48 protein-coding genes and 3 pseudogenes (1 of these 51 cut by a window edge) are annotated in these 56,646 nt (G+C 47.8%); 39 read left to right on the top strand and 12 right to left on the bottom strand.

What is annotated here, in order from left to right; translation table 11 throughout:
- Positions 1-92 precede the first annotated feature (92 nt).
- The 11 genes from DFP98_RS30465 (at position 93) to DFP98_RS30415 (ending at position 14,543) form a co-directional block, all read left to right on the top strand.
- Positions 93-1,118, top strand: coding sequence for an ABC transporter substrate-binding protein (locus DFP98_RS30465; protein WP_116064412.1), 1,026 nt, complete (start codon positions 93-95; stop codon positions 1,116-1,118).
- A gap of 21 nt (positions 1,119-1,139) precedes the next feature.
- Positions 1,140-1,913, top strand: a complete 774-nt coding sequence (locus DFP98_RS30460; protein WP_116064411.1) for an ABC transporter ATP-binding protein — start codon at positions 1,140-1,142, stop codon at positions 1,911-1,913.
- Between the two features lie 127 nt (positions 1,914-2,040).
- The gene (locus tag DFP98_RS30455; RefSeq protein ID WP_342772521.1) at positions 2,041-2,913 is read left to right on the top strand and encodes a sulfurtransferase; all 873 of its coding nucleotides are present in this window, start codon (positions 2,041-2,043) and stop codon (positions 2,911-2,913) included.
- A 436-nt stretch (positions 2,914-3,349) separates the two neighbouring features.
- Positions 3,350-4,480 (top strand): hypothetical protein, encoded by a 1,131-nt coding sequence (locus DFP98_RS30450; RefSeq protein WP_116064410.1) that lies wholly within the window; start codon positions 3,350-3,352, stop codon positions 4,478-4,480.
- A gap of 14 nt (positions 4,481-4,494) precedes the next feature.
- Entirely contained in the window at positions 4,495-6,456 is a 1,962-nt protein-coding gene (locus DFP98_RS30445) for an McrB family protein (protein WP_181918036.1), read from the top strand.
- Complete coding sequence (locus DFP98_RS30440) at positions 6,440-8,278, top strand: DUF2357 domain-containing protein (RefSeq protein ID WP_116064408.1); 1,839 nt, start codon at positions 6,440-6,442, stop codon at positions 8,276-8,278. The genes DFP98_RS30445 and DFP98_RS30440 overlap by 17 nt, the downstream gene beginning before the upstream one ends.
- A gap of 857 nt (positions 8,279-9,135) precedes the next feature.
- Entirely contained in the window at positions 9,136-9,495 is a 360-nt protein-coding gene (locus DFP98_RS30435) for a BlaI/MecI/CopY family transcriptional regulator (RefSeq protein ID WP_116064407.1), read from the top strand.
- 8 nt (positions 9,496-9,503) lie between these two features.
- Positions 9,504-11,138, top strand: coding sequence for a M56 family metallopeptidase (locus DFP98_RS30430; RefSeq protein ID WP_116064406.1), 1,635 nt, complete (start codon positions 9,504-9,506; stop codon positions 11,136-11,138).
- Between the two features lie 336 nt (positions 11,139-11,474).
- On the top strand, positions 11,475-12,176 hold the full coding sequence (locus DFP98_RS30425) for an FHA domain-containing protein (RefSeq protein ID WP_116064405.1): 702 nt from the start codon (positions 11,475-11,477) through the stop codon (positions 12,174-12,176).
- A gap of 17 nt (positions 12,177-12,193) precedes the next feature.
- Positions 12,194-13,489, top strand: a complete 1,296-nt coding sequence (gene murA / locus DFP98_RS30420; protein ID WP_116064404.1) for a UDP-N-acetylglucosamine 1-carboxyvinyltransferase — start codon at positions 12,194-12,196, stop codon at positions 13,487-13,489.
- Between the two features lie 205 nt (positions 13,490-13,694).
- Positions 13,695-14,543, top strand: coding sequence for an AraC family transcriptional regulator (locus tag DFP98_RS30415; protein WP_116064403.1), 849 nt, complete (start codon positions 13,695-13,697; stop codon positions 14,541-14,543).
- Between the two features lie 362 nt (positions 14,544-14,905).
- Here DFP98_RS30415 and DFP98_RS30410 read toward each other — a convergent pair whose 3' ends face one another.
- Complete coding sequence (locus DFP98_RS30410; protein WP_116064402.1) at positions 14,906-15,847, bottom strand: phosphotransferase; 942 nt, start codon at positions 15,845-15,847, stop codon at positions 14,906-14,908.
- Between the two features lie 268 nt (positions 15,848-16,115).
- Here DFP98_RS30410 and DFP98_RS30405 point away from each other — a divergent pair, with 268 nt between their 5' ends.
- Positions 16,116-17,570: an alpha/beta hydrolase gene (locus DFP98_RS30405; protein ID WP_116064401.1), complete on the top strand. Its 1,455-nt coding sequence runs from the start codon at positions 16,116-16,118 to the stop codon at positions 17,568-17,570.
- Between the two features lie 51 nt (positions 17,571-17,621).
- On the opposite strand, the gene DFP98_RS30400 is transcribed toward DFP98_RS30405, so the two are convergent.
- Entirely contained in the window at positions 17,622-18,578 is a 957-nt protein-coding gene (locus DFP98_RS30400) for a MerR family transcriptional regulator (RefSeq protein ID WP_116064400.1), read from the bottom strand.
- A gap of 437 nt (positions 18,579-19,015) precedes the next feature.
- Here DFP98_RS30400 and DFP98_RS30395 point away from each other — a divergent pair, with 437 nt between their 5' ends.
- From DFP98_RS30395 to DFP98_RS30380, 4 genes are all read left to right on the top strand, one after another.
- Positions 19,016-19,729, top strand: a complete 714-nt coding sequence (locus DFP98_RS30395; protein WP_116064399.1) for an ABC transporter ATP-binding protein — start codon at positions 19,016-19,018, stop codon at positions 19,727-19,729.
- The gene (locus DFP98_RS30390; protein WP_116064398.1) at positions 19,726-21,111 is read left to right on the top strand and encodes an ABC transporter permease; all 1,386 of its coding nucleotides are present in this window, start codon (positions 19,726-19,728) and stop codon (positions 21,109-21,111) included. Before DFP98_RS30395 ends, DFP98_RS30390 begins: the two co-directional genes overlap by 4 nt.
- 42 nt (positions 21,112-21,153) lie before the next feature.
- The gene (locus DFP98_RS30385) at positions 21,154-22,236 is read left to right on the top strand and encodes an efflux RND transporter periplasmic adaptor subunit (RefSeq protein ID WP_116064397.1); all 1,083 of its coding nucleotides are present in this window, start codon (positions 21,154-21,156) and stop codon (positions 22,234-22,236) included.
- Between the two features lie 150 nt (positions 22,237-22,386).
- Complete coding sequence (locus DFP98_RS30380; protein ID WP_220377193.1) at positions 22,387-22,917, top strand: hypothetical protein; 531 nt, start codon at positions 22,387-22,389, stop codon at positions 22,915-22,917.
- Between the two features lie 184 nt (positions 22,918-23,101).
- Here DFP98_RS30380 and DFP98_RS30375 read toward each other — a convergent pair whose 3' ends face one another.
- Positions 23,102-23,968: an SDR family NAD(P)-dependent oxidoreductase gene (locus DFP98_RS30375; RefSeq protein ID WP_116064395.1), complete on the bottom strand. Its 867-nt coding sequence runs from the start codon at positions 23,966-23,968 to the stop codon at positions 23,102-23,104.
- Positions 23,969-24,116: 148 nt separating this feature from the next.
- Here DFP98_RS30375 and DFP98_RS30370 point away from each other — a divergent pair, with 148 nt between their 5' ends.
- Entirely contained in the window at positions 24,117-24,623 is a 507-nt protein-coding gene (locus DFP98_RS30370) for a MerR family transcriptional regulator (protein WP_116064394.1), read from the top strand.
- A gap of 120 nt (positions 24,624-24,743) precedes the next feature.
- Here DFP98_RS30370 and DFP98_RS30365 read toward each other — a convergent pair whose 3' ends face one another.
- The gene (locus DFP98_RS30365; protein WP_116064416.1) at positions 24,744-25,703 is read right to left on the bottom strand and encodes an NAD(P)-dependent alcohol dehydrogenase; all 960 of its coding nucleotides are present in this window, start codon (positions 25,701-25,703) and stop codon (positions 24,744-24,746) included.
- Between the two features lie 77 nt (positions 25,704-25,780).
- Positions 25,781-26,677: a helix-turn-helix domain-containing protein gene (locus DFP98_RS30360; RefSeq protein ID WP_116064393.1), complete on the bottom strand. Its 897-nt coding sequence runs from the start codon at positions 26,675-26,677 to the stop codon at positions 25,781-25,783.
- A 144-nt stretch (positions 26,678-26,821) separates the two neighbouring features.
- Here DFP98_RS30360 and rbsD point away from each other — a divergent pair, with 144 nt between their 5' ends.
- Complete coding sequence (gene rbsD, locus DFP98_RS30355) at positions 26,822-27,223, top strand: D-ribose pyranase (RefSeq protein ID WP_116064392.1); 402 nt, start codon at positions 26,822-26,824, stop codon at positions 27,221-27,223.
- A gap of 22 nt (positions 27,224-27,245) precedes the next feature.
- On the opposite strand, the gene DFP98_RS30350 is transcribed toward rbsD, so the two are convergent.
- Positions 27,246-28,112 (bottom strand): AraC family transcriptional regulator, encoded by an 867-nt coding sequence (locus tag DFP98_RS30350; protein WP_116064391.1) that lies wholly within the window; start codon positions 28,110-28,112, stop codon positions 27,246-27,248.
- A 266-nt stretch (positions 28,113-28,378) separates the two neighbouring features.
- Here DFP98_RS30350 and DFP98_RS30345 point away from each other — a divergent pair, with 266 nt between their 5' ends.
- The 6 genes from DFP98_RS30345 (at position 28,379) to DFP98_RS30320 (ending at position 37,752) form a co-directional block, all read left to right on the top strand.
- Entirely contained in the window at positions 28,379-29,737 is a 1,359-nt protein-coding gene (locus DFP98_RS30345) for an ABC transporter substrate-binding protein (RefSeq protein ID WP_181918033.1), read from the top strand.
- Between the two features lie 61 nt (positions 29,738-29,798).
- A complete protein-coding gene (locus DFP98_RS30340) occupies positions 29,799-30,686 on the top strand; it encodes a carbohydrate ABC transporter permease (RefSeq protein WP_116064389.1) in 888 nt (295 codons plus the stop codon).
- A 22-nt stretch (positions 30,687-30,708) separates the two neighbouring features.
- The gene (locus DFP98_RS30335) at positions 30,709-31,545 is read left to right on the top strand and encodes a carbohydrate ABC transporter permease (RefSeq protein WP_181918032.1); all 837 of its coding nucleotides are present in this window, start codon (positions 30,709-30,711) and stop codon (positions 31,543-31,545) included.
- A 47-nt stretch (positions 31,546-31,592) separates the two neighbouring features.
- Positions 31,593-33,716: a DUF6259 domain-containing protein gene (locus DFP98_RS30330; protein ID WP_116064387.1), complete on the top strand. Its 2,124-nt coding sequence runs from the start codon at positions 31,593-31,595 to the stop codon at positions 33,714-33,716.
- Positions 33,717-33,790: 74 nt separating this feature from the next.
- The gene (locus DFP98_RS30325; protein WP_116064386.1) at positions 33,791-36,970 is read left to right on the top strand and encodes a CBM35 domain-containing protein; all 3,180 of its coding nucleotides are present in this window, start codon (positions 33,791-33,793) and stop codon (positions 36,968-36,970) included.
- A 173-nt stretch (positions 36,971-37,143) separates the two neighbouring features.
- Positions 37,144-37,752, top strand: a complete 609-nt coding sequence (locus DFP98_RS30320) for a manganese efflux pump (RefSeq protein WP_116064385.1) — start codon at positions 37,144-37,146, stop codon at positions 37,750-37,752.
- Between the two features lie 58 nt (positions 37,753-37,810).
- On the opposite strand, the gene DFP98_RS30315 is transcribed toward DFP98_RS30320, so the two are convergent.
- Positions 37,811-40,129 carry a preprotein translocase subunit SecA gene (locus tag DFP98_RS30315; RefSeq protein ID WP_116064415.1) on the bottom strand — a complete coding sequence of 773 codons (2,319 nt, stop codon included), beginning with the start codon at positions 40,127-40,129 and terminating at the stop codon, positions 37,811-37,813.
- A 384-nt stretch (positions 40,130-40,513) separates the two neighbouring features.
- On the opposite strand from DFP98_RS30315, the gene DFP98_RS30310 reads away from it, so the two are divergent.
- The 3 genes from DFP98_RS30310 to DFP98_RS30305 all read left to right on the top strand — a co-directional run bounded on the left by DFP98_RS30310 (position 40,514) and on the right by DFP98_RS30305 (position 42,492).
- The gene (locus DFP98_RS30310; RefSeq protein ID WP_181918031.1) at positions 40,514-41,377 is read left to right on the top strand and encodes a GNAT family N-acetyltransferase; all 864 of its coding nucleotides are present in this window, start codon (positions 40,514-40,516) and stop codon (positions 41,375-41,377) included.
- Between the two features lie 95 nt (positions 41,378-41,472).
- Positions 41,473-41,787, top strand: a complete 315-nt coding sequence (locus DFP98_RS38755) for a hypothetical protein (RefSeq protein WP_147310300.1) — start codon at positions 41,473-41,475, stop codon at positions 41,785-41,787.
- A 51-nt stretch (positions 41,788-41,838) separates the two neighbouring features.
- The gene (locus DFP98_RS30305) at positions 41,839-42,492 is read left to right on the top strand and encodes a pentapeptide repeat-containing protein (protein ID WP_116064383.1); all 654 of its coding nucleotides are present in this window, start codon (positions 41,839-41,841) and stop codon (positions 42,490-42,492) included.
- A gap of 28 nt (positions 42,493-42,520) precedes the next feature.
- Here the strand turns inward: DFP98_RS30305 and DFP98_RS30300 are convergent, their stop codons facing one another.
- Positions 42,521-43,747 (bottom strand): MFS transporter, encoded by a 1,227-nt coding sequence (locus DFP98_RS30300; RefSeq protein WP_116064382.1) that lies wholly within the window; start codon positions 43,745-43,747, stop codon positions 42,521-42,523.
- A gap of 146 nt (positions 43,748-43,893) precedes the next feature.
- On the opposite strand from DFP98_RS30300, the gene DFP98_RS30295 reads away from it, so the two are divergent.
- The gene (locus tag DFP98_RS30295; protein ID WP_116064381.1) at positions 43,894-44,646 is read left to right on the top strand and encodes a MerR family transcriptional regulator; all 753 of its coding nucleotides are present in this window, start codon (positions 43,894-43,896) and stop codon (positions 44,644-44,646) included.
- A gap of 272 nt (positions 44,647-44,918) precedes the next feature.
- On the opposite strand, the gene DFP98_RS40335 is transcribed toward DFP98_RS30295, so the two are convergent.
- Entirely contained in the window at positions 44,919-45,041 is a 123-nt protein-coding gene (locus DFP98_RS40335) for a putative holin-like toxin (protein WP_220377192.1), read from the bottom strand.
- 114 nt (positions 45,042-45,155) lie between these two features.
- Between DFP98_RS40335 and DFP98_RS30290 the strand changes: the two genes are divergently transcribed.
- From DFP98_RS30290 to DFP98_RS30275, 4 genes are all read left to right on the top strand, one after another.
- Positions 45,156-45,776, top strand: a complete 621-nt coding sequence (locus tag DFP98_RS30290) for a nucleotidyltransferase domain-containing protein (RefSeq protein ID WP_116064380.1) — start codon at positions 45,156-45,158, stop codon at positions 45,774-45,776.
- A gap of 85 nt (positions 45,777-45,861) precedes the next feature.
- Positions 45,862-46,542, top strand: a complete 681-nt coding sequence (locus tag DFP98_RS30285) for a response regulator transcription factor (RefSeq protein ID WP_116064379.1) — start codon at positions 45,862-45,864, stop codon at positions 46,540-46,542.
- Between the two features lie 190 nt (positions 46,543-46,732).
- Positions 46,733-47,890 (top strand): sensor histidine kinase, encoded by a 1,158-nt coding sequence (locus DFP98_RS30280; protein ID WP_246016891.1) that lies wholly within the window; start codon positions 46,733-46,735, stop codon positions 47,888-47,890.
- A 170-nt stretch (positions 47,891-48,060) separates the two neighbouring features.
- Positions 48,061-49,098, top strand: a complete 1,038-nt coding sequence (locus tag DFP98_RS30275) for an alpha/beta fold hydrolase (protein WP_181918030.1) — start codon at positions 48,061-48,063, stop codon at positions 49,096-49,098.
- A gap of 39 nt (positions 49,099-49,137) precedes the next feature.
- Here DFP98_RS30275 and DFP98_RS30270 read toward each other — a convergent pair.
- Both DFP98_RS30270 and DFP98_RS30265 read right to left on the bottom strand, forming a co-directional pair.
- Positions 49,138-49,233: pseudogene (locus tag DFP98_RS30270) on the bottom strand (SDR family oxidoreductase); the annotation flags it as partial.
- A pseudogene (locus DFP98_RS30265) lies at positions 49,229-49,315 on the bottom strand (3-ketoacyl-ACP reductase); the annotation flags it as partial. The pseudogenes DFP98_RS30265 and DFP98_RS30270, both read right to left, overlap by 5 nt.
- Before the next feature lie 115 nt (positions 49,316-49,430).
- Between DFP98_RS30265 and DFP98_RS39900 the strand changes: the two are divergent.
- From DFP98_RS39900 to DFP98_RS30250, 3 genes and pseudogenes are all read left to right on the top strand, one after another.
- Positions 49,431-49,571: pseudogene (locus tag DFP98_RS39900) on the top strand (AraC family transcriptional regulator); the annotation flags it as partial.
- A gap of 81 nt (positions 49,572-49,652) precedes the next feature.
- Complete coding sequence (catA, locus tag DFP98_RS30255; protein ID WP_116064376.1) at positions 49,653-50,312, top strand: type A chloramphenicol O-acetyltransferase; 660 nt, start codon at positions 49,653-49,655, stop codon at positions 50,310-50,312.
- Positions 50,313-50,399: 87 nt separating this feature from the next.
- A complete protein-coding gene (locus DFP98_RS30250; protein ID WP_116064375.1) occupies positions 50,400-50,918 on the top strand; it encodes a GrpB family protein in 519 nt (172 codons plus the stop codon).
- Here the strand turns inward: DFP98_RS30250 and DFP98_RS30245 are convergent.
- Entirely contained in the window at positions 50,899-51,804 is a 906-nt protein-coding gene (locus tag DFP98_RS30245) for a phosphotransferase (protein WP_116064374.1), read from the bottom strand. The two genes, DFP98_RS30250 and DFP98_RS30245, sit on opposite strands and share 20 nt — an antisense overlap.
- Before the next feature lie 346 nt (positions 51,805-52,150).
- On the opposite strand from DFP98_RS30245, the gene DFP98_RS30240 reads away from it, so the two are divergent.
- From DFP98_RS30240 to DFP98_RS30225, 4 genes are all read left to right on the top strand, one after another.
- The gene (locus DFP98_RS30240; protein WP_116064373.1) at positions 52,151-52,657 is read left to right on the top strand and encodes an AAA family ATPase; all 507 of its coding nucleotides are present in this window, start codon (positions 52,151-52,153) and stop codon (positions 52,655-52,657) included.
- Between the two features lie 25 nt (positions 52,658-52,682).
- Positions 52,683-53,420, top strand: coding sequence for an MBL fold metallo-hydrolase (locus DFP98_RS30235; protein ID WP_116064372.1), 738 nt, complete (start codon positions 52,683-52,685; stop codon positions 53,418-53,420).
- Positions 53,421-53,601: 181 nt separating this feature from the next.
- Entirely contained in the window at positions 53,602-55,347 is a 1,746-nt protein-coding gene (locus DFP98_RS30230; protein WP_116064371.1) for a sensor histidine kinase, read from the top strand.
- Positions 55,344-56,646 carry the 5' portion of a response regulator transcription factor gene (locus tag DFP98_RS30225; protein WP_116064370.1) on the top strand. It continues 320 nt past the right edge of the window, so only the first 1,303 of its 1,623 coding nucleotides appear in the window; the start codon lies at positions 55,344-55,346; the stop codon falls past the right edge of the window. Before DFP98_RS30230 ends, DFP98_RS30225 begins: the two co-directional genes overlap by 4 nt.

Raw genomic sequence — 56,646 nt, 5'->3', positions numbered from 1 at the left:
TCTGCAACTCCAGAATACAAAAAAATCACCAAAGGCGAACGGATTTCATTCCGTTTTGTGCCTTGAGCGTAGCGAAAGGAATGGGCATAACCATGAGAAAAAGAAATGGATTGGGAGTTCTTGCTGCTGTGATTGTTCTATCTATAGGTCTGGCCGGATGCGGAGGCTCGAATAAAGGGGACCAAGCTTCGAAGCCCGCGCAAGCTTCGGCGACGAATGTGTCGGCTTCGGGCTCGGGCAGCCCGGAGCTGCAGAAAATCCGTTACGCGCCATTTAACGGAGTCAGCGGCTTGGCCGTTCGTTTCGGCGCTGAGAAAGGCTTTTTTAAGGAAGAAGGGCTGGACGTGGAGTTCATCTCCGCCCAGAACGCGATCGAAGCCGTTACGAGCAACTCTGTCGATATTGCCGATAATGCCACCACTTCGGCGATTGTAGCCGCAGGCAAAGGCGCACCGATCAAAATCGTCTCTTCGATGTTCCGTACAAAGGGGCCGTTCTATTTGGTTGCCGCACCCGGAATCGAGAGCGTGGAAGATTTGAAGGGGAAGAAGGTCGGAGCCGCCGCCTTCGGCAGCGGGCTGGACGCGTATACGCAGGTTATTCTGAAGCAGCACGGCTTGAGCAAAGACGACGTTACCTATCTAGCTAACGGAGCGAACGACGCGGCATACGCCAGTCTGACCTCCGGTCAAGTCGACGCCACGATCATTCACGAGCCATTCGCTTCCTTGGCGGAGCAGTCGGGCAAAGGCAAGATTCTGGCGCGGGGCTGGGACTACCTGCCGAACTTCCATACCGGCGTGTTCATCTCCAGCAACAGCTTTATCTCCGATCATCCGGATTTGGTTGAGAAGCTGCTGCGAGCCTACTTCAAGTCGCAGGAATACGCGAAGAATAACCTGGACGAGTACAAAGCCTTTTTCCTGGAAAATATCAAAATCGATGCGAAGGCCGTCGACAGCGCATTCGAACGCGAACAGGTGCTGTGGGAGAACAACCCCGACGTCAATCTGAAGGATTTGGAGGAGACGCAGCAGATTCAGGTCGAGCTGGGCTTCCAGAGCGAAGTGTACGACGTCGAGAAAATTCTCGACCTGCGCTATATTCCGAAATCGTAACAGAAACGCGGGGGTGTTCATATGGCTGGATTCACAATTCGCGGAGTGTCCAAAGTATACGGCGGAACGCCTCCTACCGAGACGTTGACGAATATCGATCTGACAATAGAAGACGGCGAATTTCTCAGCATTCTTGGGCCAAGCGGCTGCGGCAAAAGCACCTTGCTGGAGATTTTGGCCGGTCTGCAGCTGCCGTCGTCGGGCGAGGTTTTTATTGGCGGCAAGAAGCTGCAAGGTCCGGGCATCGAACGCGGGGTTGTGTTCCAGGACCCTTCGCTGTATCCGTGGCGCACCGTATCCAAGAATGTCGAGCTGGGGCTTGAGCTGCGCGGAACGACCAAGGCAGGGCGCAGGGCAGCTGCGCAAAAATATTTGGACCTCGTCGGGCTGACCGGCTTCGAGAATAAGTATCCCCATCACTTGTCCGGGGGCATGAAGCAGCGGGCCGGACTTGCTCGGGCGCTGGCGAACAGCCCCGAGGTGCTGCTGATGGACGAGCCGTTCGGCGCGGTTGACCATCTGACGAGGTTGCAGCTGCAGGACGATCTGCTCGACATCTGGGAGGCCGAGAAGAAGACGGTTGTTTTCGTCACGCACGATGTATCCGAGGCGGTGTTCCTGGGGGATCGCGTTGTGCTGCTCTCTCCGCGCCCCGGGCGGATCAGCCGGATTTTTCAGGTTCCGCAGAAGCGCCCTCGCAAGCGGGACGACATTGAGCTGCTGAAAATTCAGAGCGATATTTACGCTGTTATTCATGAAGTCAAAACTCAGGAGAGTTTGGAATTTACGATATAAGTTTAAAGTTCGTAATCTAAATACTGAAATTCTCGATCTGAAGTCGTCGGAAGTTCGCGATCAGAAGTCGGAAGTTCACAATCTAAAGTCTGAAAATCACGATCTGACTGAAGGGGCTGTTGAAACAATGGCAATTTCGAACGTAGTTAATGTTGCGTGGGTGCAAGACCGTCTAGCGGAGAATCGGCCGCTTGTGTTCGCCGATGTGCGTTTTCATCCGAAGGAGGCGGAGTATGGGATTAAGGCATACCGGCAAGGGCATCTGCCGGAGGCGGTGTTCATCGACTTCAAGACCGAGCTGACAGACCCGGCACAGCAGCATGGCGGTCGCAGTCCCCTGCCTTCTCCGGAGCGGCTGGCCGGTACATTCGGGAAGCTTGGTATCGATCACTCAACGACTGTAGTCGTCTACGAAGACGTAAATGGACCGGCCGCCTCTCGCTTGTGGTGGATCCTGAAATATTTAGGCGTCGACCATGTCTACGTGTTGGACGGAGGCTATCAAGCTTGGACGGCGGCAGGTCTGCCGATATCGGTCGAAACGCCGGCTCCCCAACCTCGCGAGTTCGTACCGGAAGTGCGGTCGGATTGGCTTGTCGGCGTAGAGGAAGTGCGAGCGGCTTCAAGTGCGGGAAGAGGCAGCGGAGCAGCACTCGTCGACTCTCGTGATGCTGCCCAGTATTTGGGGCGTGAGGCTCCGTTCGATCCGATTGCGGGTCATATTCCGGGAGCGCGTCACTACTTCTGGAAGGGCGCGCTTAACGAGGACGGCACTTGGAAATCGGCCGATGGGCTTCGCGAGCGCTTCGCCGATCTGCCTAAGGACGAGGAGATCATCGTCTACTGCGGCTCGGGCATTTCCGCCACTCCGAACGTGTTGGCTTTGCAGGAGGCTGGGTATGGGAACGTTAAGCTGTATGCGGGGAGCTGGAGCGATTGGATTTCGTGGCAAGATAACCCGATAGCTGTTGGGGACGAGAAAGAACCGAAAGGCGTATAGTAGTACTTTAACTTTGAATACATCGTCATGGGGCTTGTACGCTCTGGCGATGTATTTTTTATTGTCCTGAGTCAACACGGAGTCAACACTCGTTTGTTGAAAGTACTTACAGATAAGGTCGACCCAAACAAGCGTTCGAATTTATCGCAATATGCTTTACAGACATACAGGGCGGGACGGTCCACCATTCAGGTATGCTCCGGCCTTCAGTCAACAAGAAGAACAGTAAAAACATTAATTCAACCAACAATCAACAAGTAAGCATTAAATTTCTCCTATCGAGGAAAGAGATGAAGCAATTTCGAATTTCATAAAACGGAAATGAAATTTTATTGTCCATAATAAGGAAGATAGCAATCTGTATCGTTTAATATTTTTGTTTGTTAGCTTATAATTTATAGGATACAAAATAATACAAATTTAAGGAGGTATTTTCTTGGATAGGGATGTATGGAAATGGTTGTTCAGTGAGATGTCGGATAGTAACATTCTTCAGCTTGTAAATAACTTAAACAAGACGTTAACGGCCAAGTCACAAATTGCAATCAAAGGAATCAGTGATTTAAGAAACATCAGAGTTGAACAGTTACGTTTGTTTCGAAGTCGAATTGAAACTGAATTAAACAAACCAAAGAACACTCTTAGAGTGAAAAATATCCTTAATAAGTATCACGAGCAAGCGGATACTGAAAAAAATAAAATATTACGCAATATAAGTATAAAAGAATCAGATGCAATCTGGGAGGAGCTTAAAGAAACGACCGTTCTAAATGTACATGACGTGATTGAGTATTTGGTAATTCAGTCAGATGAAGAGCAGATCAATAAAGGTGTTCAACTACACAACAAATTATTGGCGAAAGCCGCAAAGAAAGAACCGTCCATAACAGAGCCAAGTAGTTCCGATACAATTGTAGAAATTTTTAACGTTGGTGCCCTTCCTAGTCCAGAGAAACTTGCTTCTTTGTTGGTCGATTTTGAACAGGTTAAGAGAGAATACAAAAAGCTTCAAGATGAGAAACAACAAGTAATCAAATCAAATAAAGAGCTAAAAAAGTCAATAAGCCAGACAGAAAGTCAAAGAAATGATTTACTAAAAGTATGTCAAAAACTCGAGCGAGAGGTTGAACTACGGAAAACAGAAATTGGTGATCGAGATCGTAAAAATAAAGACTTGTATGAACAGCTAACAGAATTGCAAAAAGCGGAAGGTGATCTCAGGAAAGAATATGCAGATTTACAAGCACGTATTAAAGTTATCGAAGAAGAGAATAACGCAAAAGACGAGCAGTTAAGAACCATTAGTCAGGCAAAAATGTTTACAATCATTGACCGAACCTTGCCTGATGGGCTGGATGTTCCGAAATTCACAAAAGTCAATCTAATTCTTCCTAATGATTTGGAGGATATTATTCAGACTAATGCTTTGGATCAATCGGACGAGATATGGTTTATTAAATTCAGGTTGTCAGTCCCAAAGCAAAATTTACTTCATGAAAAGTATGGAAAAAAAGTAACTGGTTTTAATACATACAACGATTTGAAAAATCACTGTATTTCTCGTTAATGGGGGCGGATGGTTTGCTACAACGGAAGAAATGGGATGTTGATTTTTTAGGTATTCTTGCATCGAACGAAGAAGTTTATGAAAGTATGGGAAGGCATAAGGCTGTATTTATTAATTCACAAAATAGACTTCAATTCTTCTTTAAAGTTATAAGTGAAACACCTGAAAGTTTTCCTAGAAACCAGATATTGTTCACTTGTTATTCGACAGACCTGGATAAATACGGATTTGAAGAAAGCTACGCAGATCATGAGTATACTCGCACGAATGATCTGATTGAATTTTTGATGGATAGCTTAGTGCTATTTAAGCCCACCAAAAAAGTGCTTTCGAACTACGGAGAGGTATACGTAGCCACTGACATTCGTCTTGTTCCAAAGCTGGAGAGCTATAAAGTAAATCAGCAGTTTAAGGCAGTGCCAATCTTCAAAGAAGAAGTACACAAGTTGACAAAAGAAAACTTTGCTGACTCTCTTATTCAGGGAAAGTATATTGGAACTGCTGAGGGCATATCAATTGAACCTGACGATACACCGTCAATCGTGCTCTGGAAAGAGGGGAAGGCATACTCAGCATATGGATTATTCGATCATCATGAGTATGCACATGGTGGGTTTTCTTTCGTGTCTAATTATGGAGTAAGAGAGATCCCATTTGATACATGGCAAAATAAGATTTATCGTGAAGGTAACGAGAACGATATGCTGCTTTTTGTGGATCAAGAGACTTATTCAGAGATGGAGCGTGAACTAGAAGCAGCCCATCCTATCGATGAAGTACTGCGTGAGACAATTCAACCGGAAGTGACCAGATTGGTTGAAGAGTCAGTGTTTGAAAAGGATGAGCAGGAGGAAAATGCAATACTACCTGAGGATGATTCGCAAGACAAAGAAGAAGAATTCTTGGAATACTTCATTCAGACAACTAGGGAGATGGGTCTTCAGTATTTCGAGAAGGATTTGTACAATTTCCATACGGCGATGAAATCTAACGCATTAACAATCTTGGCAGGGATGAGTGGAACCGGGAAATCTCGATTGGTACAAGCATATGGAAGAGCACTTGGACTAGACGCTACACAACTAGTGTTTGTTCCTGTGCGGCCATCATGGGCAGATGATTCTGATTTGCTTGGTTATATTGATACAAAGAATATGTTGTATCGTCCTAGCGATACTGCTCTTGTTGATGCATTATTCCAAGCCCAGCAAGAACGGGGCAAGATATTTGTAATATGCTTTGACGAGATGAATCTTTCGCGTGTTGAGCACTATTTTTCCCAATTTCTTTCAGTCTTGGAAATGGAACCTAATCGCCGTATATTACGCTTGTACAGTGATCGTATATCTCAGCAAATCTACAACTCGACTCAATATGGGCCGGAGATTAATATTGGTCAAAATGTGGTGTTTGTTGGCACAGTAAATATCGATGAATCCACATATCATTTTTCTGATAAGGTTCTCGATCGAGCGAATGTTATTACACTTGATGTGCAACCGTACACGATGCTTAGTAGTCGAAATACACGTGAATCTAAAGAGAAGACACGTAAGCCATATACTTACGAGATGTTCAATCGGTTCCGAAAACAAGAAGGTTCAATGGTACTAACTGATGACGAGTTAAATTTCTTGTGGGAAATGCATTTGAAAATGCAGAAGGAAAACAAAAGTCTAGGTATAGGCCCTCGTGTAGTAAAGCAGATTGATCATTACATCAAAAATCTGCCGCCGAACTCATATTTGAGTCGCAAAGATGCATTTGATATCCAAGTAGTTCAGCGGATATTGACGAAGTTAAGAGGTCCGGAAGGATTGCTGAAAGGTCTAATCGGAAAAATAGTCGAGGACCGGGTTGAAGGGCTGTTGTTTGATCTTATTGAGCGATACAACAGTGTTTCGGGATTTGCGAAAACCAGGGATGCAATATACCAAAAGGCGAAAGAGTTGAAAGTTAATGGTTTCACAGTATAATTCTGAACCTATGCTCGAGTCAATTTCCCGGGATTTGATGAACATCTCGTTTGTCTACGAATATGAAAGACCAGTTTATGTGGAGAGATTCTATAGATATGAAAATGTATTAGATATGATTTTTTCATTCGAATTGACGGAAAATATACCGGTCAGCATCATTTTCCAGTCCGAAGATAAAAATGCCAGATTTTATATGTACGGTTTAGAGTCACTCTCAGATGAGAGGATAGAAACAGATGAGAACGGTGATATCTATTTAAAGCCTTCAAGTACCCCGGTCGTTCTCTATACTAAAGATTACTATCCACTAATTCCAGGCGTTTATTTGGCAAAGGTTTTTGTGGAGGGTAAGACATATTTTAATCCATTTGTAATTCGCCCAAAGCAGGTTACGGAAGATCAATTAGAAGTTATTAAACGGGACTTAGAGGGTCTCATGAGAGGACTTGCAATTGATTTCGTAAAGAAAGTATATTCTCCTGCTGATAGCCAGATTAAAGCACTTCCTCCACAATTACTAAGGCAGTTTATGATTATAAAAAAACATTACCCGACAGTTATGGCTGCTTTAATGGATATTTATCAAAAGGCGAATTATCGTATTAGAAAAGGATATCAGTGGACAAAAGAAAATCGTTCAAAAAAGATCGATCATGTGACTTTGCGTACTCAGCAGACGAAATCTCTCCACGATGGAGATTTATTTACACCCTATAGTGCAATAGATTATGATCTTCCAGAAAATCGCTGGGTGAAATTTATCGTTAGAAATGTGATGGCGTTGTTGGATCAGTTTGAAGAGGCGATGAATTTCTACAAAGATCGATTAATTCAAGAGATTGTTGAACTTGAACGGTACCAGTTCCAAGAGAGCACTCGAAGGGAGTTAGAAGAAAAAGAACGTGTTTCTTCTTTTTTGGAAGAGTACCGATTACTCGTACACAGAATGAAAATTGGTTTTCACATGATTGTTCATGCTCCGTGGTATCAGGAGATTACCAACAAAACATTCACTCATATACCTCACAATCTGCTTTCTGATTCACGTTACAGGGCTTTGTATCAACTCCATCGCGATATTATTTCTGAAGAAATGGAGGTGTATTTTGACCCAGCTTTTACTTATCAATGGAAGCGAACAGATAAGCTTTATGAAATGTGGGGATATTTCCAAGTTCTTAAATTGTTAACGGAATTCGGGTTCCAACCGAAATCGGGTTGGTTTTTCGATAGACTGGGTCAGGACGAGTCATTGTTAATTCCCTTTCTTCCGAATGGGGAATGTATCGTTTTGATCAAGAATGACATGCGTATCCATTACGTGTATGATGGGGTTCTTCCTCTAGCTGGTAGGGAGACGAACTTAGAACGTGCACCTTTATATATGGGGAAAAATAACCGACCAGATGGTCGAGTGGATTTTTACAAACGAGATGTGTATGTAGGCAGTCTGATGATCGATTTTAAATACCGACCGATTAATAATTTTTGGCGGAACGGGTCACATAACTTAATGAACAGACCGAGAGAGATGGAGCAATTGATTGCTTATAAACGTGATAGCAACTCGAAATATTTGTATGGTGAAGAAGAAGGAAGACACATAAGAGAATTATTAAGCCCAAGGCCAGTTCGTGAAGTATGGGCATTGTACGCTGAAGCGAGAGCCGATTGGCAAAGTCAACAACTTATAAGCGATGATTCCATTTGTATATTTCCAATGAATCCTGCTCAAGACTTGACGATAATAAAAGAGCGATTACAAGATATAATTGATGTCATGAACAGTGTACTTGACCGAGTGTTAAACAAGAATTGAACTATACTTCCAAACGGGCTTATTTCATTGGAAAAAGCCTTTTGTTGAAATGGGAGTAAAAGTAAGGAGAGGCTAGGGCTTCTTTTATATGCTTGTATTATCGCAGTTCCGCAAACCAATGGCACTAACTTTTTATTGAACGGTTACAGTTCTCTCTGGAGTAAAGTGCAGGTCGGCACTCCCTGACACTCTGACTCAATGGACCTGATGGAGCAATGAGTAAAATGACGTGGATCGATACTTTTTCGATACATTTTGATGTATTTTAAGAACGCTTCAGGAGGGAACCCGACAGCTGGAGCGATTGGATTAGTTACTCTGGCAATCCAATCGCTGTTGGAGACGAAGAATAACCGAGAGCCAGGGAGCAGTATGTACGTTGAATACATCGCCATTTGGGCTGTATGCCTAGGCGGTGTATTTTTCTATGATCGGAGTCAACAAGCAGACTCTGAAAAGTACATACAGAGTGGGTGATGCAAAGTCCGCTCGTATTATTCATAATGCGTTGTATAGACACACAATGGGCCGGGATGCCCACCATAGCATTGGTGCAAACCCCAGCCCGTGCATTCCAGTCAAGAAGTGCGTGATTGTTCGTTTTTAATCAACGAAAAGTCAACGGATAACATAAAAGCCCAGAGGGACGCTATATATAACTTAGAAAAGGGCTTCTTCCATGTTAGTGGAAGAGGCTTTTTCTCTCAATAAAAGATGAACCAATCCCTAATAATCTGAGATAGATGAAAGTAGGTACCCTCTTCGGCTAAACCCTCTGCTTGACGAATTCATTCTATCGGAGTAGAATGAACAGCAACATATTCTACTGCAGTAGAACGAATGGGAGGTGCTTTCAAATGAGCATAAAGCTGTTTGACAGTGAGCTTAACATTATGGAGATTTTATGGCAGGAAGGTAATACAACTGCCAAGAGGATTGCGGAAATAACAAAGGAAAAAGTGGGATGGAGCAAGACTACAACTTATACCATTATTAAGAAGTGCCTCGATAAAGGAGCGATTGAGCGCAAAGAGCCAAATTTCGTTTGTTGTGCGCTTGTGACGCGAGAGCAGGTACAAGAGCATGAAACAACGGAACTAATCAATAAAATGTATAATGGCGCCCCTGATAGGCTGATCGCTTCGCTTCTGGGGCAAAAACGGTTGACATCTGAGGAGATTAGCCGCTTAAAGCAACTTATTGAGAGATTGGAGTGAGGTGGAGCATGTCGTTGATTGAAATGAGTTTATCGGCTTCCCTCTTCATTCTTGTAGTTGTTTGTTTTCGTCCCTTGCTGCTGCATAGAATTCCGAAGATGACCTTTATCCTTCTTTGGGGCGTTGCGTTATTACGGTTACTGGTTCCCGTTTCTTTTCATTCGCCATTTAGTATTTTTACGGCGGTTAACGACTTAGGCAGGATGTTCACCTTACAGGGGAACATTCCCTCAACGCCAAGTTCGCCTGTTACCAATGGTGAAACGGTTACCCTACCGTTCATTACTGAGCGTATGGTCACGCCAAACGGACCACTGGAGCCGAGTGCAACCCTATCGCCCTTTATGCCTGTTTGGCTTGTTGGTTTTACTCTATGTGCTTTATCTATTATCATCCCGCATTTAAGGTGCCGAAAGCATTATCGCAGCTCGCTGCCGATTAAAAGCGATTTTGTCCAGAAATGGCAGCAGTCTAATCCCTTATGGCGAAAGGTGCAAGTTCGGCAATCAGATCTCATTTTAGCTCCGCTCACCTATGGTGTTTTTCGGCCCGTCATACTCTTGCCTAAACATATCGACTATACCGATACCGAACAACTCAGGTTTATCCTTGCCCACGAGTATACTCACATCCATCGATTTGACACGCTCAAAAAGTGGCTGCTTGCCGCCAGCTTGTGTATCCATTGGTTCAACCCTTTCGTGTGGGTCATGTACATCCTTGCTAATCGTGACATCGAGCTATCCTGCGATGAAAAGGTCATAAGGACATTTGGGGAAAGCACGAAGCCTGCTTATGCCAGGACACTTGTTCATATGGAAGTAAAGAAAAGCGGGCTGTCGTCAATGGTTAGTTATTTTTCTAAAAGCCCCATTGAAGAAAGGATTATATCGATTATGAAAATTAAAAAAGTCTCTATAGCGACGATGCTGCTCGCTATTGCGATTGTGACCGGAACCGTTACAGTATTTGCAACTTCCGCTCTGGATAAGAAGGAAGTGGCTTCCGATGACAAGCCAGTAGCTGAAGAGGCTCCTGCTTTGTATCAAGGTGAATCCTCAACGGCATTAATGCCGATTGATTTAACCTTTAACCGTTCGGATGTACCGCAGCTGATGGATCAGCTTCATGCTTCAAAGTATAGGGCAGTTTACGTGGACAATGAGATGGTTCTGCGCATTACGAATGACAACTCCATACAGATTCGCAAGAACAATGGAGCCGGTTGGAAAAAATACGATACGGATCGTGTCGACGCTAAAGATTTCGCCAACTGGCTTTTTAAAAATGACCCGATTCCGGGGTACTCCATGAAAGAACTCCAGAGTCGCTTGGCAAACGGGGCAGAAGTCAAACATATCGCATTTGAAAATGGAAAAGAAATGTATGTTATCATAGACAGTAGCGGTGTACAGATTGAGCTTGTTCAGCCCCAAAAAATAGCCGCTGTCCTGATTGATGGACAAAGAATGATGATTACTTCCGAGAGGCATCCTTATGTTATATCAGAACAGATGCTGAAGTCATTTTATGATTTATTAATTTCCAGTGATATCCTGACAAAAAACCAAGCAGAACAAGATTATTCGAAAAGGATACAGTTTCTTAAAGAAGATGATACGATCTTTACGGTAACGAACTAAAAAATGAATCTGGCGGAGTAGCGACGGGAGAAGAGTAAGGGTTAAGAGGTCGCGTCTGACGCGGGTTAGAGGGCTGTGACAGGTTGCCAGGAGGCGGGCTGTTGCAGCCCTCATTTGGCATTATCCTTTTATCGGGATAGCGGACGGTCTAGGTTTTTTCTACTCGGGCATATTGAGGGAACTGAAGCGGGATATTCCGGCGTTACCGAAATGTGAGTGCGGCGTCAGTGAGAGGTGGTTTCATTCATCCTCAATTTGAGTTACGATTACGAGTGGTAACATCAGTACAATCAGTACATGTATGGACTTGCCTGTTCTGGCCAATGGAGGTGCAACATGGAAGAGGACTTTGCATGTCTTTACATTATTCGAGGAGAGCCTTACCGTTCCGGTACCTGCGTGAATTTAAGGGCGGATGAAACGCTGGTCGGCAGGGTATCTCATCTGGTCGTTCCAGAACTCGCGTTTACGAACGCGTTCGTTTCCCGGAAGCATTTCATTATCCGCAAGGAAAATGACAAGGCGGTCCTATACGATTTGGGGAGCCGCCACGGAACGGAGATTAACGGCTCGCGGCTAACGCCGCATACCCCATATTCTCTCAATAACTTCGATATCATTAAGCTCGCCAAGGGAATGATCGTCCTGCACTTTTCTTTTTTGTTTGCGGAGCAAACCCTTGAGTTCGAACCTCTGAGCATGACCAAGCAGATGGAGATTCCCGATTTGCAGCCAAAGATCTATTGGGAGAAGCGGGAATGCTTGATAGGAAACAAGAGAATTCCGATGTCGGATAAAGAATATTTGTTCATTCGAGTGCTCCATGAGAAAATAAACCAACTCGTTACGCTCGAGGAAATCCGATCGAAGGTGTGGCCGGAAAGATCGTTGGGGGCCAACGGGTTTTCCGACGTATCGCACGACGAATTGAACGCCTTGGTATACCGAATTCGAAAAAAATACGGCAAAGACACCTTCCTCATTAGTGCGGTACGCGGCAACGGCTATGTGCTCGAATCTGAATTGATATCGTCCTAACGAAAGTGGGTATCTCCATGAAATATATACAGGTAGAAAATTCAGGGCCATTACACGGCACTGTACATATCCCAGGAGCCAAGAACAGTTCACTCGCGCTTCTTGCCGCCGCTTGTCTGGCAGACGATGTTGTGACGCTAAAGGGAATCCCGCATATCGAGGATGTCAGTATTATCGCGGGAATTAGTCGGGATATTGGTATGGCGTTTAAGCAGGAAGGCGGAACAGTCGTCATTGACCCGCGAACCGTTCACAGCGCTGTAATAGATCCGGGCAAATCTTCGAAATACAGAGCCTCTTACTATTATGCAGGCGCTCTGTTGTCCAAATTCGGCAAAGTCACGATTGGATTCCCCGGGGGAGACGATTTCGTTTCGAGACCGATTGATCAGCATATCAAAGTGTTCAAGGCGCTTGGGGCAAAGGTCTATACCTTCGAGGATTACTACATCATCGAAGCCGCGGAGCTGAGAGGGGCAGACATTTATTTCGATATGCTTACCTCCGGTGCGACGATTAATGCGATGTTGGCTGCTGTTCGGGCAAAAGGACGGACGATTTTGCACAACGCGGCTCTGGATCCAGAGGTCGTCGATACGGCCGCTTTCTTGAACCGGATTGGAGCTAGGATCTACGGGGCGGGAACGGAACGTATTCGCATCGAAGGCGTTCCGTATTTAAATGGGGGATCGCACACGGTGATTCCGGACCGCTTAATCGCTGGGGCATTTTTGATGGCGGCCGGGATTCAAGGCGGGCAGGTTACCGTCATGGACGTCATCCCCGAGCATCTTGGCTCCTGTCTCTCCAAGATGGAGGAGATCGGAATGGATGTGGAATGCGGTGACGCCCATATCACGGCCTGTCGCTCAGGGCAGCTTAAGGCGACGCGGATTCGCACCGGCATGTTTCCGGGGTTTGCCACCGATTTACAACAACCAATGACAGCACTGCTGCTGCAGGCTCAAGGCAAGAGCATCGTAACCGACCGCGTTTATCCGAAACGGTTCGCTCACGTACCGCAATTGCGACGGCTCGGTGCGGAAATTGAGTTGCGAAGAGAATGCGCCTTTATCCGCGGAGGGCTTCCCCTGCAGGGCGGATGGGTGCATGCTACGGATGTGCGTGCGGGCACCTGCCTGCTGCTTGCCGGTTTAGCGGCCGAGGGTACTGTGCGGATAACGGGAGTCGATCACATTGAGCGCGGATATGAGGATGTCGTCGGCAGTTTCCAATCAATCGGGGCCAGGCTCTCGATGCATGAACTAAATGCGCAGGAAATGCCTGTCCGGGGCCACACGAATTATATCTAATTTTTGTGAAGGATCTACCGCTTAATTCTATATAAGCATATTTGTCTGCCGCTGCGATTGCTGCGAACGATAACTGCAATAAACAAGCCGCCATGTAGCCCAAGGGTCTTGGCGGCTTTTTCAGCATACTGATTTTTTCGTGCAGTAAATGCACGGCATTCTATACTTATCTCCGATAAGATGGATCTTGAAGGGAGGGAACACGATGGATTGGCTGGACAGGATGAATAGCGCCATGGATTACATCGAAGGAAACTTAACGGACAGCATCTCCTATGATGAAATTGCGCGCAAAGCCTATTGCTCGACGTATCATTTTCAAAGAATGTTTCCTTTTATAACCGGTGTATCGTTATCTGAATATATCCGGCGTCGGCGTCTGACGTTGGCGGCGTTTGAGCTCCAGACCACAAATGTAAAGGTTATCGAGGTTGCTATGAAATATGGATATGATTCGCCAGAAGCGTTTGCTCGTGCGTTCAAGAATCTTCATGGGATTATGCCGGTGTCCGCGCGTGATCAGGGCGTTACGCTAAAAGCCTATCCTAGAATGTCCTTCCATATCTCGATTAGAGGAGATGTCGAAATGAATTACCGTATTGAACAAAGAGGGTCTTTCGAAATGTTTGGAGTCTATGGTCTAATAAATGCAGATCAGAAAACAGCTTTTTCCGAAGTCCCTATATTCCGCAAAAAATGCGATGAAGACGGAAGTGTTGCTCTCATGAACGAACTACTGGGGCGATTCGGAGACACAATGTTGCATGCTGCCTTATACGATCACACTAGAGAAAATTTCAAGTATATGGTGTGTTATAACTTGCCAAAGGGACTCGAAATTCCAGAGCGGTTTACAAAGCTTTCTGTTCCTGTAATGACGTGGGCGATTTTTCCAGAACCGCAATGCGATATGCAACGATTATGGGAGCGAATCTATTCCGAGTGGTTCCCAACTTCAGAATACGAGCAGGTTGAGGGGCCTAGCTTTGAAATGTACTATGGGATGGCAATCAATGATATGGGAGAAATTTGGATACCTGTAAAGAAAAAATAAACCACTTATCTCAGCGGGAAGTAAAGATGATTTTATGGCTGGAGCGACTGGATTAGCTACAAGGACAATCCGATCGTGACGGGAGTAAAAGCTGAGAAACCCTTCGGGACGCATGTTTGGGGGCTGTGACAGGTTGAGAGCTGTGACCTGTTACAGCCCCCTTTGGGTTGTTCTGCAAACAGTGTGTAAACAAGAACCTGAGGAAAACAGTTGCAAGCGACCCGGACTTGCCGCAGTCACGCAGTCGGGTCAGATGGCGGAATAGCATCAGGAGCCTTGCTTTAGTTCGTGCTGTAAGCAGGTTTGCTAGTCCATCTGTCTATAAACAAGGGCGGTCTATCCTTTTGTACGGAGCACAAATACTAAGCCATTTCTTGCAATTCCTTCGTAAGGCTGGCTAGTGTCTTTTCTCGTTCATGCGTCTCCTGTTGGTCGAATAATAGCTGTTCTATCCATTCCCAAATATCCTCTAGTCTACGTCTTATTTGATAAAAACGCAGAACGTCGGGTTTCAGAGCAAAATCAGGGTGTCGCTTCCGATAGACTTCTAAAAACGTATCATAATAGGGTTGATCAACAAGGAACATGAAATCCGCCTCGACGGGTGCCAGGCGCAATCCTTCCCAATCAATTAGGATAAGCTGATCCTCTGCTTGCATCAGATTCCAGTTATGGAGGTCTGTATGGCAGAGTACATTTCGTAAGGGGCGTTGCGGCAGACTCCGAGACAGCTTTTCGATTTCGTCGATTAGATTATTCATTTGCCCTCTATACTGGCCTATCGCTTCGCTCACGTCTGATGGAATAGGCGACGCTTGCCCTTTCACCAGCTGATTTAATTGCCTGACAAAGGGGATGGAGAAATCCTCTTTAAGATGCTCTGTATTACCCGGTAATTGTTCGCCGTACGAGTGAAGCTCCGCAATAATGTCCGATAGCTGTACCACCTGATTTTCTGTTAAATCTCGAGGCCCAATTGTTTCTCCGTCAATGTAATCATAGAGCAGAAAAATGCCATCAGCGTTAGCGCATTGATAATTGCCATCCCTTGTCGTAAGGGGAACAGGGATTTTTCTATTTAACCTGCTATAGCGATGGAGCCAGATCAGGACAGGAGCGTATTCGTCTATCAAGGCAGTCCATTTCGGAGTGGATGCTCTGTTTTTCTCGTAAACTTTTAAAAAGTAGGAGTGGTTGTCCGCAGTCATCTTGTAGGCAAGAGAGGACCAGCCTCCCTGTTGCGGTTTAAGCTGCGACACATTTAGCCCATAATGCTCATATATCGTTTCCTCAATCTTGTTCATAAGCCCTCCTCTTGGAAAATTGCAAAGGCATCGTTTGTCCACATTGTAAAGAATGTCGCACTGATTGTCATCTCGGGTTTTCGCAAACAGCCTGGAGTTCCCGCCGCGCTGTGATCGAATAGACATAGAAGCTGAAGTATCGCAGGAGCGATTAGCCGAGATCGTTGGTATCACGGGGCAAAATAAGCAAGGCTTGAATCTCCCCTTACAGGAGGTTGTAATGTTGAAATCAATTCAACTACAACATTGAACGAGGAGGTTCAAGATCATGAGAATTTTTGAAATGATGTCTGCTTGCTTTAATATTCTGATGCTTGGTTGGCTGATACTTGGCAAACATAAGCCGCAGCGAGGATTGCTTATTGGATTCGGTGTATCCGCTGCATTCGTATTGATGCAATGGTTAATAGAAGGGATGCGGTGGCAGATCCTTCCCGTGCATGCTATCACATTGGTCCCGCTCTTGATCATCGCTGTCAGGTATATCCCCAGAAGGGAAGAAGCCCCCCGAAAAGCATCCCGATTAAAGTTAGGTTTAATCTGTATTTTTGCGGTGTTCTATTGTTTCTTAGCCGTTGCTTTGCCACTTGCTCTTCCGGTCATTAAATTTGATAAGCCGTCAGGTCCATACAAGATTGGGACCGTCACCTACCACTGGAAGGATGAGAAGCGGGAGGAAGGTTACGCACAGCAATCCGGCGATAAGCGCGAATTAATGATACAAATCTGGTATCCGGCTGATTCGAAGGCAAAGGGAGAGCGCGCTCCATATGTATCTAATGCGGATATATTCGCACAAGGGTATGGACAAGCTTTGCACATGCCGAAGATGTTATTTACAAGCATTGGATTTATTAAGACGAATGCGATTGAGAACGCGACGATATCCAATCAAGAACCGACCTATCCGGTCCTCATTTTTTCCCATTCCTTAAACGGAGTGAAAAACCAGAATACTTTTCAAATTGAGCAATTAGTCAGCCATGGTTATATTGTTGTGGGGATTGATCATACGTACAACAGCACGGTCTCCCTTCTCCCCGACGGTCGTGTCGTCCATTTTGTACCGCAGGAAAGCAATGCCATCGAGGATCTGGATCGTTTGAACATGGTGTGGGTGGAGGATGCCAAGTTTGTGCTGGATCAAGTGGAGGAGTTGGCTAATCACGATCCCAATCAGCGCTTTACAGGAAGAATGGATTTGAACAACATCGGCATGTTCGGTCATTCCTTCGGCGGAGCGACTACGACCCAAATGCTGATGACAGATTCCAGAATTAAAGCAGGCATCAATATGGACGGGGGCCTGTATGGCAAGCTTCGGATTCCGGAGGAAGGTATGAATAAGCCGTTTCTGATGATGAGCGCCGATGATACGTTAGCCGGTACGCAAAATATGAGCGATGCGAATATCGCATCCCAAGGCACCACTAGGGCAGAGCTTGATAAGTTTTTTGCAGACACATTGGCAAGATATGAGCATGTAGCAGTCGGCGGCAACTATTGGTTGAAAATAAACAAGATGAAGCATATGGGCTTCTCCGATATGTATATGATTTCTCCTCTCTTTGAATGGATGGAGGGGGTCAATGTGAAGAAGGTTCATGGGCTCATTAATGATTACTCGCTGGACTTCTTTAATCACTATTTAAAGCAGCAGCCGTCTAAGTTATTGGAAAAAAATATCGGCGAACATTCCGAATATTCGTTGGAGAGAGGCTGACTAGAATGCGGTCAGAGCATGACGAGGACTTATGATCCTCGTCTGTTCTCTTTACTGCATCTGCTGAAGCTTCCACTGAATGGCCTGATGCAATAAGGCGTTCCCTTTTGAAAGCTGTAGAAATGTCGGACTGATTATAGAGCATAGCGTGTCAAATCTCTCCATACGTTCCGTTATAACCGTTTGTGAATGTTCGGCAAAGGCACGGAAAAAATTCCCCCTATCGGCTAATTGCTCTACATTGGTGTACAGCAAGGCCGTATCCTCAACGATCGCTTGCACATACGGGCTGCTTGCCGGAAGTTTTTGCTTCAAGGCCTTATTCAAGCGGTTATGAATGTGTTCCAGCTTCTTGACCCATGATCCGGCTTTGAGCGGCGGCTGATTAACCATACTAAAGAATAGGAACTGATTGTGCTTTATATCTTCGATGAACTGGGGATCGTTGATAAGCTCCTGCAGCTCGTCCCACGCGCCAGCTTGTTTGGCGGATGGCTTCACTTGTTTGACAATATATTTATCGAAAAAATAGAGCAAAGAGTTTCGCCAATCTTCAGGAATCCCCTCTAACACGCGGGTAGTCTCCACTTTTTCGGATATGAACTGTTTACGCTTCTCGCTGCTTGTGGTCCGTTCATTCACCAATTGATGAATATAACGCAAGGAATCGCCCTGATGCCGCTTCGCTTCACGTAAAATCTTTATCATGTTCGTCAGCGTACTGACTTGAGCCTCCAAGGAATCGATCTGCCAGTCCAGCGCCTTATCTACCGAGAGTTCTCCGGAAATCATTTGACGGATTTCATCAATGCTAAAATCCAGATAGCGCAAGGTTGTAATCAGCTCCAGACGCCATAAATCCTTTCCCGAATATAATCTGTGGCCCCCTTCCGTATAGCCGACAGGCTTCACTAATCCGACTTCGTCGTAGTATCGGACGGTTTTGATGGTGCTTCCGATCAAGCTCGCGGCTTCCCCGATCGAATAGATTTTTTCCTCGAAACGCATAACGATTCACCTCCAGTCGGTATTATATAATCTCCTGTAGGGAGAGATTCAATAAGCGATAATCTGATCGTAATGGCTTTTCTTTTACGCATCAGTATAACCGGTCGGACGACGGAACTGAGTTATGGTCTGGCAAGTAAGCAACAGATAGGTTAGAGGGCTGCGACAACTTGCCGGGAGGCAGGCGGTTGCGGTCCTCTTTGGGCTTGTCTGCGAAAAATCCTATATGGATAGCTCGCCCACGACTTCAATGTTGGGATTGTCAGGAGAGGCGAATAGGTTGCCTCAATTGGAAGTATGACATAACATGACAAAGGAAGAGACATATAATTATAGAGAACCGCAAAATATACCAAACTTTTCTGGTAGAATTGTCGTAATTATAGATTAGGTGTAGGTTCTACTACCTAGAGCTACATCATGAAAGGAGTGACGTCATGCTGCGTGTAGAAGGCTTATCCCATGCTTTTCGGAACGGGACAGAGACGACAACTGTGTTGCGGGATATTAATTTCCAAGTAAGGCAGGGAGAGATCGTCGCACTTCTCGGAAGCTCGGGCTCGGGCAAATCAACGCTGCTCAATCTGATGGCCGGCTTGATGAAGCCGACGGAGGGCGATATTTACATATCGGATCACAATATCGTAAAGATGAACGAGAATCAGCTTTCCGAGTTTCGACGCAAGCATATCGGCTTTATATTTCAGGCATATGAGCTGATCGCGAATCTGACGGTTCGTGAAAATGTCGAGTTGCCCCTTGTGTTCCAATCGGTCTCGCCCTCAATCCGGAAACAGAAGGCCCTGTCGCTGCTTGAGCAAGTAGGCATTCCCGAGAAGGCGGAGCTGTTCCCTTCGCAATTGTCCGGAGGTCAGCAGCAGCGTGTCAGTATAGCTCGCTCCTTAATTACCGAACCGTCGGTTATTTTTGCGGACGAGCCTACCGGCAATCTGGATACAAAGACGGAAGAAGAAATTCTAGCAATATTGAAACGGTTGAACAGCACGATGAAGACAACGTTCGTCATTGTTACGCACGAGAGGGAAGTCGCCGCTCAGACACAGCACATTATTTCGCTCCGGGACGGCTACCTCATTACGGATCGGGATCCATCTGACGCTACACCGTTAGCGGAGGTGACGACGGGATGAGGATTGGCGATCTTACGCGACTGTCATGGGATCAGGTGAGGCGCCGGAAAGTCGTGACCGCATTGTGCGCCGCAGGACTATCGATTGGCTGTGCCGCGATTATTCTCGCCCTCAGTATAGGAGAGTCGGCTCAGAAGTATATCGAAACCGAGATGAACAGTTTCTTCAAGATGGACGAAATTACGGTGACGGCCAATGAGGGCGTATCGACGAGTAGGAGCCAGGGGGGGCAGGCAAGCAGCGGTAATCCGGCGGTTGGCGACGATTCTAAGGACCGCGGCAAGCTGACCGATCAGAAGCTGGCTATTATGAAGAATATGAAGCATGTGACGGCAGTGGCTCCCTTTCAGCAGATCAATTATATGGAAATGTCCACAACGGACAACCGGAAGAGCTATGTGGAAGTGATCGGGACGGACTTGGAAATGCTGGAGGCTTTCGACAAGCCGTTCATGAATGGCGGACCTTCAGACCTCATCGGTACGATCGTGTTGAACTATGGGGCGACATTGGGGCTGGCAGATGCCGAGGCTCGAGATAAGCTGATCGAGCAATTGAGCCGCAATCCCTATGACAGCACCTTGGTCGAGCAGTATGAGAAAATGAATCGGATGCCGGCTTCCCTATTCCAGCGCCAGGTCCAGTTTCTAGGCTACTTGAATGACGGTAAAGCCATTCGAACCTCGCAGCTGCGGGTAACCGGCGTATTGAAGAAGCCGAAGGGCGTAAGCGAGAATGCGGTTGCTTACGACAAGAAGGCTTACGTATCGCTCGAGACAGCGCAGATGATGAGGCAAGAGCTGAATATGGGCCGAGGCGGGTCGGCCGATGAAGCCTCATATAACTCCGTTATTGTAAAGGTGGACAGCCAGGAGAACGTCGAGCAGGTGGAGCGACAGATTAAAAAGCTTACTCTAAATACGCAAACGAATTTGCAGCAGAAGGAACGGCTCGCCGAGCAATTCAGCATTATTAAAGCAGTGGCGCTTGGCGGCGGCGTATTTATTCTCATCATCGCTTCGATTTCGATCGTCGTGGCCATGACGATGTCGACTTACCAGCGACGCCGTCAGATTGGCATTATGAAGGTGCTTGGGGCGAATTTGGCGCAAATCCGGAACATGTTCATTATCGAAGCGGCGCTGCTAGGCCTCCTTGGAGGCTTGCTTGGCATCTTGTTCTCCTATTGGATCGTATGGGGAATCAATGGCTTAATCCAGTCCATGTCCGGCGGCGGTCAGGACGCCGTTATTATCTTTGTCCCCATGATGGCCATTCCGGTTGGCATGGCGTTTGCGATTCTGACCGGCGTCATATCGGGAATCTATCCGGCGGTGAGCGCTTCGCGCACCGACGCGTTAACGGCTATTCGACGGGATTAGCGGCAAATGATGCAATGTTTTTAGAAGGAAGGGGTAGAAGAGATGAAGAAGAAAATAAAGTGGATCGTCATCGGGCTTATCCTAGTCGGGATCAGCTACGCCTTATATTCGATGTCTCGGCCGGCTAAGCCGATGGATTCGATGGAAGATTTGCAAGCCATTACGTTCGACGTAACGACCGAGACGCTTGTCAATACGATTGAAGTAAAGGGCAAGTCGCTGTATGAGCAGGAAACGTTTGTTTACGCGCCCTTCAGCTCGAAGGTTACGAGTTGGAACGTGGAGGACGGGCAGCAGGTCAAGAAAGGAGACGTTCTGTTCAAGCTTGACCAGACGGCGCTGAAGAATGAAATCTCCCAAGAGGAAGCCGCTCTTCGCAAGGCGGATCTCGAAGCGAATCTTAAGGCCTACATGGCGGAGTTGGACGAAGAGGGCATGACAGTCGGAACGACGGAAACTGAGCGGAAGCGGACGCTTGCGACGAAGGAGATCGACCGGCTGACACAGGAGTTGAACGATGTAACCAAGTCAATCCAGCGCAAGACGCTGGCGGAGAAGCAGACACTGCTCGGGAAGTCGGAATACCGCTCGCCAGCTGAGGGTATCTTCCTCTACGATACCGCAAGCAAGCGGCCGCAAGCGGTTGGCGATAACCAATACATAGGCAAAATTGTCGATCTCAGCAAGCTGCAGTTTATCGCGCTTGTCGGTGAACAGGATGTTTTCCGCATTAAGCCGGACATGCAGGTTCAAGTGAAAATGAATGCGATGAAAGAATTGAAGCTGTCGGGCAAGGTGCTGCGCGTATCGAAATTCGCCAAAACCGGCACCGATCAGAACAATATCGATCAGGCGGCCCAGTTTGAGGTTGTCATCGCGCTGGAGCCGAATGAATATCTAATCGCAGGTCTTAGTCTTAATGGACAGATCGAAACCGAGCGCAAGAAGGATGTAACGGTCGTGCCGACAATTGCCGTCATGCGGGAGAAGGACTCCTATTACGTAATGGTGGATAAAGGAAATGGGCAGTTCGAGCGTCGGGATATTAAGATCGGCATGGAGACGCCCGAGAAGACGGAAGTGCTGGAAGGTTTGAAAAAGGGCGACACGATCGTGCTGCAATAAGCATACAATCTCGTTGGCGGCATAGGCTGGAAGCGGCAGGCTGTTCACGTGTTGAGCCGACGGTAAGGTAATTGAGGGAGGGGAGAAAAAATAAATAAAAATAGCGTGATAGCGGGTTGTCTGTTTCTTTCGCTTATAGCAAATGCATTTTTGTTGAAAATGTATTTTGACCATAAATCCAATCAAGCTGCAATGGAAAAAGGAATTCTCATGAATGAATATATTGAAAGGGGAAAGAGACTAGGCCACTTTAGAGCATTTGTCCAAGAAATAGCAGCGAAAGAGGGAGATTTTCTCCCTATTAGCGAAGAACAATCCAGTTTATATTGGTTACTGGCCGTGCCTGAAGAACTGAACATTATGAATTTTGCTTATGAGGTGCAAGCAGACTATGAGCTTTACGATGATTATCTAGAAATCATTCAACAATTTGATAGAGAGTACAAGGAAATTGTTAATCAATTTAAATCCAAATTACCGTTAATGAATAAAGAACAATTAGTTGCTTTTGGTCAACGTTTTGATAAAGCTTATGATTTATTTATTGATAAAGCATTACGAGATTGGGGAGTTAGCAGATCGGGTAAAAAGCTAACCATTCAATTTCAGCCGCCAAAAGAAATACTTATTCAGGGAATACAAGAGCTGACATTGATTCGCGAAGAGCTGGAAGTTCTTTAAAAGCAATGTTCAACAACCTGAGGATCGCGTCGTGCAAGGACATGAGGGCTGTGACAGGTTGCCGAGGGGCAGGCTGTCACAGCCCTCTGAAGACGAAAACAGTTGCAGCACTTTTCGGTCCGCATATGCCCCGCATGCAGGCAACCGCGTTCGGCGGTTAGGCTTGCCGATTGCGCAGGTGCCGCTAGACGACCTTAGGAGCGCTGCCAAGAAATTCGTGTTCGTAGACCTCATGAATCCTTTCCAGAACATTCACCGCTTGATCGATAAATTTTAATTGCGCAATCCGACCTTTCAGCACAAACACGCCCGTCTCATGACGATGTTCCCTGAGGGCTGCCTCATACAACAGGTTCGCGCCATGGGTTGGCGGAGAGAAAAACAGCTTCATTAGTAAGCTAACCACGATAGGAAGTCCGGATTTCTTTCCTTTTCTTAATGTGTTATTGCCACCCGGATCAACACTGCGGATTTTAATGCCCTCTTGGGCAAGCTGAGGCGCTATAGCCTGAGTCCACAACGAAAGCGCCAGCTTTGAAGCGGCATAAGGACCGAACAGTTTGCGGAAGGTTTTGGGGCGTTCCAGAATTTCGAGATTAAACTCTTTCACATGCTTCAGCGCTGAAGAGGAGGTGTTGATTACTGTCTTTAAGCTTCCGTTTTTTAAGAGTTCCTTCAATTCCATAAGAATGAGATATGGAACGACCGTCAGCAGCTCATAATGCTTCTCGCGTCCTTGCTTCGAATAGCTTAGTTCATGAAAGGCTCCGCCGGCGTTGTTAAACAAAATATCGATCCGCCGCTCCTTGCTTCTGATCTCTTCCAAAGTCCCTCTCAAGCTGTCATAATCCGTGAGATCCGCTGTTTTATAAATTCGAAGCCATCCGTTCATAACCGCTTTTTGAATTTTTGTATCCTCCTTCGGAAAGTCGGAACGGTTCAAAGCAACCACCTGCCATTCCTCCGATAGCAATTTCCGCGTTAATTCCAATCCGATCCCGGCGCTTGCCCCCGTAACCAGGGCAATATTTTTGCGTTTGTTCGCATTCATTGTGCGTTTCCTCCTAAAGTGGGGTGTTTTTCTTGATAGCGCACATTCTATAACTTGGAGTCGGCTCCAAGTCAAGGAGGAGATTTGACTTGGAGTCAGCTCCAAGAAGTATAATGAACGAACAAAGCCATTTCTGGGAGGGATCAAGATGAAGGCAGAGCTAACTTTTACGATAAAGCAAGCCGCCGATACCATCGGAATTTCCGAGGATACGATCCGTTATTACGAGAAGATCGCGCTGCTTCCCCGAGCGGACCGCAAGGCCAACGGACATCGCGTTTACCGTCAGAGGGACATCGATACGATTCGTTTAATATCCTGTATGAAAAAAACCGGGATGTCACTGGAGGAAATACGGCCATTTCTGGCGGTCTCCGCCGACGCTGATCCTGCGGAATATCCCGAATTGGTGGATAGCTTAAGGAACCACCGTGAAAATATCGTCAGCCAAATCGCCTCGCTGCAACAGGTCGTCGATTTTATCGACATGAAGCTGGAGGAGGGAAGATACCGCCGGGACTGCTCGGTTGAAAGCCGAAACGAGTACTCGGAGATCACAATGGGGGAACCGCAACTAAAGCCCGTCTCACCCGCCGAAAGGGGTTACTTTTCCGCACCGGCCAAAGCGGGCAAGTCATCGGCTTCCGCTAGATAACAGGCGAATATTAAGCCGCTCTCGATCGCGGAAACCTCGCAGGATATTCCAGCAACGATGGAGGAGCTCAAACTGATGCTTGGTACGTACTATGTTTGGTGGGGATAATTGGAGTATTTGTTAGTCGGTATGCTCGATGGTAATCGTATGCTCGATGGTAATCGCTACCCCGCCTCGTTTGCGCCCTTGTTCTACATATTCGTGCGCTTCTACAATTTGATCCATGGGGTAGATGCGATCGACAACAGGTTTAATATGCCCCGCCTCGATCAATGCTTTGATCTTCATGAGGCGCTCCGCTTTCAACTCTAATTTTCCATCATCGATGGAAATATATTTTCCGTCTGCGCGTAGCATTTGCATGCATCTCTCTTTTGTTGGCGACCGTTTGGCTTTTCCCGCCGTATCGAGCATGAAGTCGTAATGATCCGTGAGATTGCCGACATCGCTCTGGGTGTAATCGATCGCCTTGTGGGCCCCCAATGCTTTAACAAAGTCTAAGTTCCGCGTGCTGCACACTCCGGTAACTTGAGCGCCGTAATATTTGGCCAACTGGACGGCTAGAGTTCCGGCAGTCCCCGAAGCCCCGTAAATAAGAACGTGCTGTCCGCGTTGGATATTTCCTGCCTCTATACGCTGCAAAGCCAAGAGTCCGCCATATGCGGCAGCAGTTGCCTCTTCGTAACTTATATTGGCAGGCTTTAGCGACAGACACCCATGCATGGAGTCCGTTTCTTTCATGCATTTGTACTGTGCGTAAGCGCCAAGTCCAAAGCCGGTCACCCCGTAAACTTGATCTCCCGCTCGAAATCGTGTGATATCCTTGCCTACGGCTTCGATTTCCCCTGCTACCACCATACCGATAATGGATTTTCGCGGTTTGGTGAAGCCGAGGAATAGACGCATCGGAATCCGAAACCGGAGCGGCAATTGAGAGCTGCGAATATAGATGTCGCTAGCGGTTACGGCGGAAGCGCAAATTTTAATGCACACTTCGTCGCGCTTGGGGGAAGGTTTATTTACTTCCTTTAGTTGAAGCACTTCCGCCGGGCCATATTTTGTACATATAATCGCTTTCACAAGATTCATTCCCTCCGGACTATGAGTTACATCTTCTGAGAGTTAACTCGACCGATCCACGCCCGTTCCTTCTCGGCTTATGTTAAATTTGCGGGTAGCGGTGTTTCTGATGGTTTTGATGGCTGCGATTTACGGGTTTCGGTTGGTGAATGTCCGGTTACCTTCTTGAATTGTGTGCTGAAGTAATTGACGTTGACATAGCCTACCGCCTCCGCAATCTCTCCTACGCTTCGTTCTGTCGTCAGCAGTAGTCGCTTTGCTTCGCCAATCCGTCGTCGAATCAGATAATTGATGGGCGAGTCGCCGGTTTCCTCCTTGAAAATGTGCGACAAATAGTAAGGGCTGATATAGAGTCGGCTTGCGATCTCGTTCAGTGAAATGTCATGTGTGAAATGCGAATCGATATAGGCCTTGATCCGTCTCCCAAGCGAACTGTCCGTTCCCGCAGAAGAGGCTTCTTCACACTGTATGCCGATGAGGCGACGTACAGTGACAATCAGAGAAATTAGGGCATTTCGACATACTGTCTCAAAGCCGTATTCTTGCTGCTGGAGCTCCTCGAAGAGGGTACGGATATGGTTCTCGATCAGCCTTCCGCAGTCTCCGGTCGGAATGACCGGACATTGATTTGGCGCTATGAGGCAATGCGCTGGAAGAGTTTTGATCTTAAGACGCCCAATGCCGCAAAAGTAAGTAAGCAGCGGGCGTTCAGGATCGGAATGTTCTTCATGCAGCACGCCTCCGTTATAGATAAGTACGTCTCCGGCTTTCGCCTCATACGTGTGATTGCCGATAACAAAACGGCCTGCGCCGCTACTAATGTATATAATTTCGCACAATTCCTCGTGTTGATGCATGGGGAATCCCCAAGAGGGCTCCTTAGCGACAGTACCGGCGTATAGAAGCACAGGGGACATGCTAGAATCGAATAAATGAAGCTCCCGTTCCTTGAATGAAATTTGCATGATTTTCATCCTCCTCAACGAGTGGTCATCTTCGCATTCTCGATCGCAAGATATTGAATATGTTGCAGCAACTTAGCAAGATCTCTCATTCTAAAGCATCGTTGCTCACTCCTATAATGAAGGTGCAATTCACTTTGAAGGAGGACGCGGCCGATGAAGAAAACCCCATTGTTGAATCCCGATATCTCCCGAGTCATTGCATCGATGGGCCATTATCAGACGCTTGTTGTATGCGATGCAGGGTTTCCCATTCCCGAAGGAGTCGAGAGGATTGATCTGGCGCTGACACCGGGTATGGCACCCTTCCTTGACGTGCTGCGAACAGTGCTGTCGGAGCTATGTGTTGAAGAAGTTATAGTGGCGCGCGAGACGCTGGATGTCTCGCCGGATCGTTATGCCGAAATGATCGAAGCCCTGCCTGGCATAGAAGCAAAGGTCGTGCCTCATACGTCGTTTAAGGAACTGTCTCATTCTGCACGCGCGGTTATTCGCAGCGGCGAATGCATGCCGTATTCCAACATTATGCTCGTTAGCGGCGTTACCTACGGCGACTGACCATCAGCGTTTGTGCAGTGGGTTAGAAAGTAATAATGTTGCCTTTGATTTTTTTGCGATATTCTCCTGGGGTCAGGTTGGTTATCCTTCGGAACGTCATACTGAAGTGATTGGGATTGTCGTAACCGACCTGCCCTGCAATATCCGCAATCGTCTGATCCGAGGTTAGCAGCAGCTTTTTCGCCTCATCCATTCTGCGTGTAATCATGTAGTTGATTGGAGAATCGCCAATCTCATCTTTGAAAATATGCGAGATATAGTGTTGGCTGAGAAAGAACTTCTTAGAGAGATCCGCTAGACTGACATCCTTGATGAAATTTTCGTCCAGGTAATCTCGAATCATGTTCGCCGTCGTATAGGTACTGGTCAGGAAATGCAACTTGTATTTCTCCTGAATCATTCGCAGAAGAATCAGCACAAGTGAATTCAGAAAATTGTGAACAATCGATCGATATCCAATCTCCTGCTCTTTGCATTCCCGAAAGATTTCATTCATCAAATAATGGACTTGAGGCGACAAGGCATTCTTCGGGATGATCGGGTCCAAATGACCGGGTATCAGAAAGCCGGGTTCCATACCTTCAATATGAAGGTTACCTACGGCGCAATAATAGGTATTGAGCGGCTGATCCTTGGACGACATTTCCTGATGATAGATTCCTTTGTTAAAAATAACGGTATCACCCTGCCGCCCCAAATAGCGACGATTGTTGATGATAAACTCGCATTCGCCTTCAGAGATGTAGATGATTTCGCTGTAATCCTCGTGTCGGTGGGGTGGAATGTTCCAGTAAAACTCATTTTGTAGATTGCCGCTAAGTACGAGAATAGGTGGCGACATGAAGTGGAAAAAATCGGCTTTGAAGTCGTGGACGCTATGATTGGCCATCGTGTTCGCCTCCTGGCTAACTATTCCTTATTTTTGAATTATCTTAGCACACATTGTCAAAATACTGTAAGCAGGATTATTGAGTTATTAGAACAAGATTCGAGGTTACTTTATTCTATCGACCTTGTTACTATGAAAACGTACACTGCAATGATAGCGCTGTCAAACCATTGGAGAGGCAAGGCTACCGGTCGCCTGCTTCCGAAACTATGAGCCAACTATCGTATGAAGACAAGTATCAGAGACTATATGGAGGGGTACACCAAATGAAAAGTACAAAATCGTTTGCACTTTTATTGATGTTAGTTGTAGTCTCCGTTATTGCTGCCTGCGGCAGCAATAATAAAGATAAGTCCAGTTCCAATGTCGCCTCATCGTCCTCTTCGTCTTCAAGCGCGACGCAACCGTCTGGAGAGAAGCAGAAGCTAACCGTCTATGCCTACGACGATACGAATACGTTGTCCGATCCGGCTAAGGTTGAAACGTTGTTCGCGGATTTTAAGGCGGAGAACAACGCCGAGCTTCAATTCGTGACCACGAAGTCGGCCGATTTCCTGCAGAAGCTTACTGTATCGGCTACCGCCGGGGATCCAATCGATGTGATTATGACGAACGGTCAATATGTCCGTTCGCTGTATAGCAGAGGGATGCTGGCTGAATTGTCCGGTGCAATCTCTGATCCGACAAGCCGGTTCAATCAGAGTGCTCTTGACGCTTACACCTATAGCGGCAAGTTGTATGCACTCCCTTGGAACGCTGCGACGACGAGCGCAGTCTTCTATAACAAGGCAATATTCGAACAGTATGGGCTCTCTGTGCCCAAGACTTATGAGGAGCTCGTGGAAGTAACAAGCAAGCTCAAAGAGAACGGCATTCACGGAATTGCCTTCGGTGGCGCGAGCAAATTCATGTATCCAATGTGGTACTTCGAGACTCTCGCACAGACTTCGGACAACAACTCTCTGCAGCTTACCTACGAGACGCTGCAAGGGAATGCCAAATTCACGGATCCAGCTTACGTAGCAGCAATGGAGGCGCTAGCACAATTCGGCAAGGACGGGATATTCCAACCAGGTGTTAACGGAGCGGATTCCGATGCAGGTAAAGCATTGTTCGCATCGGGCAAGGCTGCGATGTTCTACGGCGGAACTTGGGAACTGGGTAATTTCGAGCAACAGCTAGGAGATAAACTTGGCGTTACGTTGTTCCCGATCATCAAGTCGGGTGTAAAGGCAGAAATGACCGGCTCCGGAGGAGACGGCATCGGGTTGTACGCCGAAGTAGCGCCTGAACGCCGGGACCTGGCCATTAAGTTTATTGAGTACATGACTTCAGATAAGGTCAATGCTCTGTACAACAGTGTGGATAGCGGTGTCGCCCTACCATCGAACAAGAACTCGGCCGTCAAGGATGACCCGCTCGTGAAGCAATTGCAGGCTGAGCACCTTCCTGTAACTGCAACGTTCCTGGACTGGTTCTGGCCACAGGAAGTCGTTCAGGAGTTTCAATTCCAAATTCAAGCCGTCGTTGGCGAGGCGAGCAGCGCCCAAGAAGCGATGGAGAAAATTCAAGATGTATTCGATGGGCTGGTTAAGAATGGTTACGACTTTAACGGAACGAAATAATGCAATTGGGGATGATGAGCTTGCTTGCGGGCTCGTCATCCCCACCGCAGGAGGCTGACTCATGTCCAAATCCGTCCGCAATACGTTGGCGGCATACCTGTTGCTACTGCCGGCGCTTGTGCTGTTCTCCGTATTTATTCTTATTCCGCTTGGCTACGAATTCATGATCTCGCTCAGCAAGTGGAACGGGTTCGGTCCTATGAGCTTTGTCGGCTTACGCAATTACACGAGGCTGTTCAGCGATCCGGAGTTTTACGCTGCTTTGAGTCATAACGTTCAATATGCCTTCGGAACGGTCCTGGTGAAGATCGTGCTGTCGTTCGTACTTGCACTGTTGCTTCACGGCGCATTCCGCGGAGTAACCCTGTTCCGAACCATCATGTTCATACCGGTCGTTCTATCGTTCGTCGTCGTCGGTATTCTCTGGCAGTGGATTTTTAATCCCAACTTCGGGCTTATGAATGTCATGTTAGGGTGGCTCGGTCTGAATGAAGAGATGAATCCGATTCAGTGGCTCGGATCGCCTCATTATGCATTAATCGCTCTTATGATGGTCGATGTGTGGAAATGGACAGGCTATCACGCCATTATTTTTCTCGCCGGTCTGCAAGGCATTCCGAAGGATATTTACGAAGCGGCATCGGTGGACGGGGCAGCCCGCTGGCGGAGCCTGTGGCATGTAACGGTTCCGCTCATGCGTCCGACGCTGCTGCTTAATGTGACGATTGCCGCGATGGGCGCGTTTAATGTATTCGATATCGTCTATACAATGACGCAGGGCGGGCCATACAAGAGTACATCGGTGCTGCTCACGATGATGTATGACAAGGCATTCGGCTCATCGAGCGATTATGGCTACGGGACTTCCATCGCCTTTGCCTTGTTCGTCATTATCGTCATTATTAGCGCGATTCATATCCGAATCGTTAATCGCTCCGAACGGGCCTAGCAGACAAGGAGGCATACATTCAATGGCAAGCGTCGCACGCGGGACAGCGGTCCTTCGCATACTGTTGCTCTCGCTCTATTCGATTACAGTGCTTTATCCCTTGTTGTGGATGATTCGTCTGTCACTTGGGGATTTGCAGGGTATGTATGCTTCTCCATGGCGTATTATCCCCGATCAGTGGAATTGGGATAACTTCCAGTCCGCTTGGAAAGTCGGACAGATCGGTACGGCGTTATACAATACGTTGTTTATTACTTTTATCAGCTTGCTGCTGATCGTTGCTTTTTGCTATTTGGCTTCCTATGCGCTGGCGCGAATGAGGTTTGCAGGACGCGGCTTTCTCATGATGTTGTTCGTCTCCACGATGCTGCTTCCGCTGCAAATTATACTCATTCCGCTCTATCGCATCGATGTATTGTTCGGCATTAATAACAGTCATCTTGGCCTCATCTTGCCTTATATTGCGGCAGGATTGCCGATCAGTATCTTTCTAATGACCGCATTTCTGAGGACAATCCCGTTCGAACTAGAGGAGAGCGCAGCTATTGATGGTTGCAGTCGACTGCGTCTGATTGTGTCCATTCTGTTTCCTCTGTCACGACCGGGCCTTGCTACGGTGGTCATCTTCCAGTTCATGAACATCTGGAACGAATTCCCGCTAGCGCTGACGGTATTGAACAATCCTGACTTGCGGACGGTAACGCTTGCTTTGACGAGCTTCAAAGGTCAGTGGGGGCTAATGGACTTTAACAAACTATTCGCGGCGTTGACCATTACGACGATGCCGCTTGTGCTTATGTTTATCCTATTTCAACGCCAATTCATTAGCGGTTTGACTTCCGGAGCCCTTAAAGGGTGATGCAACCGAGGTATAGTCAAAGGAACGGAAGGAGTAACGATTGTACGATGATTTTTCTTGAAAATAACGAAATAGAATTGTTCTTCGATTCAGGTACGGGAGCATTGACCGGCCTTCGTAACAAATTGACGGGATGGCAGGTTATTCGTCAGCCCAAGCTGGCAGGAGGTCTTCGGATGCTCGTGCCCATTGAACGCCACCGTAACAACCGAGTGCTGCCTGAGAAGCAAGCTTTGACGAGTGCGGAACGTATAGATGGCAACGCACTTCGATTGACGTGGGAGGGCCTTATGGGCGACAAGTCAGGGATACTTGATATTGATGCAGAGCTGACGATTCGACTCGCAGGAGATGCTGTCTCCTTTGATCTGATGTTGCGTAACGGATCTCCATATCGGATTGAGGAGGTATGGATGCCCTATCTTGGCGGCTTGAGAGAACCGCGTGGAGGAAATCCACTCCGTTCTTTGTCGGTTACGATGGTCGGTGGCTTCAAGGAGGTAGAGCTTGGGCCTAACATGACGAATCAGATCGGATATTGGGGCTCGGATTATCCTGGCTTCCTGACGACATCGCCGGATAACGGATCTATTTTGCCGTTCGTCCTGCTACAGGCGGAGAGTGAAGGGATCTATATAGGCCAGCATAGCAATCATCCTAGTGTGGTCAGCTTCCTGCATGAGTTTAAACCAGGGTATGCGGACAGTCTGCATAATCGGATAGCGGATAGCGATGAGATTGGCGGCAAGCCTGCCGGCTTTACGGTCAGCGCCATTCGCTTGCCGTTCGTGGAAGCAGGAGAAACGGTAACGTTGCCGCCCATGGTCTTGCGGATGTACGCCGGATCATGGCACGAAGGCATTCAGACTTATGCGAGTTGGCGTTCGAGTGATGCAGAGCAATATCTACGACCGTCATGGGTGAGCGGCATCGATGCATGGATGACGCTGCATGTGGACTCGCCAGAGGGCTGCGATCGTTATACATTAGACGATATCATTACCGTGGCACGGGAAGCGAAGGTAAATGGAGTCGGGGTATTGCAGCTGATCGGCTGGACACGCGGAGGACAGGATGGCGATGAGCCGTATCAGGACGTCAATCCGCTACTAGGATCACATGAACAATTTCGGGAGATGATCAGGGTTATTGAGCAGGATGTCGGTATTCGCGTACTGCTCATGTGCAAATTTAAGTGGGCCGATCGCACGACATTGGGGTTCCGCGAAGAATTGCAGCCTCTGACGATGAAGGATATGTATGGGGACGATGTCTATTTCCAAGGCTACGCCTACCAGACGGTTGTTCAACAACTTAACGGTGCTGGCCGCCGCACAGGTGCGATGCTCTGCCATTCGTCCGCTTCGCTTCGGGATATCGCCAAGAGAGAATTTGCCAAAATATTGGAGCTGGGCTCTAGCGGGATGCTATATGACGAGTTAACGAGCGACGATCGTCTACTCTGCTTCAGCGGAGCGCACGGACACCGTTACGGTGCATGCAATTCCGCCGGTTCGGTGGAGCTTGCCCGTGAATTCCGCGCGATGGCGATAGAAGCCAATCCTCAATATCTTATGGCGGGAGAAGGGCCGAACGACTATCTGACTCCTTTTTATGGCGTCAACTACGTGAGAACGAATGACGGCTGGTCGGGCTGGGAGAAGAGCCACACGCCGGCATGGAAGTTCATGGATCCGGATATGATGATGGCAACCTGTTTGACTGGTTGGGACGACAGGGAGATGGTGCATCAGTGCATCGCTTATGGGTATGTACTAAACTACGAGCCGTACAACTTTAAGGGGCGGCTATCCGATATTCCTGACACGGTTGCGTATGGTCAGGCAGCTAACGAATTACGGCGCTCGCTTCGAGAGTATTTATGGGAAGGAATCTTCCGCGATACGATCGGTTTACAGATCGAGCGTTTGCAGGGCGAGGGTGAGCTGCTCTCAACGGTATTCGTCCATCGAGGCAACGGCAAACGTGCCATTGTGCTGGGCAATCAAAGCAAGGAGTACCTGCGTGTGCGAGTAGGCCTAGACGCAGTCAACGATGGTGAACCGTGTCGGACATTCGACCGGTATATGTTGCAGCAGGCAGGCGGAGCAGAATCGAACGGAGTGGAGACGCTATCCCCACGGACATTTATGGTCTTGGTGGAGCGGTAGATATCCTGACTGCTGCCCGATTATCGGGAAGGCGGCCAATTTAGCATTTATTTGATTCAGGGAGGGTTTATCCTATGTTGAACATCAATGAAAGTGTTCACCCCGTCCGGTCACTTAAGCGGTTATGCAAGCTAGCATTGGTTGTCGTTCTTACGATTTCGTTATGGCCTGTCTCACCGGACAAGTCGGCTGCCCAGCAGCAGGAACAACCTATCACGATGGTAGCCTATGGAGACGTTCATTACTATGATTCGCAAGCCGGCTTAAGAAGTATGGGGGATACATGGAGCGCGACTGTAACTGCTGACGGCACTGTGCTTGGACAGCATGACGACGGCATCGGGATATGGGACGGCGATTATGGTATGCGTAGCTTCCTTAACTCTCGCATGTTCCGTCTGCAAGGCGTACCGGAGGATCCGTCGGCTTTTCGCGGAAGCGATTACGTGGACGGCGAGCTCACAGTAGATAATCCGGCTGACGGCTACCATTCTTCTCCTTATGAAGTTGACGGCGTTCTCTATATTTGGAGCTTCGCTCCGCCCAACGGCATAGTGGCCTTCCACAATCCGGTGCTCCGCAAATCAACGGACGGCGGTTTGACGTGGACGACCAGCGCGAATTCTGCCGCTTTACTCGGCACGAAGTTCGGCTGGCCTAGCTTCTATCAATATGGTCCCGGCGGTATCGCTCCATCGCCGGCAGTGGACGGTTCCGATGAATATGTCTACATGCTGTCGCCATCTGGCGGAGATGACTCCGCCACGATAGTCAATCCCTACCACATTTATTACCGCGACCATTACTACTTAATGAGGGTGAAGCGAACGGATCTGCCATCGCTTGACGCAACGAAGTTTGAATTTTACAAGGGCGGGATCGGCGGGGATGGTTCTCTTGCCTTGAATTGGTCTGCCAACGTCGACGATGTAACTCCGATATATACCGACGTTGGAAAGCTGGCTTTTGGCTGGCCTGTCTATAATGCGGCATTACAGCGTTATGTCATGACGAGCATGATGTCGTGGGATCAGACGCCTTCTCCTTTCTGGGTGCTTGAAGCGCCGCATCCGTGGGGACCATGGACAAAGGTGTATGATCATCAGTTTACGAAGGTCACGACAGCCGGGTTGACGCATTTTGCAGTCACTCAAGCGTATCAGCGCAACAATGGGCAGAAGATGTGGGCGTTCGCATCGGGCGATGCCATGACGCAGCCAAGCACGTACGAGTTTCATTATATGCCGATTTATCTTACTCAATCGCCCAAAACAACGATTGAGGCTGAGAATGCGACGGCACTTGGCGGTGTCATGACCGCTTCGATAAAATCCGGCTATACCGGCGGAGGTTACCGCACCGGATTTACGAATGTGGGGGATGGCGTTACATTCCAATTGAATGCCGTTCAATCGGGTTATCACATTATAAGCTTCAAATATGCCAACACGAATTCGAGCGAAGGGCAAATTAGCGTTTATGTGAACGGTGTCAAGCAGACGCGTGCTCCGGTAACGAGTACTGAGCAGTTCTGGGGGTCATGGACCGAGGATGCCCGAGTCTATTATCTCAATGAGGGGAATAATAGCTTCACGCTAAAGCTTGACTCTGGAGACGCAAGTCCGGAATTGATGGTTGACCATGCCGCATTCGCGTTCCTGCAGACGGATAATCCCGATTTGGAAGGGGCTGTCTATCAAAGCGAGGCGGCGACTCTTGGAGGAGGCGCGATATCCGGGAGCACGGATCTGATTAATTATCGCGGATCGGGCTATGCTCGACTGCAAGCAACCGGTTCCTCTACAACCTTTAATATTCACGTACCAGAAACAGGGGAGTACAAGCTATATACGCGTTATACTTATGGCAACGGTCAGCACTCGACCCTAAGCAATGTGGCGTTGAAGGTCGATGGGACTAAGCTGAAAAATATATCCTTCGGCACAACGTATTATCGAAAACTGGAGACGGAAGTCGAGACTATTTCGTTAAGTGCGGGAACACATACGATAGCTTTCCAGGCGGAGAGCGACAGTGGCCAACCGCTCTATCTCGACTATATTCAGTTGGTTAGCTCGGGCGATCTGCCTGCTGCTCCTGAAGCATGGACGCCGGTCGATGACAGCGCAACGGGGCGAGTGTCTTACTCGGGCAACTGGCTGAATAATACGAACGATGGGTATTGGAGGCAAAATTTTCACTTCTCCACGGTTGCGGGCAGTTATGCGGAATTTAAGTTTAATGGAACGGGCGTGCAATGGATCGGCTCTACCAATAATGACCATGGTAAGGCGGATGTTTATATAGACGGTGTCTACGATCGTACCGTCGATACCTATACGTCTTCGTGGCACAAGCAGCAGGTTCTGTATTCCCGTACGGGACTAAGCAGAGGGACGCATACGATTCGTGTCCAGGTGCGAAGCGATAAGAATGCATCCTCATCCGATTATTATACGGACATTGATGCCTTTAAGTATGCTTCCTTAGGCAGCTATCCGCGTGAAGACGATCGTTCTGCAAGTGCCTCTTACTCTGCAGGATGGATTTCGAACCGGTCTTCAGGCTATGAGCAGAATACGGTGCATTACTCCAATATAGCGGGTTCTTCTATGGAGTACGAATTTACTGGATCAGGTATTGAGTGGATCGGCTCTATGAATAACGATCACGGCAAAGCAGACGTTTATATGGATGGCTTATGGAAAAAAACGGTCGATACCTATTCGCCGACATGGAAGAAGCAGCAGGTTCTATTCGCCATAGGAGGACTTTCCTATGGCACACATACGCTCCGGATTGAGGTTCGAAGCGATAAGAATGCTTCTTCTTCTGACTATTTCAGCGATGTGGATTCCTTTGTACGCATTCCTTACACGAGCAAGGATGACAGTGCAACAGAGATCGTTTATACCGGATCGTGGGTTTCGAATACTTCTGCTGGGTATATGAATGAGAGCGTCCACTATACGAATGCACCGGGTGACAAGGCGGAATTTACCTTCCAAGGAACGGGTGTGCAGTGGATTGGCGGGACCAATGTTGACCATGGCATCACGGACGTCTACATTGACGGCACGCTTGTACGGACGGTGGACACGTATTCGAGCACATGGAGCAGGCAACAGATTCTGTTCGAGATTAAAGGGCTTACTCCAGGCTCGCATACGCTGGAGCTACGTTTACGAAGCGACAAGCACGCTTCATCGACGGACTATTACATGGATGTCGATGCTTTCGTCGTGTATCCATAACGAATTATTGATGTGGCAATTGGATCCAAACCCCTCATCTTGATATTAAGGTGGGGGTTTGGTTTTTTTGAGGATTCGAGTACGACTTGTTAACCCCAGGACTCTCCTGTATCATCTAGGCGAATTCATGCATAGGTTAATTTAACCGTTATAAATGCATTGGGGGCAAAGAAATGCACTGGTTTTCTATTGTCATTATCGGAATTGCTGCAAATATAGACAATTTAGGAATAGGCGTAACATTTGGAGCCCGTTCAATTAAAGTACCACTGCTTTCTAATATTCTCATTACTTTGTTATCCATGGCTGCTACGTATCTGGCAATGTCCGCAGGATTGTTTTTATCTCACTTTGTCTCTCCGTTTTGGGGTAACTTAACCGGAGGTATTGTTATCATACTCCTTGGCATTTGGGGGATTCGCTCTGCCGTAGTATCAGGCAAAAACTTGGTTGGTAATGCTGAATTTATTGACAACAATAATGCACCTGATTGTTTGGCTGACAAAACCGATAAAAATAATGACCGCGTTATATCATGGGCCGAATCGATTTCACTAGGCTTTGCACTCGCTATCAATTGCATTGCAAGTAGTTTAGGTGCTGGTGCCAGCGGGGTTCCTCCATTACTAACTGCAATTTCGGTTGGCCTTTTTTCCCTATTATCTGTTGACATTGGCATTCGACTGGGGAGTAGGGTTGCGAAATCATGGATTGGAAAGTACTCCAATTTTCTAGGATGTATCTTGTTAATTATTATTGGGTGTTATGAAATCATCGTGTAACACTCACGATTATACGGCCTAATTGCAAACAACTATTTAACAGCCTGCCTTTCACAACCTATCGCCAACGATGCGTTCTAAAAAGCCAGTCGAGGACAGGTTTGGCGGCAGGTTTGAGGACAAGCGTTATAGCACCGATAAAGTCGGGACCTATGGCAACGGGGGATAAAAGGGCCTTTTGCGAATACTGATCGTTAATGATATACGTCCATGTCGAGGAAGGGCTTTTCAATCCTAATCGCTCCCACTCGGTGGGATCGTTGGAATTGCCGAGCTTTGCCAGCATTCCCGAAGCTTCTTCCTCTATTTTCGCCGGAATTTGTTCGAACGCCTGGATAATCCGTTTATGGAACTCGTCGATCGGGTTGAGGTTCGCAAGGCCTTCCAAATGAATGCCTTCGCGAATATACGAAACATAAGCGAGCTGCTCAGCCCAAAACTTGTCGATATAAAACAATCTGACGCGCTGCTCCGAGGGGCTCATTGGCGTTTCACCGGTCAGAATAGCGAGGCGATCTTTGGACAGTATGCGCCTCTGCTCCTCCACCATATCCGAATAGTAGTTAAGCTCCTTGCGGATGTGAAAGTTTTGGCCCATGATTACATGCTGGATGTGGCCGATTTTGCTGCGCAACAGGGCTTCATCGAGAGGCTCGTCCTGCTTAAGATTCCGGAAGGAGGAGGGGATCGCTTTGTCGATGCCGAAGCGCAAAATCAAATCATCCTCCAAGCTTACGAAAAATATGGAAGCTCCCGGGTCGCCTTGACGGCCGGAACGCCCGCGCAACTGGTTGTCTATTCGAGTGCTTTCATTCGCTAGCGTACCTATCACATACAGACCGCCAAGCTTCGCGACAACTTCCGCCTGCTTCGCGTCTCCGCCGCCAAGTCGGATATCCACGCCGCGCCCGGCCATATTTGTGGACACCGTTACGGCGCCGATCTCTCCCGCTCTGGCAATGATGTCGGCTTCTTCCGAATCGTTCTTCGCGTTAAGCACATGGCCATTCACACCGATTTGGCGAAGGCGCTCCGCCAAAATACCCGACTCTTCGACGCTCGACGTGCCGATCAGAATCGGCCTTCCGGTCGCATGGACGGACGCGATTTCGGCGACCAGAGCCTTCAGCTTCGCTTCCTTGTGGGTATAGATTTTGTGAGGGTGATCGATTCGGATACAGGGTCGATTGGGCGGGATTTGAACCACTTGCAGCGAATAAATATTCTCGAACTCAATCGCCGAAGCCTGGGCGGTAGCCGTCATTCCGCTGATTGTGGGATATATACTCAGCAAATGCTGAAGCGTGATCGTGCCGAGTATTTGACCTCCGGCTTGCGAGCTAAGCCCTTCCTTCGCTTCCAGCGCGGCTTGCAGTCCATCTGGCAAATGCCGGTTTTCCGCCACGCGTCCGGTATATTCGTCGATTAGCTCGATTTTGCCGTCTCGTACGATATAATCGATATCCCGTTTCAATAAAGTTTCTGCGTGAAGAGCGCAATTGAGGGACGTTAACAAATGACTGTTATGGCTTTCGTACAGATTACCGCAATTAAATAGAGACTCTACCTTTTCAGAGCCCGCTTCGGTTAAATAGACGTTGCGTTTAAACTCATCGAAAACGAAATGCTCTTCGGGATGCAATTGCTTAGCCGCATCGGCGAACCTTGTGCCGTCGTGTTCAGTTGTCGCAGCCTCGCCCGCGATGACGAGCGGAACGCGCGCCTCGTCAAGCAGCAGCGAATCCGCTTCGTCGACGATCACATAATGAAAAGCCCGCTGGACGGTGTCGTCCACGGTCATCGCAATTGAGTCGCGCAAATAATCAAAGCCCGCCTCTTTGGCCGTCACGTAGGTAATGTCCGCCGCATAAGCTTGCTTTTTCTCGGCAAAGCTCATGCCCGCTTGAACCGCGACAGCAGATAGACCGAGAAAGCGATAAATCGGTCCCATCCACTCCGCGTCCCTGTTCGCCAAATAATCGTTAAACGTCAGAACGTGCACGCCTTTGCCTGTTAGCGCGTTTAAGTATGCAGGCATAACGGCCGCAAGCGTCTTCCCTTCGCCTGTCTGCAACTCAACCAAATTCCCTTCGTGAAGGGCAATAGCCGCCATGATTTGAACCTCATACGGCCGCATGCCAAGCGTGCGATGTGCCGCCTCGCACACTAATGCATAGGCATCGGTCAGCAGCTTGTCGAGCGGCGCGCCAGCCCTGGCCTCGCCTTGAAGCCGCGCGGATTCGGCTTTTAGCCGATCGTCGTTCCACGCTCGCAAATCCCGTTTATTCACCGCTCCTGCTTTGTCCCGATAACCCTTCAGCTTGTGAAGCGCGACGCGTTCTTTTACCTTTTGCTCCAGTCTGGCGGTAATGTTCATGCGCATCTGATCCTCCCCTAGTTACCGATAAATATTGATAGGTATACGATTGTTGCGTAGGGAAGTTTCATGATTTCTTTTGGACAGTCGAGGCAATTATGATATATTACAAGGATAAGTAGTTGAAAGGGTGACCAAAGCCGATGATAAACTAATCCTATCTTTTATGAAAATTCGTTCAATCGATTTTCTTGAATAGGATTGGTGTGGGCTTTTTTATATTGGCAAGGTGAGCATTGCTTTTTGATAAAGCTATGTGTCTCTTTGTTCGCACACACATGCCTCCTATCCCCGACGTCGGAAGGTGGCTTTTTGTGTATACAAGGCCACGGCATCCAACTAGAAGTGTTAACGATTATTTTGTTTCAGAATAGGAGCATGCTTATGTCTAAATACAAAATAGAACAGGCTGACAAAGACTTGTTTGCAGTGTATCAAGTACTATATTCATGCGCTGACATCGAAATGTGGTATGACTGGAACTCCCGACTTAATGATACTAAATTTACTGATCAATGTTTTTGGATCCTATACAATGATAGTAGAATTGGCGGGGCAATTATCGACAACGGAACGGTTATGTATCCATTTTTGATATCGCCATTTGTAGACAGAACTATGTTTTGGAGAGTATTGTTTAGCTGTTGTCTTGATGTCGTACAAATTAGAGGCGTTCTATCAGAAGACGTAAGTATTTTACTTTCTTTCGGATATCGGTTGGATGTTACCCGACAGATAATGTGCTGTCCGACTGATCCGAGCATAACAGCGGTGCTGCCGAACGGTTACTCTCTCCATAACTTAAATGGATCTGTTGATAGTAGAAACCTTGCCGGTACTATTATGAATGGATATAACGGAGGAATCGACTTTGAAATTTTCGGCACTCCGGGTGAAGAGGACGTTATTAAAGACGTTGAACGTCTGATGCAGATTTATTCCCGAAATAATCTTTCTATTTATGTGTTTGATGAAAATGAGCAAAAGATTGCAGGGCTCTGTATTGCTGGTATTAGTGAAAACATACCTTTGGGATTTGCTGAAATAGGTGAAATCTGTGTGTTACCTGACTACAGGAATAAACGACTTGGTGAATTTATGTTGAAGCATGTAAGGGCAAATGCTCATAAGTATACACCAGTCGTTAAGCTTTGCGTTACCGTTGGCAATTACGCAGAGAAGCTATATAGAAAAGTAGGTTTTCACCCAGGACCCAGATTTGCGAATATGAGTAAAAGAATGAGATGAGAGCGATTGGATTAGTCTCAGCGAGACTTTGTGCACACAACGGGAGACGAGTAAAAGCGGAGTGTGGTTGTTGTGGATGCGGATTGAAGGGCTTAATGAAAGTCCTATTAGCTAATCCGGTTTTGACAGCCAATCCCCATCCGAACGACTCCCTTTGCGATAGTTCGGCGCGAATCGAATGTGCACCCTTCCGCCACTTAATCGCCACGCTTGCAAAATCCGGACGAATTCGCCCGTCATGGTGTGGCGGATTCCAGAGCCAATCGGCGGCTAACCGGGTAGCGAAGCTTGAGGAAGACCAGGTAATCGAGGGCTACACCGTTCGTTTGAACTATAAAAAGAAGGGCTATGCCGTGCATTCTTTTATTACGATTTTAACGCGAAGCTTCGATTTCGTTAGCGAGGTTTAGGATATCCGGTGCCGCCAAGGATGGTACTTTTAAGAATGGGAGGTTTACGAATTGAACAAAAAGCAATGGGTTTCCAGGTGGGAGCCGGAGCAGATCGCTGCCGTGAACAAAGCATTGGCTTCTATAACAGGGAAGCAAAATTTACATAAAAAAGACCGTGCTTTCCCTCCATCTCCTTTCGGCCAGACCGCTTCCGGGCTAGAGGATTTTCGAGGGGTCGTTCTAACCGAGCCTATGCAGTATCTCACTATACAGAACCTCGATCTATCCTACGCGATTTTCGAACCGAGCGGCGGCCTGATCTACTCTACTTTTACGAATTGCCGTTTCGATGGGGTCAAACTGGATGGCAGATTTCTTACGAAGATATTCGAACGTTGTTCGTTTCATAAAGCCATTCTCAAGAACGCTGCGTTTGGCGAGCGCTTTGAGGATTGCGATTTTACCGGCAGCAACTTAAGCCAGACCAAAGGAAGGGACGTATCGTTTATCCGTTGCCGCTTCTCGGACGTTAGCTTTCGCGGCGCTCATCTCATGTATTGCCAATTCGAGGAATGTCTTTTTGCAGGAGCAAAAATGAATGATGGGTCTTTAGCAGGCAGCAAGTTTCTAGGAGAGGCGCAGCATCTTCCCGATTGGGGAACGATGATCACGGAACACGTCAAGGTTAATGGAACAGCCCTTGCTGTTGATCACGATGATTAGGCGTTCCCCCGAGGGTGAATAGTTTGTATTATGCTGAAGACTGTTCCCTGCCACTTTTGCTTCGGAATATCGGAATCATCATGAGGAATCCTGCAAAAAAGCAGCATCCGGCGAGTTCATATACAATGGTAAGGGAAAGCCTATTTTTCAACAAGCCTGCAATACTCATCATAAGAAGCATCGCTCCGGTCATAAGCGGGGTACGAATTCCCATTACTCGACCTAAATAATTCTGGTGAGTATGCTGCAAGACCAAGGCGCTATTCCCAACAAAAATGGCCGGCTGTAAAAGGGCAATTATGAATTGGGCCGTCATGGTAAGCCAGATCTCGGTAGACAGCCCTGCTAGGATGATCCCGAAGCCGTCGATAAGCAAGCCGATCATGAGAAAACGATGCGGCGCGATCTTCGTCGCTAAAGCAAAAGTGACGATTCCTCCGACAATTTCGCCCACCCCATACGGTATACTGATCCATTGCAGAGCCTCTGCGGGCAAGTCTAGCTTTTCCGTAACGAGGAAGACGCCAAGTGGGGATATTAATCCGACGCCGAGTCCAACCAACGTGAAACATAAGGTAAGCTGCAGGATGAACTTATTTGCAAAGACAAATCGAATACCGTCCGCCATTTCGCTCAGTAACGTAGTTGCGATAGTGTCGTGATATTTGGAAGGCTTAGGATCGGACGGGACGAAGATGAGGGCAATGGCGGATAGCATAAAGCAAGCTCCAGTCGTTAATATTGAAACTTCAATCCCGAATTGTTGGTACGCCAACGTTCCCAGAATCGGACCAAGTACCATAAAGACCGATGTTATCGTTTGCAATAAAGACATGCAGGATTGCGCGTCTTCGTCACGCACATGATTCTTAAAAAGCTTCATGCCGGAAGGCTGTGCGAACTGCGATAATATAGAGGAGCATAAGGTTGCGAAAAATATGACCTGCCACGTTCCGGTCTCCAACACCGCAAAAACAAAGATTACGGATAATGAACTGAATACCTCGCACCACACCATCGTCTTTTTGGGACGCCATCGATCCGCGAACACGCCGCCAATGAAAGAGAAGATGAATATTGGCGCATATTCCGCAACGGAAATCATAGAAACGGCAAATGAATCTCCGCCTGTTACCTCCATCACATACAAGAGAATAGCAAAATTACGAACCCATATCCCCATCTGAGAAAACAAGGTTGAAAGCATAACCGCTCGAACAAAACGATTTTGGAGCAGCCGAAAGGATTCTGACATGGTTGTGTTCCTCCCTTATCATTATTCGAATGTCATCTTAATGGCTGCTGTAAGGGGAGGGTCAATGCCCTTTTTCGGAAAAAGGTTCGACTTGACTCTCCTCTTAGGGGAGGCTATAAGCTACGTATGGAAGGGAGGAATGGGTAATGCTGTACACGGTAAAAGAAGTATCGGAGCTGTCCGGCGTGACAATCAAAACGCTTCATCATTATCACAAAATCGGTCTCCTATTGCCGGGCAAAATAAGCGAGGCCGGATACCGGATGTACGGGTCTAAAGAGCTGGAAAGGCTGCAAGAGATACTTTTTTACAAAGAGTTGGATTTTCCCTTGGATCAGATCAAAGAAATCATGGAACAGCGTGCAGACCGGTTATCCCTTCTTTCGCAGCAGGAGGAGTTGCTTCTTAGCCGCAAATACAGGTTGGATAGCATCGTTCAAACCTTGCGTAAATCCATTTCATGTGCAAAGGAAGGGGAAACCATGGATAGTATGGAGATGTTCAAAGGTTTTCAAAACGAGGAAGAGTGGAACGAGGCGCTGGCCGAGCAGAATCAACATTTGCAGATTACGTATGGGATGGAGTCCTTAGAGGTTGCTCCGACTGATGTTCAGAAACTGAATGAACAGGCGGTTGAAGCTATGACATTTATGAATAACATGGCGGGATCGCTAAGAGATGGCATCAAACATAACGATGAGAGAACAGATAATTTGCTTCGAAACCATCTAGAGTTTATGAATGAGCATGGGAATATAATTACGGCTCATGACTTCGCAGCACAAACTCGATTTTTTCTAAGCGATGACTTCCATCTTAAAATGCTCGAAAGCCAGCAAACTGGGCTGGCTTATTATCTTTCGGCTGCGGCGGACTCTTTCTCGGCGGCGAATCCATAAAGCTTTTTTGGGCGTGGGGAAAAGGAACAGGAGTGATTTAGATCTCGTTTGCAGAATTCGATCGCAACGGGAGATAAATAAGAACAGAGAGGCGGCGCCGGACAAAAGAAAGAGGAGGATCACTTGTTTATGCGATACCGCATATGTTAAAATCGCAATAGAAAGACCGAGTGCAGCGAACACTCGGCCTATACAATTGGCTTGGATGGGGTATCCCTTCAAGTTAATGACGGACAAAACCCACCTTTGGCGCTAACCTTGGGGTGGGTTTTTTACTTTCTCTTGTAGTTAATCGCGATGTATGTTAATAGTGCAATGATAAATGTGCCAAAAGAATCATGATTGTGATTGCATCTACTATTTCCATGGCTCCCTCCTTTCCGAAGGGAAACCATGCCCACCCAAGATTCAATTGTATACTTTCATTTTACCTTTAATGCGGCATGGGATCAAATGTTCTTATTGAGGAAAATCAGATTAAATTCGGCACTGAATTAAGGAGGATAACTTTGAGAACGGACATCGACAATTGGACGCCCTTAACTGTATCGGAGATAGGCGCGATCTTTTCGGAGATCCCCATTACGTGGTGCATTGCTGGAGGATGGGCTTTAGATCTGTATTTAGGCAGACAATCAAGGAAGCATGCGGATATAGACATAATCGTTTTACGCGAGCAGCAGGCAATTGCATTCCAACATTTATCCAAGGGATGGCAGTTATACAAAGCCGATGAGGGAAAGCTTGCACTTTGGGAGGAGGGAGAGTACCTACCTCTTACTAATGATATTTGGGTGAGTAGGGATGGCGGTTCACCATGGGCATTCCAAATCATGCTGATAGATGTAGATCAAGACTTGTGGATTTATGGCAGGGAACAATCGATTCGCAGGCCGATAACCGATATCATTGCGCGGACACAGGAAGGCATCCCCTTTTTAAAACCGGAGATCCAGCTTCTATACAAGGGCGGCAGTTCGAAGATCAGGGAAAAGGATCATCATGATTTTTTAACTGTAGGTCCCGAACTGACGCCGATGGCTCAAGAGTGGCTCCGATCTTCATTAATAAAGCAATTTCCCGAAGGACATGTCTGGATGGACCACATGGGAAAAGGGGGCCGGAGGTAGCGTAGCACCCGGGATTTTTCTGTTCATACTGAGTTTAAACGGATATCGTAAAATGTAGCGAAACAGGTGAAAAGGGGGAAAGCGGATGCCCAAAGTGCTGGTTGTAGACGATGACGCACACATTCGCGAATTAGTACGACTATACCTTGAAGATGAAGGAATCGAAGTCGTGCAGAAGGGAAACGGCGCTGAAGCGCTGGAGTACGCCGAGAATCACTCGCCCGATCTGGTCATCCTGGATATCATGATGCCGAGAATGGACGGCTGGGACTTGTGCGCCAAGCTCCGCGAGCTTGGGGACATGCCGATTCTCATGATTACCGCAAAAGGCGAGCCGGCCGACCGGATCAAAGGCTTCAAGCTGGGGACCGACGATTATCTCGCCAAGCCGTTCGACCCGATGGAGCTTACGCTGCGGGTTAAAGCGCTGTTGAAGCGTTATCGGATTTCCTGTTCCCAAACCGTCCGGCTTGGTCATCTGCAGTTAGACCGCAGAAGCTACCAGGTGGTGAACAAGGACGGTTTGGAGATTACCCTGCCGATGAAGGAGTTCGAATTGCTCTACAAGCTCGGGAGTTATCCGGGGCAGTTGTTCACCCGGGATCATCTCATCAGGGAAATATGGGGAACGGATTACGAAGGAGACGAGCGGACCGTGGACGTTCATATCAAGCGACTTAGGGATCGCTTTCCCGAACACGAGTCTGATTTCCGCATTGTAACGCTGCGAGGTCTCGGTTACCGCATGGAGGTGTACCGGGATTAAATCGCTTTATACCCGCATCGTCCTCTTATTCATCGGCGTCATCGTAGTCAGCCTTGTTATTGCTTCCTTCGCGTCTACGCTGCTGTTCCAGAAACCGTTCGAGCAAACGCTGGAGAACAGCCTGGAGTCGAACGGCAAGCAAATTATTCAGACTTACCGTTCGTCCTCCGGAACGGAATTGATTCCTTTCATGAACAACGTTTCCAACCTATCGATTTATGCGATTCAACTATTCGACGCCTCGGGCAAGCCGTTGCTGGAAGAGGGCGCGGAGCCTGTCGTTCCCGATGAGGAACGGATTCGTCGCGTGTTGGCCGGCGGAGTGGCCAGGCACATTGAGAACGAAGGCCGGTATCCGATGGTCGGACTCCCGTTTCCGGTTAACGGCGAGTCCTATGCCTTATTCGTCATGCTGAAGAGCAACGAATTGTGGATGCAGTCGAGCAGAGAAGTCAACACGGAGCTGCTGACCGTCTTCTTGATCGGAAGTTTTCTCGTTCTGGCCGCTGCACGATTCATCGTGAAGCCGCTTCTTCAGTTGAGGGATGCGGCCGGACGAATGGCTCAAGGCCATTTTGACGTGCAGCTTCGGACGAGCCGCAAGGATGAGATCGGCCAGCTTAACGCGAGCTTTAACGAGATGGCGCGGGAGCTTGCCAAGCTGGACCGGATGAGGCGGGAATTCGTGGCGAACGTATCGCATGAGATCCAGTCGCCGCTGACATCCATCTCCGGTTTCGCCAAAGCGATGAAGCAGAAGCGCATGAGCGAGGAAAGTCGGATGCATTACCTGACGATTATCGAGGAAGAAAGCGATAGGCTGTCCAGGATCAGCCACAACCTGCTGCGGCTTTCTTCCTTGCAGCACGATCGTCATTCCGTCCAATCGGCGGCTTTCCGGCTTGACGAACAGCTCCGCAACGTCGTCATCGCTCTGGAGCCGCAGTGGTCGAGTAAAGAGATTGATGTCGAATTAGACCTGGAACCGGTAACTATCCATGCGGACGAAGATCAACTCAGCCAGGTGTGGACGAATTTGCTGGGCAACGGCATTAAATTCACTCCTGTTCGCGGGAGGGTTGGCATTCGCGCCTATATCGACGATCGATCGGCGATCGTCCGCATAGCGGATAACGGAATCGGAATCCCGGAGGATCAGCGGACGGATATTTTCAAGCCGTTTCATAAAGCGGACAAGGCCCGTGACCGAGCCGTTAGCGGAAGCGGGCTGGGATTGTCTATCGTCAAACAAATCGTGGATATGCACAAAGGAGAAATCCGGGCGGATGAAGAGCCGGGCGGGGGTTCGGTTTTCACGGTGCAACTGCCGCTTGGGAGGGAGCTGTAACAACCGCATAGTCACATTCGTCTGATTACATCACAAACGGAGGCCTTCGGCCTCCGTTTTTTTTGTAACGTTCAGTTCATTTTCAATTCAAAAGCGAAGCTTATAGTATCCCTAGACGAATGAAAGGAGAAAACGGGAGAAAACATTACTTGTACAGTAGGAGGAAGATTATGCGTTTATTTATCAGTCCTTGGGTAAAGCGCGTGGCTATCGCCATCATTATCTTGGCAATCGCTCTAGTCGCAATCGGTGCCATTTATGAGCAGACAGCCCGCAATAGGGCTGCTAAAGATTATCCGGCGCCTGGAGAGCTTGTTGATGTTGGAGGTCGCAGAATTCATCTGAATTGCGAGGGGCAAGGCACACCGCTCGTCTTGCTGGAAGCGGGAGCAGACACAAGCGGATCTGCGCTGTGGCAGCCCGTGCAGGAAGAGGTCGCGCGTTTCACAAGAGTGTGCTCCTATGACCGGGCAGGCATTATGTGGAGCGATCCGGCCAAGGATCAGCGAAACGGTCTCGCCATTGTCGAAGATCTTCACAAGGTTCTGCGCGCTGCAAACGAACAACCGCCTTATATTTTGGTCGGTGCGTCTATGGGCGGTCCGTACGTCATGACGTACACCAAGAACTACGGAGATGAGGTTGCTGGGATGGTTCTGGTCGACGCCTCGCATCCTGAGCAGACCGCGCGCCTCGCCCAGGCCACAGGCGAATCGGAGAGCGATCCGATTCCATTTGCATTTCGCGCGCTCGCCGCAATCGTATGGACCGGATTGCCGAGACTCGTGCTGCCCGATGCCGAAGTTCCCGAGCTGCCGCCCCAAACGGCTAAAGCCATCACAGCCTATCAGCCGACATCGCTCAAAGCCGCCTTCGCGGAGGCAGCCGTATTCGAAGATTCACTACGGGAGGCTGGCACGTTTCGCACCCTCGGTAATCTGCCCCTTGCCGTTCTCTCCAGAGGAAAGCCTTGGAGCGCCTTCACGGAAGCCGAACAGATCGCAAGCGGCCTCACGGAAGAACAGTTCAATCGTGCGGAAGCGGCTTGGGCAAGCATGCAAGCCGAGGAGGCCAGTTGGTCCACCAACAGCACGCACCAAGTCCTTGCAGACTCCAGTCACGTCATGCAGCTGGAGCGCCCGGATGCCGTTATCTCTGCTATTAAGGATGTCTTTGGAAGGGTAACGCGCGCAGATGCAACTCCCTAGCGGAGTCTCCTAGAAGTTCCTAGTAGTTGTTCTAATGGTTCAATTAAAACCGCCATTTACGCGGATCGTCTGGCCCGTTATCCAACGGGCTTTATCGCTGACCAGCAACTCGATCGCATTCGCGATGTCCTCCGGATTGCGCTAACTGGATGGCAATTTGTCTTCCGATGCCGCGAGACGCACCGGTAACGATTGCGACTTTCCCTTTTAAACTCATTTTCTTTCCGCTCCTTATCTATAATGTTGAAAATGATTATAATAAGTATTAGCCTTGTACCGGTAGGCCATTCCTGTTCGATTTTTGCCTAATTCTCTTCCGTCGCGATATTTTGCAGGCTTCCGATGCGGCGTTCCGTGTCGGGTACGAGAGTCCTTCCCAGTTCAGCCGGGAATATGCGCGTATGTACGGCCAGCCGCCGATGACGGATGTTCAAAAGCTTCGCTGCTCAATCAGGGACTCCGAAGTAACCTAATAAAAAAGGAATGTGGTATGGATATGGTTAAAGCAGTTGATTGTCCCTCCTAGAACTAAAAAAATTTTAGGAGGGCAAAAAATGATTTTTCATCCGATTGATAAGGATAGTTGGCCCAGAAAACCTTATTTTGAACATTATTCAAACCATGTAAGATGCACCTACAGCATGACCGCCGATCTCGACATCACCTTGTTGCGGACTGAACTGAAAACCAATGGGATTAAGCTGTATCCGGCTTTAATCCACATGATTGCGACGGTAGTTAATCGCCACAGTGAATTCCGAACTTGCTTTGATTCGGAGGGGCGGTTGGGAATATGGGACCGTATGTCTCCCAGCTTCACCATTTTCCATGAGGAGAATAAGACCTTCTCAAGTATTTGGACCCCTTTCAGCGAAGAGTTTCAAACGTTTTACGATGGTTACCTTCAAGGGATAGAGACGTATAAGAATGCGAAGCAGCTTTTTCCCGACACGAACGAACCGCCGAACACGTTTCCGGTTTCCAGCATCCCTTGGGTTAGCTTTACTGGATTTAACTTGAATGTCTACAATGACGGAACCTATCTGCTGCCCATATTCACCATTGGAAAATATCGCGATCAGGACAAAAAGGTATTGCTGCCTCTATCGGTGCAATTCCATCATGCAGTTTGTGACGGTTACCATGCCGGCGTGTTGTTTAACGAGCTTCAGGAATTGGCGGAGGGCTGTAAGTGCTGGCTTGCAGGTAAATAATCTTATTCAATTGCAACAGGCTGCTAACAGAAATGTTGCAGCCTGTTTTTTCGGAACAATTCCCAACAAGTCTGGGGAGGATCGGTAATGAAGGTCAGACTAAGCGATTATAATGAGGACTGGATAAGACTGTACCAAGAAGAAGCCGATTTTCTGAAGTCTATATTTGAGGATCAAGTCGTTCGTTTCGAGCATTTTGGGAGCACATCAGTGCCTGGCTTAAAGGCCAAACCCGTAATAGACATGATGTGTATTGTACAAGATATTAACAGAATCGATTTATACAACGATAAAATGAACATGCTTGGATATGATGTAGCCGGAGAGTGGGGCATTTCCGGGAGAAGACTATTCCGCAAAGGCGGCGAAGAAAGGACTCACCATATTCATTTTTATCAAACAGATAACCCCCAAATTGAACGACATTTAATATTTAGAGATTATCTGAGATGTCATCCTGAAGAAGTGGCAAGGTACAGTCGATTCAAGGAAGAGTTGGCTGAACGCTTCGAAAACACAAACGAATATAGCCCGGCAAAAAAAACGTTCGTCAAGGAAATGGAGCAGCTTGCACTTTCGTGGTTCGCTACTCGATTTCTTTCATAAGGTTTTCTAGATCATTCATTAAATCGGGTATCCATGTCACTGAACCGGGAATTAGGGAAGTTCCCCCGTATACAAGCCATCTAAGTGTTTTAATAAGCCAACAGATCCCGCCGATTGCGACTTGCCTATTTAACGATTCTATAGACGTATCGGTATCCATTTCATTGTGAAATGCGAATACGAGATCCTCCTTTCGTACTTTGCTCCAAGTCTGTGCTTCATTAGCTAAACAATATAAATCACCGAGATGGGGGCTTAAATAAGCAATTGACCAATCAATCGGTAATATTCGATTCCCCTGAATGATAAGGTTTTTGGCATGGTAGTCATGATGGACCAGCGTAAGCGGGGTTGTTCTATATAATTCATCTATAATAAAAGGAAAAGTGTTTTGTAGCCGTGAAAGCACATTGTTTTCCGAAAGAATATTCGACTTAAGAAGGTCATCCAAAAGTGCAAGAAAGTCCGAAGCCGATACTGTGTATGCACGCTGGATTTCACTTGGAAGGTTTGCTCCTAAGTTAGCCGATGCAACCTTTCGCAGATTTGCCAATTCCCTCGCTGCTTCTAGAAAGAGATCGGGCTCAGGTCGTTGTTCTAAATTATCTCTTCCGGCATCCTCCATAATCATGATGGCGCTAGTTTTTAATTCGTAAAACTCAAAAATGCGTAGTGACTTTATCTTTAGCGGTCTTACCAGCTGTTGATAAATCGCCGCTTCCCCGGCCATTTCTTGTCCGCCCCACTTAATAATACGAGTTTCACCTGATTTCAATGTTACTCTGTATACTTCAGACAGGGACCACCGCCTTAGGAGTGACCATTCGGTTACTTCATGAAGTAAGGGAATTATTGAGCCATATACAGATAGCCGTTCTGGAATCATACAACTCCTCCTGTAATCGAGATTTTCTTACAGGAATAATCTTCACACGAATATCGCTGAAAATATAGACTTATAGTTAACTGTCGGATATGATGTTGAATTAGGTCTTGATAAATTTCAGGACTCCTTTTTTATTTGTAAATCATTTACTGACATAGTCAGAATAGGCTGCAAGCGTCAACTGGAAAAAACGCTTATAATAAATTAATATCACCCCCCATACAGTACTGCTCAGGTAAAATTGAGATCTAAACCAATTAATGGGGTTTGGGAAGTTCAGTTAACCAAAGACGAGTACGTACAACTTTTAAATGTTAGCTCCAAAAAATGAGACGAGGCGGAACTAATGGAAAATAAACTGCCTTTATTTATCGTTACGGGTGCAAGCGGTTCGGGGAAATCTTATGTCATCAAGGAACTGCGGAGAATAATGCCCGAATTTGATATTTTTGATCCGGATCATCTTACTGACTTTATCGGGCATGATTGGGAGAAGATGCGTAATATATGGCTTCGCGTGGCACGAAACATCGCACAAAGCGGACGGATGACGATCCTATGCGGAACGATGATGCCGTGGGATATTGAGAAATGCGCGGACTTTCCCTTTTTCAAGCATGTTTATTACCTCAACTTGCATTGCGATGAAGAAACTCGCGAGAAACGGCTGCGTGAAAGAAATTGGTCGGAGGAAGAGATTCAGACCCACAAAGATTTCGCGAAACGATTGCTTGAGATTGCCGATGAGGTCTATGACCCGCCTATGCCAACTATTGATACAACGGAAACAAATGTAACCGAGGTAGCTGTTACAATAAAAGAATGGGTTCTTCGATACGCTTTAACTGTATGAACCTTACTTAAAGGAGGACAAATGAGTGGGAAACTATCATTTACTAGAGATAGAGTTTGAGAATAATGGACAGAAACAAACGATTACCCCGGTGCTTCTTCAAGATGATCGCGATCTCATTCTTGTCGATTGCGGCTATCCCGGTTTTATCCCCCAGCTTGAAGAAGCGGCTAATAGGTACGGCCTTACACTCGCTTCGATTACAAAACTAATCGTGACGCATCACGACATGGACCATATCGGTTCGCTGGCTGCGTTAAAGCGGGCGTATCCGCAGATCAGCATCGTCGCGCCCGAGCTGGAAGCGCCGTATATTGAGGGAAAATCAAAATCACTGCGACTCGAACAGGCGGAATCGACGCTTAGCGTATTGCCGGATGAGGCCAAATCGCAAGCGGAGCAGTTTATTCGTTATTTACAATCGATAGAGCCGATTCCTGTCGACCAGACAGTCTCCAATGATGAACGACTGCCTTGGTGTGACGGCATCGACGTAATCCACACGCCGGGACATATGCCGGGACATATATCGTTGTATTTGCCCGCAAGCAAAACATTGATCGCAGGGGACGTCGTTGTCATCGAACATGGGAAGCTGAATATCGCTAATCCGCAATTTACAATGGATCTGCCTGAGGCCGTTCGTTCCGTTCAGCGGTTACTGGACTATGAGATTGATCAACTTATTTGCTATCATGGCGGTTTGTTCCATGGCGATGTAAAGCAGGCGCTTCGTCAGCTCCTTCGAGAATATGCTAGTTAAAGTGAATTTACACACGATTGAGAGTGTGATATGGTTTCGTTGTTGAAACTTCGGTTTCATATGACGAAACCTTTTTTCTTGCATTAGCAGGATTTTTCGCCTTCGAAAATTTTGTCGAATACGAGAAGTCTGACAGAGTACAATGAGAGTAGAGTTGGCTGAGAGAAGGAAGTGATGGCTGTTGAACCTCGAAGAAAAAGTAACTTCAATTCGGCTTTTCCCCAAGCTGCTCCTCAGTTTTCTGCTCGTTCTTGCTCCTCTGTATGTCATAGGCGTACAGATCAATATGTCCGGTTCCAAGAATGTGAAGCAGGAAATAGAGGACTCCTTGTCTTCCCGTGCGGATCTGTATATGGAAATGCTCGACAACGATTTAGAATCGATCCTCTTCTCGTTACAGGACTTTGTCGTTAACGACGATGCGCTAGGATTAGGAATGGCCGTCAGCGTGATGTCCGATATGGAGAAGACTCAGGCGATTTTACGCTTAAAGGAGAGAATGGACAATCTATCCCGTTCAAGCAATTTCATCAAGGAAGCGGCGATTTCCATCCCGCTGATCGATCGCACCATCTCGTCGAACGCCGATTCGATTACCGATTTTGACCGGGAGCAATTTCAAGGGCTGCTGCAGAAAGTCAGTCCTCGCGATATGCCCTTCTTACAATGGCAGGACCGGTTGTTCATTCCGCTCGTTTATCCGCCGGGTTCAATGGGCATTCCCCCCTTATTCGTCGTTGCGGTGGAAATATCCAAACCGGAATTGAATTCGACGCTAGCCCGGTTTTCCAACAAAGGCGGGGGCGTGATGCTTGTCGGCTTATCTGATAATCAAGTAATTGCAAGCGCTTTCGATATCCCGGATGAGTTATATGCGAAGCGTTCGGAGTTGATGAAGGAATCTAAGGGAAACTCGCTGCAAACCGTGACGATTGAGGGAGACTCTTATCTGGTGGCGCGGGAGGATTCGGACACCTCGGGGATGAGCCTGATTATGTACGTTCCGGCCAAAAACGTAAATCCGGCTCTGCAAACCCATCGTTATTGGCTGATCGTCCTGTCAATCGCATCGGCGATTATCGTGATCATTTTCTCCATCGGGATTTATCGAATGATTCATAGACCGTTGATTCGTCTGCTGCATTCGTTCCGCCGCATCGAGAAAGGGGAGCTTAATCTGACACTCCAGTATCCGCTTAAGGACGAATTCGGCTACCTGTACGGAAGATTTAATGCGATGGCCAAGCAACTGAACATCCTGGTGCACGAGGTTTACGAACAAAAATATCGGGCGCAATTGTCCGAGCTTCGTCATCTGCAGTCCCAGATTAACCCGCATTTTCTCTATAACACCTATTTTATTTTATATCGCATGGCGCAATTGGAGGATAACGAGAACGTGATTCGTCTTACCAAGCATCTAGGGGAATACTTCCAATTTATAACGCGGGACGGAGCGGAAGAGGTGTCGCTCGAGAAGGAAATCCACCATGCCAGAACCTATACGGAGATCCAGACCATCCGTTTCTCCCCCAGAATCGAAGCAAACTTCGGAGATCTACCGGAGGGGCTTGAGAATAGGCTTGTGCCTCGCCTCATTCTTCAGCCTATTATCGAGAACGCCTACAATCATTCGCTTGAGAAAAGATCGAAGGGCGGATGGTTGAATGTGGAGATGGACGTATACGGGGAGCATCTGGTTATCACGGTCGAGGACAACGGACAGCAGTTGACCCCGGACAAGCTGGAGGAAATGCGGAATAGACTGCAATCGTACGACGAACCTGCCGAAAGCACGGGCATGCTCAACGTTCATCGCAGGCTTAAGATCAAATACGGCGAGACGGGCGGACTCCGTCTGAGTACAGGCGAAAGAGGCGGACTGAAAGTCGAAATCGTGATTCCGCTCGGAGAGGTGAACCAATGAAAAGATTGCTTATCGTGGACGACGAGCCCTATACGGTTGACGGGCTGTACGAGATGCTCTCCAATGTCGAGGATCTAGAGCTCGATCTCTATAGCGATTATGCCGCCGAAGATGCCATGTTAAGACTGAGCCGATCGAAAATGGACATCGTGCTAAGCGACATTCGCATGCCCGGCATGGACGGGTTGGAGCTGCAGCAATGGATTCGGAGCCGTTGGCCAAGATGCAAAGTCATCTTTCTGACCGGGATCGGGGATATTTCCTATCTACAGCAAGCGCTGCGGGCAGGCGGAATCGATTACATTCTGAAAACGGAAGGCGACGAGGCTATCGTTCGCGCCATTCGCACCGCTATTGCGGCATTGGATGAGGAGGCGAGGAACGACCAGTTCATGCTTCGCGCGAAGGAGCAGGTCCGGCAAGAGTTGCTCCTGCTACGGAGAGAGTGGTTCGCGGGCTTGACCGACTTCGCCGGCACTCCGTTGGATTTCGCGGAAGCCCGTTTTCGTGAACTGGAATTATCGGTGTCGCCGGCGAATCGCGTGCTGCTCGTACTGGGCAGAGTGGACCGATGGCCGGAGATGACGACATCGTCGAATAAAACGTTGCTGCTCTACGCGATTCAGAACATAGCGGAAGAATATTTGGAACAAACGCGGTTTCAATCGATCGTGCTGAACGATTCGCAGTTCGTATGGCTAATCCAGCCGGGCAGTTCGGAGGAGGGTCCGGAGCTTGCGCGTACCTGGGAGGAAACTCTGACCTTCGCGACAGGTACGTTGGACAGCATCCAAGCCACCACGAAGGCGCTTCTTCGCTTGCCGTTGTCCCTCGTTACGACCGGGGAGTCCTCGGACTGGGAGGAAATTCCCTCTACCTACAACACGGTCAAGAAGAACATGATTCTTGGTCTTGGAACGGGTACCGAGATGTTAATTCTAAAGTGCGAATCCGAGGAACAGCTGGAATATCCCCACTCGCTGTCTGTTCGAAGGCTGGCGGAGCTGGAAGCGGCTCTGGAGACGGGGAACAAGGACGAATTCAACGAAAAGCTGGACGCCGTGTTCTCCATGCTCCCGCATCAGTATGGACTATACGCCCAGACATACTATTCGGTAGCCGTGCTGCTTCTCGGATATTTGATGAAAGCTTCGGGAGGCATGTCGGATAACGAAACTATGATGGCCAAGCTCATGAATCTCGGTCACCATGTTCCGAAGGAGTCCGCGTTGCAAGCGTTGAAAGACGCCGCGGAAGGCTTGTTCTCCGGCAGGATGACGACGCTCGACGAACGGACGA

The sequence above is a fragment of the Cohnella phaseoli genome (genome assembly GCF_003386235.1).
GTDB lineage: Bacteria > Bacillota > Bacilli > Paenibacillales > Paenibacillaceae > Cohnella > Cohnella phaseoli.
This window is presented reverse-complemented; position numbering and strand designations above follow the sequence as displayed.

Excerpts from the sequence above, each read along its gene's own strand:
- DFP98_RS30465 (WP_116064412.1), top strand. The coding sequence starts at position 93 with ATGAGAAAAAGAAATGGATTGGGAGTTCTTGCTGCTGTGATTGTTCTA.
- DFP98_RS30460 (WP_116064411.1), top strand. The coding sequence starts at position 1,140 with ATGGCTGGATTCACAATTCGCGGAGTGTCCAAAGTATACGGCGGAACG.
- DFP98_RS30455 (WP_342772521.1), top strand. The coding sequence starts at position 2,041 with ATGGCAATTTCGAACGTAGTTAATGTTGCGTGGGTGCAAGACCGTCTA.
- DFP98_RS30440 (WP_116064408.1), top strand. The coding sequence starts at position 6,440 with ATGGTTTCACAGTATAATTCTGAACCTATGCTCGAGTCAATTTCCCGG.
- DFP98_RS30435 (WP_116064407.1), top strand. The coding sequence starts at position 9,136 with ATGAGCATAAAGCTGTTTGACAGTGAGCTTAACATTATGGAGATTTTA.
- DFP98_RS30430 (WP_116064406.1), top strand. The coding sequence starts at position 9,504 with ATGTCGTTGATTGAAATGAGTTTATCGGCTTCCCTCTTCATTCTTGTA.
- DFP98_RS30425 (WP_116064405.1), top strand. The coding sequence starts at position 11,475 with ATGGAAGAGGACTTTGCATGTCTTTACATTATTCGAGGAGAGCCTTAC.
- murA (WP_116064404.1), top strand. The coding sequence starts at position 12,194 with ATGAAATATATACAGGTAGAAAATTCAGGGCCATTACACGGCACTGTA.
- DFP98_RS30415 (WP_116064403.1), top strand. The coding sequence starts at position 13,695 with ATGGATTGGCTGGACAGGATGAATAGCGCCATGGATTACATCGAAGGA.
- DFP98_RS30410 (WP_116064402.1), bottom strand. The coding sequence starts at position 15,847 with ATGAACAAGATTGAGGAAACGATATATGAGCATTATGGGCTAAATGTG.
- DFP98_RS30405 (WP_116064401.1), top strand. The coding sequence starts at position 16,116 with ATGAGAATTTTTGAAATGATGTCTGCTTGCTTTAATATTCTGATGCTT.
- DFP98_RS30400 (WP_116064400.1), bottom strand. The coding sequence starts at position 18,578 with ATGCGTTTCGAGGAAAAAATCTATTCGATCGGGGAAGCCGCGAGCTTG.
- DFP98_RS30395 (WP_116064399.1), top strand. The coding sequence starts at position 19,016 with ATGCTGCGTGTAGAAGGCTTATCCCATGCTTTTCGGAACGGGACAGAG.
- DFP98_RS30390 (WP_116064398.1), top strand. The coding sequence starts at position 19,726 with ATGAGGATTGGCGATCTTACGCGACTGTCATGGGATCAGGTGAGGCGC.
- DFP98_RS30385 (WP_116064397.1), top strand. The coding sequence starts at position 21,154 with ATGAAGAAGAAAATAAAGTGGATCGTCATCGGGCTTATCCTAGTCGGG.
- DFP98_RS30375 (WP_116064395.1), bottom strand. The coding sequence starts at position 23,968 with ATGAATGCGAACAAACGCAAAAATATTGCCCTGGTTACGGGGGCAAGC.
- DFP98_RS30370 (WP_116064394.1), top strand. The coding sequence starts at position 24,117 with ATGAAGGCAGAGCTAACTTTTACGATAAAGCAAGCCGCCGATACCATC.
- DFP98_RS30360 (WP_116064393.1), bottom strand. The coding sequence starts at position 26,677 with ATGAAAATCATGCAAATTTCATTCAAGGAACGGGAGCTTCATTTATTC.
- rbsD (WP_116064392.1), top strand. The coding sequence starts at position 26,822 with ATGAAGAAAACCCCATTGTTGAATCCCGATATCTCCCGAGTCATTGCA.
- DFP98_RS30350 (WP_116064391.1), bottom strand. The coding sequence starts at position 28,112 with ATGGCCAATCATAGCGTCCACGACTTCAAAGCCGATTTTTTCCACTTC.
- DFP98_RS30345 (WP_181918033.1), top strand. The coding sequence starts at position 28,379 with ATGAAAAGTACAAAATCGTTTGCACTTTTATTGATGTTAGTTGTAGTC.
- DFP98_RS30340 (WP_116064389.1), top strand. The coding sequence starts at position 29,799 with ATGTCCAAATCCGTCCGCAATACGTTGGCGGCATACCTGTTGCTACTG.
- DFP98_RS30335 (WP_181918032.1), top strand. The coding sequence starts at position 30,709 with ATGGCAAGCGTCGCACGCGGGACAGCGGTCCTTCGCATACTGTTGCTC.
- DFP98_RS30330 (WP_116064387.1), top strand. The coding sequence starts at position 31,593 with ATGATTTTTCTTGAAAATAACGAAATAGAATTGTTCTTCGATTCAGGT.
- DFP98_RS30325 (WP_116064386.1), top strand. The coding sequence starts at position 33,791 with ATGTTGAACATCAATGAAAGTGTTCACCCCGTCCGGTCACTTAAGCGG.
- DFP98_RS30320 (WP_116064385.1), top strand. The coding sequence starts at position 37,144 with ATGCACTGGTTTTCTATTGTCATTATCGGAATTGCTGCAAATATAGAC.
- DFP98_RS30315 (WP_116064415.1), bottom strand. The coding sequence starts at position 40,129 with ATGAACATTACCGCCAGACTGGAGCAAAAGGTAAAAGAACGCGTCGCG.
- DFP98_RS30310 (WP_181918031.1), top strand. The coding sequence starts at position 40,514 with ATGTCTAAATACAAAATAGAACAGGCTGACAAAGACTTGTTTGCAGTG.
- DFP98_RS38755 (WP_147310300.1), top strand. The coding sequence starts at position 41,473 with ATGAAAGTCCTATTAGCTAATCCGGTTTTGACAGCCAATCCCCATCCG.
- DFP98_RS30300 (WP_116064382.1), bottom strand. The coding sequence starts at position 43,747 with ATGTCAGAATCCTTTCGGCTGCTCCAAAATCGTTTTGTTCGAGCGGTT.
- DFP98_RS30295 (WP_116064381.1), top strand. The coding sequence starts at position 43,894 with ATGCTGTACACGGTAAAAGAAGTATCGGAGCTGTCCGGCGTGACAATC.
- DFP98_RS40335 (WP_220377192.1), bottom strand. The coding sequence starts at position 45,041 with ATGGTTTCCCTTCGGAAAGGAGGGAGCCATGGAAATAGTAGATGCAAT.
- DFP98_RS30285 (WP_116064379.1), top strand. The coding sequence starts at position 45,862 with ATGCCCAAAGTGCTGGTTGTAGACGATGACGCACACATTCGCGAATTA.
- DFP98_RS30280 (WP_246016891.1), top strand. The coding sequence starts at position 46,733 with ATGAACAACGTTTCCAACCTATCGATTTATGCGATTCAACTATTCGAC.
- DFP98_RS30275 (WP_181918030.1), top strand. The coding sequence starts at position 48,061 with ATGCGTTTATTTATCAGTCCTTGGGTAAAGCGCGTGGCTATCGCCATC.
- catA (WP_116064376.1), top strand. The coding sequence starts at position 49,653 with ATGATTTTTCATCCGATTGATAAGGATAGTTGGCCCAGAAAACCTTAT.
- DFP98_RS30250 (WP_116064375.1), top strand. The coding sequence starts at position 50,400 with ATGAAGGTCAGACTAAGCGATTATAATGAGGACTGGATAAGACTGTAC.
- DFP98_RS30245 (WP_116064374.1), bottom strand. The coding sequence starts at position 51,804 with ATGATTCCAGAACGGCTATCTGTATATGGCTCAATAATTCCCTTACTT.
- DFP98_RS30240 (WP_116064373.1), top strand. The coding sequence starts at position 52,151 with ATGGAAAATAAACTGCCTTTATTTATCGTTACGGGTGCAAGCGGTTCG.